Origin of the sequence: Pseudomonas sp. P7758 (assembly GCF_013386485.1) — a bacterium.
In the GTDB taxonomy this organism is placed as follows: domain Bacteria; phylum Pseudomonadota; class Gammaproteobacteria; order Pseudomonadales; family Pseudomonadaceae; genus Aquipseudomonas.
The window spans coordinates 1-47,185 of the sequence record NZ_JACARS010000074.1 but is presented as its reverse complement, the minus strand read 5'-3'; the positions used below and the strand labels follow the sequence as shown (position 1 = coordinate 47,185).

Below are 47,185 nucleotides of genomic sequence, written 5' to 3'. Positions count from 1 at the left end.
TCCTTCCCCACAGCAAGCCCCTCCCCCCAACAAACTCGCTCCTACATGTTTCTGGCGCCATTTCTTGGTCGCCTCTAATCGGCGCTGATAACGGAACTTCGCAGCAAATTCCCCCTCTCAATCAACACTTCGCCATCCCGGCGGCCCTTGTTGTGACCGCTGCCCAACCCCGCGGCCTGCCCAGAGAGAGTTGTGCCGATGGTCCACGAAAAGACCTTCACCGACACCCCCGTCCTCGAACACCCACGACCGGCAGCCGCCGCTACGTTGCTGGCCCTGATGCATGCCCAGGGCGAAGTGGAACGGCTGAGTGAACGCGAGCAACTGCTGAGTTCGCTGTTGGTCAGTGTGAATGCCGTGCTCTGGGCAATCGAGTGGGACACTCGCCGCGTGCTGTACGTCAGCCCGGCCTATGAGCGGGTTTTCGGACGTACGGCGGGCATGTTGCTGACCGACTATCGGGAATGGCGCAACAGCATCCACCCCGAAGACCTCGACTACGCCGAGCACAGCCTGGCCCAGGTGCTGCACAGCGGCGCCGTGGAAGACCGCGAGTACCGCATCATCACCGCCGACGGGCAGATCCGCTGGCTCAGCGACAAGTGTTACATCAACCAGCAGGCCGAGCCCGGCCAGCCGGTGATCGTGGTAGGCATAGCCGAAGACATCACCGAAAAGAAGCAGCTGGAGCTCGAGCTGCACCGTCTGGCCACCACCGATGTGCTGACCCGCAGCAGCAACCGCCGGCATTTCTTCGAGTGCGCCCACCACGAGTTTGAACGCGCCTGCCTGCAAGGCACGCCCCTGGCGTTCCTGTTGCTGGACATCGATGACTTCAAGGTGGTGAACGACACCTACGGCCACCTGGAAGGCGATCAGGTGTTGCAGCGTATCGCCGAGAGCGGTCGGGGAGTTCTGCGCCGTGGCGACCTGTTCGGGCGCATTGGCGGCGAAGAGTTCGCCGCCATACTGCCCGGTTGTGCCCCGGAGATGGCAATGCAGGTGGCCGAACGCCTGGGGCACGAGATTGCGCAGCTGAGTTTCAGCCACGACGGTGAGAGCTTCGCGATCACCGTCAGCCAGGGCCTGGCCAGCCTGACCGCCGAGGACGCCAATGTGGACAGCCTGTTTGCCCGCGCTGACGCGGCCATGTACGAGGCCAAGCGCCAGGGCAAAAACCGCGTGCTCCCCGGCTGACGCCACACGATGACCTGTGGGAGCCGGGCTTGCCCGCGATGCAGGCACCTCGGCGTGTTGGTTGTACCGGGATGATGCTATCGCAGGCAAGCCAGCTCCCACACTGGCACGCATCGCCTGCTAGGTTTTGCGCATACGCGTCAATTCCGGCAAACCCACCTTGAGCAAGCGTGCCGTCTTGCCTTTCGCCAATGCCTCGACGCCTTCATGCTCGGTCAGCCGCGCCAGTTGCGCCGCCAGGTTCATCACCAGCGCTTCGCGGGAATACACCCCGCCCTCCAGCGAATAAATCGCCGCGATCAACTGGCGCAACTCCAGCGGCAGGCGCCAGCGTGTGCGCAGTGCCGAACCATAGGCCGCGCCGAAGGTGTAGAGGGACTCGCCAATCGCTTCATCATCCAGTTCGCCACCGCCCAGCAGCCAGTCTTGCAGGCACCGCAGCAAGGCCAGGTCGCCAAGGCGATGGAGGATCCCGGCGCTGTAGCAGCGCTCGTGATCCAGGTCGAGCATGCGCGCCAGGCTGCGGGCGTAGTCGGCGGTACGCTGGGACAGCTGCCAATGACGCTCGGCGTAATCCACAAGGCTCGGGTCGCTCAGTACCACGTTGTGCTTGAGGGCGAGCCCCAGGATCAGGTTCATGCTCTGCCCCGCCGCCAGCTTGTGCAGGGCCATGCCCAGGGTCTGTACCGGCGAACCGTGATGGCCGGCGCTGTTGGCGGCGGCGATCAACACGGCAGTAATCTGAGGGTCCATGCGCACCTGCTCTTCCAGGCGCTTGAGGTCCAGGCCCTCCGGCTCCAGGCTATGTTGCACCGCAGCCTGCACGTCGACCCGCAGCGGCGCGCCGTCGGAGGCTTCCCGGCGGCGCTCCAGAAACACCGGCAAGGTCATGCCCGGCGCCAGGGCCGGGACTTCGCAATACACCGTCTCACCTTCGTTCAGCAGCAAGTCCTGCAGGCGCTGGGTCAGGCTTTCCATGTTCAGGGGTTTGGTCAGGTACGCGGTCGGTGCCAGCGGCAAGGCTTCGCGCACACTGGCGCTGTCGTTGCGGGTACTCAGCAGGATAAACGGCAACAGCGGCGTACGCCGTTGCAGGCGCACGCTGCGCAGCAGGCTCAGGCCATCGACGCCGGGCAGCTCCCAATCGGCAATGATCAGGTCATAGGGTTTGTCACGCAGCAACTCGGTGGCCCGCTGGCCATCGGCACACACATCCAGCCGTGCGTCACAGCGCACATTCAGCAACACCTGCTTGAGCAGATCTCGGGACCAAGGGTCGGCCTCGGCAATCAACACACGGGGTACAGCCGGTAAATCAACAGCAGTCATCCAGCACGCTCCATCGGCAATACCAGCACCTTAGACAAAGGAGCCGCCTGCGTACAATGAACAACGGCTGAATACCGTTCATCGGGCACAAAAAAACCCGCCTAAGCGGGTTTTTTGTCGATCAGGTCAACTTTTGATCACAACTCGGAGAAGCACTCTTCGATGATCGCCAGGCCTTTGTCCAACTGCTCGTCCGGCGAAGTCAGCGGAACCAGCACGCGCAACACGTTGCCGTAGGTGCCGCAGGACAGCAGGATCAAGCCCTTGTCACGCGCCTTGGCCACCACGGAAGCGACAGCAGCGGCGTTCGGCTTGTGGCTGTCGCCATCTTCGAACAGCTCGACCGCAATCATCGCGCCCAGGGCACGCACTTCGCCGATTACCGGGTACTTGGCCTGGATAGCTTTCAGACCGGTCACCAGGCGCTCGCCCACAGCCTTGCAGCGGTCCAGCAGGTGCTCTTCTTCGAACACTTCCATCACGGCCAGGGCCGCGGCGCAAGCGATCGGGCTGCCAGCGTAAGTGCCGCCCAGGCCACCCGGAGCAATGGCGTCCATGTATTCAGCCTTGCCGCATACACCGGCCAGCGGGAAGCCGCCTGCGATGGATTTGGCGAAGGTGGTCAGGTCGGCGGCAACGCCCATCTGTTCCATGGCGAAGAAAGTACCGGTACGGCCGGCACCGGTTTGCACTTCGTCGGCGATCAGCAGGATGCCGTGCTTGTCGCACAGTTCGCGCAGGCGCTTCATGAAGGATTTAGGCGCGACGTAGAAACCGCCTTCGCCCTGCACCGGCTCGATGATGATGGCAGCGATATCACGCGGCTCGGCATCGTTCTTGAAGATGCGTTCGATGCTGGCGATGGAGTCGTCATCGCTCACACCGTGCAGTTCGTTCGGGAACAGCGCGCGGAACACGCCGCCTGGCATCAGGCCCATGCCGGCCGAGTACGGCACCACTTTGCCGGTGAGGCCCAGGGTCATCATGGTGCGACCGTGGTAGGCGCCGGTGAACGCGATCACGCCGGCACGGCCAGTGGCGGCACGGGCAATCTTCACGGCGTTTTCTACCGCTTCGGAACCGGTGGTGACCAGCAGGGTTTTCTTGGCGAAATCACCCGGCACCTTGGCGTTAACTTTTTCGCACAGCTCAACGTACGGCTCGTAGGCCAGTACCTGGAAGCAGGTGTGAGTCAGCTTGTTCAACTGTTCGGTTACGGCGGCGATGATTTTCGGGTGCACGTGGCCGGTGTTCAGCACGGCGATACCGCCGGCGAAGTCGATGAACTCGCGACCTTCAACGTCGGTCACGGTGGCGTTCTTCGCCGACTCGGCGAAGATCGGGTGAATCTGGCCAACACCGCGTGGTACAGCGGCTTCGCGGCGTTTCATCAGGGATGCGTTGGTCTTGCTCATAAAGTCCTCATTCGCCACTCATCGGGTGGCGTGGTCCAAGGAATACGTGGCGGGGAGGCAACTACGGCAGCATGCGATGATCGACTGCCACAGCTTTCCCGGCCACTACGAATAACGGGGTGAAACACGCAAAGGGACAGCGCTCTCGTGCCCTTTGCGTTTGCAACAATGCCTTGCCGGGCTTAGATGCCCAGGCAGAGGTATTTGATTTCCAGGTAATCCTCGATCCCGTACTTGGAGCCTTCACGGCCCAGGCCCGAAGCCTTGATGCCGCCGAACGGCGCCACTTCGTTGGAGATCAACCCGGTGTTGACGCCGACCATGCCGTATTCCAGGGCTTCAGCCACACGGAACACACGGCCCAGGTCGCGGGCATAGAAGTAGGAAGCCAGGCCGAACTCGGTGTCGTTGGACATCGCGATCACTTCGGCTTCGTCTTTGAAGCGGAACAGCGGCGCCAGTGGGCCGAAGGTTTCTTCCTTGGCCACGGCAGCATCTTTCGGCACGTTGACCAGGATGGTCGGCTCGAAGAAGTTGCCTTCCATCACCTTGCCGCCAGCCAACAGGGTCGCGCCTTTGCTCAGGGCGTCAGCGATGTGCTCCTGAACCTTGGCCACGGCCTTCTCGTCGATCAGCGGGCCGGTGGTGGTGCCCTCTTCCAGACCATTGCCGATCTTCAGCTTGGCCACTGCCACTTTCAGTTTCTCGGCGAACGCGTCGTACACCGAATCCTGGATGTACAGGCGGTTGGCGCAGACGCAGGTCTGGCCGTTGTTGCGGTACTTGGAAATGATCGCGCCTTCGACGGCCTTATCCAGGTCTGCGTCGTCGAACACGATGAACGGCGCGTTGCCGCCCAGTTCCAGGGAAACCTTCTTGATGTCCTTGGCGCATTCGGCCATCAGCTGGCGACCGATTTCGGTGGAGCCGGTGAAGGACAACTTACGCACGATCGGGTTGCTGGTCAGCTCGCTGCCGATATCGCCGGCGCTGCCGGAGACCACGCTGAACACGCCTTTCGGAATCCCGGCACGCTGGGCCAGTTCAGCCAGGGCGAAAGCGGAGAACGGGGTTTGCGACGCAGGCTTGAGCACCATGGTGCAACCGGCAGCCAGGGCCGGGCCGGCTTTACGGGTGATCATCGCGGCCGGGAAGTTCCACGGCGTGATGGCAGCGGTAACGCCGATTGGTTGCTTGATCACGATCAGGCGCTTGTCCGGCTGGTGGCCGGGAATCACATCACCGTAGACGCGCTTGGCTTCTTCGGCGAACCACTCGATGAACGAGGCGGCGTAGACGATTTCGCCCTTGGCTTCGGCCAGCGGCTTGCCTTGCTCCAGGGTCATCAGGCGAGCCAGGTCATCCTGGTTCTCGATGATCAGCTCGAACCAGCGGCGCAGCTTGTTGGCGCGGTCCTTGGCGGTAAGTGCACGCCAGGCCGGCAGGGCCTTGTCAGCTGCTTCAATGGCGCGACGGGTTTCGGCGGCGCCCATTTTTGGCACGGTACCGAGGATTTCGCCGGTAGCGGGGTTGTTGACCTTGATCGTTTGACCGTTGTCCGCATCGACCCAAGCGCCATCAATGAAGGCTTGCTGGCGGAACAACTGGGTGTCTTTGAGCTGCATGTCGGCTTTCCTTAACAGCACCGCGCACGCGCGGAGCGAATTAGAGTTGTTGAAAGGCGCCTTGAGGGCTGCCGTCAGGGAAATCATTCACTGGGCGCAAGCACGTAAATAGCGCACGAAAGGACAAATGTGCGGTTCAGCACCCAGGCAGGAGCGTTTGAAATCTCAAACGAATCCTAGGATCAATGGGGGTGCAGGGCAATAGTCTGTTCGAAAAAAAGAACGAAAACGGCACATTTGCTCGATTTTTCTGATCAGCGTGTTTCGGGCGAGTTCCGCCCTATTGCGCCGAGACGCCCGGCACAGGGCGTCAGCGGCGCGTATTCCTACGGGCGGCCGGGCGAAAAGCGGCATGGACGCCCAAGGTCGACATGGGTATGATGTCGCCCGCACAAGCATCCGTAGCTCAGCTGGATAGAGTACTGCCCTCCGAAGGCAGGGGTCGTGGGTTCGAATCCCGCCGGGTGCACCATATAGCAGTCTCGGGCTGTCTCAGACAGTCTACGAAACACCCCAAGAAGCCCGCCCTGCGCGGGCTTTCTTGTTTCTGACTATCCGTCCCTGTCTACCCCTGCAACTTCCTGCCGTGTATGCCCAAGTGTATGCGCCGTGTATTCGCCTCTCGAAATCATCGCCCGCACCCGCGACGACAAGGGCCATAACTAGGGTTTGTTGGTCGAATTCGACGACCCGGACGGCGCCAAAAAACGCTGGAACATTCCGGCCCGAACGATGACTGGTGACTTCGGCAAGGACGTAATTGGGCCACTGATCGACATGGGCTTACGCCTTGCCGGAAGTCGATCGGGGCGCAATGCCCGCAACGACCTGCAGAGTTATCTCGGCGGCTTCGACAGCGCCCAGCGCGCACGTTTGGTAACGCGCCTGGGCTGGCATGACAACGCCTTCCTTCTGCCCGAACAACAGATTGGCTCGCACGCCGAACACCTGCATTTTTATGAGGCCGGTGCGCAGTTGCCACCGATCAGCGAGGCGGGCTCTCTGGAGCAATGGCAGCAGCAAATCGGCGCACTGTGCGTTGGCAACCACCGCTTGGCATTTGTCGTCTCTGTGGCGTTTGCAGGACCTCTACTGAACCTACTCGGACATGAGTCAGGCGGCTTCCATCTCTACGGTGACAGCTCCGGGGGCAAGACTACCCACTTACAGGTCGCTGCCTCGGTTTATGGGGGGCCGCGTCTGGTGCGTTCGTGGCGCTCAACAGATAACGCCTTGGAGTCCATCGCCGCTGCACACTCAGACGGCCTCCTGGTGCTGGATGAAATCGGCATGTGCGACCCGCGCATTATTGGCGAGACGGTTTACATGCTCGGTAACGGCACCGGCAAGGCCCGGGCGAATGATCGAGGACAAGCGGGCCGACAGGTGCAAGAGTGGCGCTTACTGTTTCTCTCGACCGGCGAGAAGACATTGGCGCAGCACATGGCGGATGCAAACAAGGAGCTGAAAGCGGGCATGGAGGTGCGCATGCTTGCGGTGCCAGCGGATGCCAGCAAGGGCCTCGGCATGTTCGATGTGCTGAACGGTTTCGAAGACGCAGCCGCCCTCTCCGATGCGCTCAAGGCCCGCGTAGCCAAATACTACGGAACGCCCCTCACCGCCTTCCTACACGCACTGTGCGCGCCAGGAGAAATGTTCAGATGGACGGTGATCATTCGCCGCACGGTGGAGCAGTTCATCACCCAAAACCTACCTGCATCGGCCAGTGGGCAAGCCCAACGTGCAGCCCTTCGCTTTGGCCTCGCAGCAGCGGCGGGAGAGTTGGCCACCGCTTTCGGCGTCACCGGCTGGCCCGATGGCACGGCTACGACCGCCGCACGGGTGTGTCTGCATGCGTGGCTAGCCGAGCGTGGCGGCGCCGGTAACTTCGAGGGCGATGCGATTTTAGCGCGACTGAGACAAGTCATCGAACGCTTTGGAGAAAGCCGCTTTACCCGCTGGGAGTCTGCCGCCGCCAAGATCGATGAACACGGCCCACGCACGATTGATCGACTGGGCTTTCGCAAGACGATGGAACACGGCATGGGCGATGCCCTGCACACCACCAACACCTACTACGTATTGCCGGAAGCCTGGAGGGCCGAAATCTTCAAGGGCATGAATATCAGTGCGGTGAACAAGGAGCTGCTGCAACGGGGCGTGCTCGAGCCGGGAACCGACGGAAAGGCGTACAGCTTGATTCGCCTGCCTGGTTTAGGCCCTCAACGCTGCTACGTGGTGAAGACCGTTCCAGGAACGGATGAAGGCGAGGCCAAGGCCGCCTAACAGCATGCCTGCTGATCGAGGTAGCACCGGCTCATTTTCGGCCTCGCCAGCCGTTCGACAACCATCCCTATCAACCGCAGTATCCAGAGACCATACAGATGAACACTATCCAAGAACTGAAAGACCGCCGCGAGACACTGACCCTCGAAATGGAGAGCATTCAGCGCGACATGGTGCCCTTCGAAGAAGCGCTAGAAAACCCGGAGGTTATCCAGCAAGGCCGTCAATGGGCAGTGCAAGATGAAATCAACGATCACAAAAGACGCATCGACTCACGAGATCATGAGATCTATCGCCTGAATCAAAAAATCGATCGCCTCGAGGCTCTGGCGAACCGTGAGAGCTTGGCTGCGGGTTACCTCAGCGGCATTGCGAACTGGAAAGCCGACGAGATGGAGCTTAACGAAAAGCGCAGCAGCATCGAGACCAGGTTGCAGCAGGTCCGCCAGAGTGATCAGGAGGATATGGCAAAGGCTCGACAAGCTGAAACGGACGCAGCCACCGCCTACGCGCAGGCGGTAGCCTGGGGCGATTTGGAGGGCGAGAAAGCCGCTAACGCGGAAGCTCAAAAGGCAGCAAAAAACCTCACGGCTGCGGCTGAGCATCACCGTCGCCAACAACTAAACATCACCGCGCTGGAGCAAGAGCTGGTGACGATTGACCTGCACATCACTGAGGCACAAAAAGAACGCGCCAAGATCGAGAACAAAGCGGCTCACCTGGCGAACACTGTGCTGGAAGAACAGTGGAACGAGGCTGCGAAAGCACTGCTGGAGACCGGCGGCAAGCTGTGGGCTGCGCGAAGACTGATTAGTCAAGATCCGGTTGCGCTGCTGAAGCTGGAAATCCCTGAGCAAGGTGAAAACTTCGGAAGCTGGACCTTCCGAGAACTTGCCGAACGATCACATCAACACAGCCTGCTTGACCTGTTGGCGGCCTAACCTCAACCCTGCCCGAAGCAGCCTGCGAAACGAGGCTGCTTCATATTCACCCCATTTAACTACTGCCATATGGACCTGCATAGTCCTCATATCGTGATTTCACGATGTGATTTACACCCATGCCTAGAGGCGGCTCTCTGTTCTGAAAATTGGCTCACACCGATACCGCTAATCTGAAAAATTGGCCATACCGTAAAAAAAGCTATGTGCCTAACCACGAAATGACCAAGCAGCTTGAAGGAAAGCCCTGCTGTACGCATTGATCCACGTGCTCTGCGTAAAAAACAACCCGTCATTTGCCAAGGCGAACGGGGTTTGCAGTCAATTACACATCATTGATATTTAATTGATCAACCCCATTTTTCTGCCTATAGTCGCTGCATATAGGAGAACCATTGAAAATGTCCACAGCCGATTTTCTGCAAAACCTTGTCCTCCAAGGTCTCAACCCTGAGGACCTCAAGCCCGAGCACATGGCAGTGATCGCAGGCCACCTTGAGGTCGCTGTGTCTAGCCACTCGCTTCAAGAGCTTCAGGTGCTGACCGATGCTTTGGCCAAACTTTTCAACCAAGCATTGCGGAAAGCACCTGCCGACTCCATTACGGCTGTCAGAAATAGTCCTACGGCAGATTTAGCTCACCGTTCGTCGTACATGTTGGGTCAGATAAGTTTTGCTCAACTATTGGCATCTAAAGTACTCATAAGTCGCCCAAGCGACGAGTTTGATACTGTCTTATATGATGCTGCTTATGTCGGCTATATATACAAATTGAGTGAGGCATCTCGGACCAATACTGCGCTTTCTGAGATGCTGGGGGAGCGAGTTGAAACAGTAAGTCGAAAAATAAAAAAGCTCCGCGAGCTGGGAATCACGGATTTCAGAAAAGATGGGGTTCACGTAATAAATTTTCTTACGCCCGCCGCAAAATATTCGTTCGACTTAGTCCGGGCGAAATCTGTAATTGAAACAATTACAGCCCCTTCCAAGTCTTTTTCATTGGATCGTGCAAACGGTAAACTCCCGCCCTACATGAAACAAGTTCAAACATTCTCTGTACAGCTCAATGTGGCGTGATCATGTCTACTAAGAAACCTGGAAAAATAATTACGTTTTACTCCTATAAAGGTGGGGTAGGACGTACGATGGCGCTAGCAAACGTAGCGTTTTTAGCGGCTATGAATGGCAAGCGCGTCCTCGTAATGGATTGGGACTTAGAGGCTCCAGGACTAGTTTATTATTTTAGAGGATTAATAGAAGCCGCTGACGCAAAGCTGTTTAAGGATGATCCAGGCATATTGGATATTCTTTGGGAATGGAGTTCCCAGCTAAGCTCGATAACCACCCAACAAGAACTCGATTCAATTATTGAAAACTTAGATACTGACTGTCGCTTTGAACATGTAGTTAGATCTTTATTCTCTTCAGAACAGTTCAATACTGAAGGATCTCTTGACTATATCGGTGCAGGCAGTAGAAACATATCGACGCCTAAGACATTGCCTTACGAGGAAGCACTGGCTGCATTTTCATGGACAAAATTCTATGATGAGCATGGTGGAGGATTACTCCTCGAATCTTTTAAAAATTGGGCAAAAGAAAATTATGATTTAGTTCTGATTGACAGTCGGACTGGTCTCGCCGATGTCGCAGGCATCTGCACCATACAGTTACCCGACATTGTTGCACTTTGCTTTGTGTTAAACAGACAAAACATAGATGGCGCCTCAAGGGTTGCTGCAGCTATTCGCGTAAAAAGAAACAATGAAGTAGCTGTTCGCGCAGTACCGATGCGCGTTTCTCGAAGAGATACATCTGAAGAAAGTGACGCAAAAGCCCGTGCCATTTCGGAGTTAACACGTATTGGTGGATTCTCTGTAGGTTCAGTACTGCAAGATATAGAGCTTCTCTCTATTGCTGCCGATGACAACGTACCGTTCTATGAAACATTATCGCCGTTCATCGCTGCGGACCCTACTCTTGACCCACTAACACTTAACTACATGAGGCTTGCCACAAACTTAACGAATTTTGAATTAGAAGTACCAGAAATAAACCGAGAACTAATTGATATTGTTAGAAGGCGTTTGCTGCCTAAAAAAGCGACTGCTGAGTACATGTCCAAACTTAGTACAATGGAGCCCGAGAGAGCTGTTGCCGAACTTCAGCACCTCTTAGAGAGCGCATTAGAAGCCGAACTCGAAGGTGAAGAGCAAGATATAGATTATATATCAGCCCTTATAAATACCACCGAGACAATCGACGGTATCACTGACGACCCATTTCAAGCGGTGGCCTTGAGATCTAAAAGCCTAGACCTGCTGAGAATGGTAAGCTTAAACAAACCAGACATTTGGAAAAACTTGCTATTAGTTAAGCTAGAGACCTTTCTCGCTACTTATGGCTTTATGTTTGAGCGTGAAGACGAACTTTCACTCCTTGAGGAAATAGACTCTTTATATTCAGAAATGAATACCATCACCTCAAAACTTAGACGAGTAATGTATAGAAGAAAAGCCGCCCGCTTGTATGTTTTGTCACTTGAGTTGGACGCTGCGATGCAGACTGTAGGAGAAATCCGATCAGTGCTGCACGATATAGCAGGCATAGCAAATATCCCTGAAGATCAGCAAACCGAACTATTAGCCTCGCAAATTGATGTAATTCTTTTAGAAGGCGATGTAAACATTGCGAAACTAGAGTTCCCGCACGCCTACGGTCTCTTTCAGCTTGGCCTTGAACTTTTAAGTAGCGAAATGGCAAGCACAAAAAGTGATGAATTAAACCGGCTTGCATTTGAGCTACACTCGCGAATGTCAGAAGGACCTATTCCTATTGTCTCGAATGCTGATGCAGCTAATCACGCTTTGAAGGCCACATTTAAGTCGGGTTCTTCAAACTTACTTATGCTTAGATTTCAAAACCTAGCACGCGCAGTTATGCGCGACCCTGAAAATCTTGACATTGCACTATCTTTCAGTAGTAACGTATTTGGTACTGCTGACGTTAGACTGAGAACTAACATGGCGAATTATTACGGTCGCTCACCAGCCATGGCTGTCGGCTTTTTAAAGGTACTCACCGATTTGGTCGTATTTATTACTCCTTCCGGGCGTTTTGAATTATTAAACGAAATCGGGAAAAAGGCGGCGGAATGCGCCAGCCAGATAGTGAGAAACCTTGAACGCCGGAGAAAAACATTTGGCGACAAACAGCGTTTAAGTATTAGCGAGCAATTGAATGCACTTAACGTAGCACTAGCTAACGTAGGGGTTTACTTAGACTTATATGCCAGCACAAACGACATCCGCACCCCAGTGATTGGTAGTCGGGGATATATTGGCAGAAACGGTCCGGATACTTCGTCCTGATAGAGGCCAATATGAATCCTGCAGATTTGTTCTTGGAATACTGGTACAAGGTTAGAATTCTTTCGTCTAGTACATTAACGAGAGTTATGCTTCCGGACGAAAAATTTTGCCTCGCAGTTGAGCTTTCCCTAAGTATTGATGAGGGAGACCAAGCGTGCACTAAGATTATTGACCTCATCAGCCAGCAAAGTGTTCCGCTTAGAAAGGGCGCAATGTTGGAAGTAATGAGAATAATAGACGAATTTTTTTATAGAGTGCACCCTCGATCTATATTGATTAACGGACAATCGGGCCAGAGACCACCTATTCCAAAATGGCTTCAAGATGCCAGGGATGCACGCATGTTTTCAGGTGCATACGGCACCTTAAATGAGCATAATTTAGTTCCACGGGGCCCGTTGACTCGATTGCCGAGGGATGAATTTGCCTCAAGCGGGGAATGCTTATCTGATCGGTTTGCGGCACTTTCTGTAGTTGAGAGCAAATTAAAAATAGATGAGCGGCCCATAGCTGTTCGACTTATAGTTAGAGCATCCTCAGCTTCGGAAGGAGTAATGCCAGGTGCAGTCGCCGGCGCAGAAACAGTTACATTTGTTCCGGTCGCCCAAAAAGAATGCCACCTGAAAGTTACGGAGAGAAGCGAAGAGGGACGACTTTTTTTCAATTTCTTAGTAGCTGAAGATCGTGATGTTAAGACGTGCATTACCAATGCGTTAGTCGCTGCTGCCAAAACTGATATCGCTTTTGCGCCTGAGCTTATGGTGACTTGTACAACCGCTGACGAATTGGCTAACGAGCTTTTTACTTCTCCCGCAGAGTTCAGAATTTGTATTCTAGGCTCTGGGGCAACTGTCGAAAGAGAAGAAAGTGAGGGCGGCGACGAGGGCCAAGCCTGGAATGAAAGCAGTGTAGTGAATGGGAACGGTACAGTTTTGTGGCGCCAGAGAAAATTATGGCAAGCGGGACTTGACGCCAAGCGAGCAAGTCTTTACGGGCTGAGTGACCCAGGTGAAAAACTTCTAATGGAGGATAACTGCTCTGGTGAGGAAATAGTCGTAGCCGACATTGACGGATTTGGCAGATGCGTAATTTTAATTTGCCAAGACGTAGAAGCTCGCCCGCTTGCAGATGATTTAATTAGAACATATCAGCCAGACTGGGTATTTATTCCAATCTTGGATTCTGGAATAGATATAGGAAGATGGGCCCACCAGAGAACCTTTGGTTTAAGCAGTTTATCGCCCGCTAGATTTTTGATCGTTTCGAGTACGGCTTTGGCTGATAAATGTGGGTTGCGCGACGCTCCTTGCGGAATGGCAGTTGGGCCAAAAGAAAGAACTGATCAGGACCAGGGAAGGGTTGTATCTCTTGCGACCGTTTCGGCAGATGTCGAGCATGGGTTCGCGAACTTAACATGGCGGGAGGATTGGGGTAAAACGTCTCTTGTTGAAGCTTGAAGATACTCCATCTAGCGGACAGATCTAAAAGATCTGACCAGCTATGAAGCGGTGCAGTCAAGGTCCGTTGACGGCAATGGGCGCTATCGGTTCGCCTGGGCGGACCGAGATAGCGCATATGCGCTCCGGGCATGAGTGTTGCAAGTTTGGCGACCGTAGGCCAGTTTACCGAAATTACGTGGTTCTATGAATTCAGAGTGGAGCACTGACCGACAGACGCTCTAAGGCCAACAGCAGCATTAACACTCCTATTCGCACATTCTCACTATGAATCTCACACAGCGCAACTAATCCTGTCCCCGTTGATGCACATATCGCTTCGGTTCCTAAGTTATTCGCATCGATCTAGGGTAGCTCTATTCCGGACGATAGTGTGCCAGCGCACTAAAGAGCATCAGCAAACGTCGGAATGTAACACCGATTGAACGTGTAACAAGCTTGCGCAACACAAGAACTCGAATGTGTAACAGTTAAAAACCCATTAAAATCAACTGGTTATTACGTTGCGTAACGAGCGTAACGTTAGTAACACGAGTTTATGAAGGTATCCCCCCCACCCCATTCGCAACGGCTCCGCCAGCGAGGATGGATAGGTCCTGCCCTTACCTTCGGTAAATTAACGGCCCCCTGAGCATGTCATTTTGGCACGGGATGGGAGACCCGCAGGATCGTGTTAGCGGAAAGTAACCCAGCTAAGTTACGAGGTGAACCTGGCAAACTCCAGTTCCCCTGTGAATTTTCCCTACCGTTTTAGCCATCTGAGAGCACCGTTACCAAAACGGTAACGATGCCTTCTTTTTCTCAAAATCCTTTCAATTTCAACGATTGAAATTTCAGTAACTTCCATCGCCTTCCACTAACTCGATCCCACGGGTTTCATGCCCCGTACCTAGCAAAACTCTCCAGGGGCCCCGGCAAATTTTTTGCTGCCTGCTAGGTACATCACTCGCTCTGAGCAACCGGGAAACCACATCGGACAGCTAGCGCGAATGAAAGCTTACAGCGCTCGTCACTTTTCCAGAGCTTCGACTGAGCTTCTATACTCGCCACTCGCCCCCCCCCTAATTGAGGCTTCAAAATGAGCGATCCAGACTCTTTGCTTGACCCTGATTTTTTCATACGACCGTCTGCGTTCCCGTCCTCAGAAGACGGACTGTTTAAGTCACAGGAGGACTGGTGGAACAACGCGTGTGTAAATTGGGGAGGGGGGTATCGTTGGACGCTTTATGCGTCAGGGTACAAGGACGCTGCCGATATTCTGGTTCAGCGCATTGAGGAGCGCAGCTCAGGTCAAGACACTCAGGTCTATCCTATTTTATTTCTATACCGACAGTATCTGGAACTACAGCTCAAAGAGCTCATTCAGATGGGTAGGTTAGTCATCGGTAAGGAGAAAGGCTTTCCGAAAGATCACCATATCGGAAAACTGTGGGCGATCTGTTATCCCCTCCTAGCTGAAATAGCACCAGGTGATTCAGTTGAGAAGCTAAAAGAAGCTGGCCGCCTCATCGACGAATTTGCATCGATAGACCCTACGTCTCAGGCATTTCGCTATCCAGAGGACAGAGATGGGAAGCCGTCGCTGCCTGGCCTCGCGACCATTAACCTTCGGAACGTGCGTGAGGTAATTGAGAAAATCGCAACGATGCTTTCAGGGGCTGGCTGCGTAGTTGACGAACAACTCCAATTTAAACACGAGATGGAAAGGGAATATCGCGGCGAATATTGAGTAAGTATTTGCATTGGTGAACCGGTTGCCGCGACACGGCAAACAGCTGCATTCCAAGATGAATATGTACTCCAGCAATTTAGCTGGTGTATGCCCACGTGTATGCCTAGCCGACGCGCCACCAAAGAAACCCAATAAATGCGGGCGTCTTACCGCCCAGTTCAAACGACGCCGGGGCACCAGATACAGATGAAAAAGCCCCAGGTCGAAAGGCCTGGGGCTTTTTTGTGGGCGCAAGATAAGGAGGAAGATGCAAATAAAGTAGCAGTTTTCTGGCTGACCATAAGTTCCTCGAACAGCAAAGTGAAAGCCCGAGTGACGCCACACATAGAAGGGCGGGCGCTTGCATCGATTTCAAGCTGGAGGAACTCGCACATGCCTAAAGTGATGCACCAATGATCCAGGGTTAACCTAAGCCTTGGCAGAGCTACCAGGACCAACTTGAGATATTGATAGCCCGCGGAATGATCGCTACAGAGCGATCTAAAGCCTCACTCACCAATTGATGAATATCATCAATCCGTCATCAAGCTGGGGACGACGGCTGAAAGCACTATTGGAGAATGACTTTCCAGACTTGTCCCACCTTGATCTGAATTTGGAGGGCATGGGAGTGGATCACCACTGGCAGGAGCGCGATTGGTAATCGAAAAAATCAAGGCAATAAAAAACCCCTGAGCAATTGCTGCACCGAAGCGCATCAACCGACAGGGGCCGTGTTGCGAATGATTATAAAGGCCGGAAGTCTCTCGTCAACCACCGGCTGGCGACCTCCACCTCAAGGATTTTTCAACGCCTCCAACCGCGCCGGCAGATCCTCCTTGGGAAAGCGCTTATGCAACTCCAGCAGCTTCTCATCCGCCGCCTTCGCCTCTCCCGCCTGCCGCAACCGCAGGATCTCCTGCAGCCCTTGCTCCAATGGCGGCAGCACAACAGCCGAGCGCTTGCTCATCTTCGCCACCGGCTCATCCGCCAGCGAACCCGCGACTTCTGCCTGCACCTGCGGCGCACTGTCAGCCTGCGGAGCCACGGAGAATCGAGCCATCGGCGCGGCAGCCGGGGCCGGGCGGGCCAGTTCCTGCGGGGCGGCCGCGTAAGTGCCTGTGGATAACTCCGGCTGCGGCACCGGCGAGCGCGTTACCAAACCAATCATCAGGGCCACACCCGCGACGGTGGCAAACGCCATCTGCCAGCGCGGCCGTTGGCAGGCCTGTAACCAACGCTGCCACAGGCCGGGTTGCCGCACCGGTGCTTCACGGTGGGCGGTGGCCAGGATGAAGGCGTCCAGGGAAGCCGGCGGCTCGCCGCTGGTGTGTTGACGGAAATGCTCGATCAGCAGCTCGTCGTTCGAGTCCTGGGTATGTCGGGGGTCAGTCATGCGGGTACCTCCTCGGCCAGCAGTCGGCGCAGTTTCTGCTGGGCGTAACGCAAGCGGCTTTTTACCGTTTCCAGTGGGGCGCCGGTGAGCGCGGCGATTTGTGGCACTTCCAGCTCGCCATGCAGGCGCAGCAGGAACACTTCGCGCTGGTCTTCGGGCAAGTCTTGCAGTGCGCTGTCCAGGCGCGCCTGATCACGGCTCAGGCTCAGCAGTTGCTCAGGCCCGGCGCTGTCGTCGGGCTGGCCGTGAAGCTGCTCATCGTAGCTGTCGTGCAGCGGGTTGTGGATGCCGTGCTTGCGCCAGTGGTCGATCAGGCGGTTGCGGGCAATCTGGAACAGCCAGGTGCGAAAACTCGCCCGCCCCTGTGGCTCGCTGGTGCTGCGGATCAGGCTGAGCCAGGTGTCCTGGAACACTTCCTCGGCCAGTTCGGCCTTGTTGCTCAAGGACACCAGAAAACGGTACAGGCCCTGTCGATGCCGCGCATACAGGGCCTCGAACGCTGCACCGTCGCCGCTGCGGTAGCGGGACAGCAGGGCTTCGTCGCTGGGTGAATCCATCAGGTGGCGCACTCCTTTGAGGTGGATCAGTGTCTGGCCGGGGCCTGAAGGCTCTGGGCCAATTCGACCAGTTGCACAAATTCGCCGCGCAAACCAAAAGGGTCGTCGCCCCGAGCGGAGCGGGCCAATGCGGCCGTGTCCTTGAAACTCATGCTGCCAGTGTAGCGGCCATCACCCTTGAGTTGCTGGGCGAAGGCGGCCACGGCAGCAGAGAAACGCAGGTCGTCGCTGGTTTTGCCACTGTGCTGGTTGCTGATCGGGTGTTCGATCAGTCGGCTATCGCCGCCTTCCGCTGGTTTGTAGCGTACCCGCAACATCGCCAACTCATCAGTTTTACCGTCAGCCTTGGCCGCCGATGCGTAGCGCAGTGGCTCCAGCCAACCCTGTTCACCCTTCGGGACAATTTCATACAACGCGGTCACTGTATGCCCTGCACCGATTTCGCCGGCGTCGACCTTGTCGTTGTTGAAATCCTCACGCTTCAGGGCGCGGTTTTCATAACCCAGCAATCGGTATTCACTGACCTGCGCCGGATTGAATTCCACTTGCAGTTTCACATCCCGGGCCACCACGGCGAGGGTTGAGCTGAGCTGGTCCACCAGCACTTTGCGGGCTTCGCGCAGGTTGTCGATATAGGCGTAGTTGCCATCACCGGCATCGGCCAGTTGTTCCATCAGGTGTTCGTTGTAGTTATCCACACCGAAGCCGAGGGTGGTCAGGGACACGCCGCTTTTGCGCTGGTCGACCGCCATTTGCTTGAGGCTGTCGAAGTCACTGACGCCCACGTTGAAGTCGCCATCGGTGGCCAGCAGGATGCGGTTGATGCCTTTGTCGATAAACCCTTCGCGGGCCATTTGGTAGGCCATTTCGATCCCCGACGCGCCTGCGGTGGAGCCGCCGGCGGTGAGTTGGTCGATGGCGTTGCGGATTTTGGTTTTGTCCCGGCCCGAGGTGGGCTTGAGCACCACTCGCGATTCGCCGGCGTAGACCACCAGCGAGACGCGGTCCCGGTCGCGCAATTGATCCACCAACAGTTTCAGGGTGCTCTTGACCAGCGGCAGGCCTTCGCGGCGATTCATCGAGCCGGATACGTCCACCAGAAACACCAGGTTGGCCGGTGCCAGGTCTGCCACCGCGCGGTCCGAGGCCTTGATGCCGATGCGCAACAGTCGGGTGTGGGGGTTCCAGGGTGACGGTGCTACTTCAGTGGTCACGCCAAAGGGCGAGCCGTCGGTGGGCAAGGCGTAGTCATAAGGGAAGTAATTGACCATCTCCTCAAGTCGCACAGCACCTTCGGGCGGCAGGCTGCCTTGATTAAGGAAACGTCGTACGTTGGCATAGCTGCCGGTGTCGACATCGACGCTGAAGGTGGAGACCGGTGTTTCGGCAACGCTGCGAATCGGGTTGTCCGGGAGGTTCTGATAGTGCTCCCGAGGCTCGGTCTGGTATTGCATGGCGATCGAGTCGTTCATGACCAATCGCGACGCCATCGGTGCAGGCGCAACCATCCGCTTGACCATGGCCCCCTGGACGCTGGCGGGCTCACTTTGCACCTCCACGACAGGCGCCGACTCAGCGGGCTTGGCCACGTCACGGGATGAAGAGAGCCCACACCCGGCAAGCGCCACCAGCAGGGTCACGGTGAAGCCTTGGGCGGCAGGACGCAACAGCAGAAGAGGACGGGACATGGGCTGAACCTCGTGAATGAATGATCCGTTCACAAGGTCAGACGCAAGGGGCTGGCGATTCGGGTTAAAGCAACTTAGAGCGACGGAATATTTCCTGTCGCCGCCACAGTCGCCACCGGGACACGCTCATTAGGCGCAGTTACGTCATACACATGCTGCTCACAGCCCTTCCCGATAATCACGAATTCCACCAGGTAAACCTTTTGCTTCTCAGGCTTGAAGGTCGAACTCATGGGGCCGCACTCATACACATAGGTTTTGACGAGGCCGACATAGTTGGCGTTGTAGACCCGTGACTCGCCGATCACTTCAAAGGGCTGCCCCGGGTCAGCCTGCACTTCCAACTGCGGGAAGCGTTTGGCGACGGCGCTGTTGCCCACTTCGTTCATCTTGGCGATCCAGCCGAATACCTTGCCACGGCCGGAATCCACCACCGTCCCGAGGATTTCCGGTCGCTGGTCTGCATCGGAACTACGGCGTACGGAGAACTGCACCGGATAGGTAAAACCGGTTGCCTTCATGATGACCTTGGCGTGTTCGGCGTCCACCTCGACCTTTTTCTGCTGCAACTGGACGCCGTCCGTCAGCAGGCTTGGCGAGGAGTTCCTGGCAGTGGAGTGGCAGCCGGCCAAGACCAGGGCGAGGATTAAGAGTGAGGTCTTTTTCATGGGTTACTTCCTTGAGCACATTTAAAAGTCTGGCTCGGGCTACGTGGGAGAACCGCAGCCCGATGCCGTTTTCTATCGGCCGTAATACTTAAAACGCGTACCGCGCCTTGAGCATGACCCCATCGGCATCAAAACCACTGCGGGCCTGGCGGGTGTAGCTGGCACCCACGGTAAAGTCCGACACCTGGTAGTTCACGCCGACACTGGCTTCATAGCTGTCACGCGCCACCGAAGCGCCGGTGACGGTGAACGCAGAACCGCCGAGCACATAGCTGGAGGTTTGTGCGACGCGATCACCCATCAGGTCGTGATACGCCATCAAGGTTGCTTCCGGCTGCAAGCTACCGGCCCCCATGGGCAAGTTGCCCGCCAAGCGCACACCAGCGCCCAGCTCGCCCACTTCATAGCGTTGCGACTGGGTGCTCAGCGCGGCCGAGGAGCCCTTCTCGTTGAAACCGTCCATGCGCACGTTGGCGTAACGCGCTGCCACGCGCGGCTCGATCACCACGGCCTGCGACGGCTTGAAGCTGTAGCCGCCGATCACACTGGCAGACAGCACATTGCTGTCGTAACTGCCCTTGGCTGTGGTGCCGGCGATATGGCGTTTGCTGTCGTTGTCGTTATGGCCATAGCTGAGGCTGCCGTCGACAAACCAGTTTTGCAGCGACCAGTTGCCGTACAGCGACAGCGCATGGCCCTCCACATCGGTCTTGTTGCCGAGGTCGGAATGGATGTTGGAGTTAAGGTAGCTGTACGCCACGCCCAACGTGGTGGTGTCGTTCAAGCGCCCGTCCACACCCACGGCCATGCCGCTGCTGTTGGCCGAGTAGCCGTTGTTGCCGCCACGCCCGTCCTGGTCCATGTTGCTGCTCAGGCCCTGCACCCACACGCCGCCGGTTTGATGGCTTTCGCGCTGGTCGGTGAGGCGGTTGAAGATCGCGCCGTTGACCACGGTCTGGCCCGACAACGCCACGTCCAGGGCGCCGCGATTGACGTCCGGCTTGAGTTGTTCGCTGACCTGAGCAAGCTGCTGTGCTGTGCCGGCGTCAGCCAGGGTTTGGAACACTGGGTCGTTCTGATTGAGTCCGCTCAGTACGTCGTTTTTAAAGGTGTTCACCGCCGTCGCTGACGCAGCGCCGGCGCCCACCGCGGCGAGCTCCTGCTGCACTTGCTGGTTGTCTTTAACCGCCACTACGGCCTTGACCGTTTGCGCGTCGGCCGAGTAGCTCAGCACGTTCAGCAGAGAGGACGAGCTGGCCACAGACAGGCCATTGTCTTGCACGCTGGTGGCTTGCAACAGGGTGTACTGAGTGCCGTTGTTGGTGCTGGCGAAGTCGCCCGGCTTGGCGCTCACGGTCAGCTTCGAAGCCTGGGCGAAATTCGCTGCACCGTTGACAGTCAGGTACGGCGTGGTCGGCACTACGCTGTCGGCCAGGTGCATATCAATACCTGCGCCGCTAGCAACGTTGAGGTTGCCAGTGATCGCAGTACCGGGCGCCGACAGGTTCAGCGAGCCCGAGTTGACCGATACCGGCGCGATGATGCGGCTGCCGGTGAAATCGGCCTGGCCGGCGATATTCACGGCGTTGACGTTGAGCACGTCGCCGATGATCTTGCCGCCCGTCCAGTTCAAGGTGGCCAGGTTTGCCGCGTCGATGGCGATGCCGGCGTTACTGCGGATTTCGCCGGCTTGCTGGTTGATCTCGAACGCCGAGGTCTGGTCCGTGGCATCTACATGAATGGCTGTACCATCGGCGCTGATCGTGCCGCGGTTAACGATGCCGCGCGCGCCGGTCGCGCTGTTCTGGGCAAAGGTTGCCCCGGCAAACTCGAAGGCATTGGCGTTGGTGCCCGTGGCCTCGACGGTGCCGGTGTTGAGGATGTAGTCGACCGTACCGTTTAGAAACATCACCGTCTTGGCGTCATTGCCGTTGGCAGAAAGCAGGCCGCTGTTTTCGATGCGCAGAGGGTTGGTGTCGGTTTCCACCTCGATGCCCCAGGCGCCCTCGCCCGTCGCCTTGAGCGTGCCGGCGTTGAGGATTTTGCCGCCGACGGTGGTACCCAGATTGTTCTGGCGGTCGAGGATCAGGCCGATGGCGTAATCACCTTTCATGTCGATCACACCGGTGTTCGAGACGTCGCCGGCGATGGTGGTGCCATGCAGGTAAATGCCTTCGCCGCCATCCACGTAGGAAGGTGAAGCCGGCGGCGTCAGGGGCAGCGTGGAACGGATGGTGCCAGAGTTGATGACACTTCCACCGATGGTCGTCGCGCCGATCTCAAGGCCCTCGTAACCCCCATTTTTCATAAGAATGTTGCCCGCCTGGACCACGTCCCCGGTGACAGTTCCCGGGCTCAGGTTCTGCGGGCCCGACCAGAACAGCGGATCCAGGGCAATCGCACGGATGGCGGCGCCCTGGGAATCCAGAGTGATGTCGGCACGGTTGATCAACGAACCCTGGATAGTGGTGTTGGCCACACCCAGTCCGGCAGGGTTGGTGGTGGTCGGCACCACTACTTCGGAGAACGTCCCGTTGATAATCAATGACTCATTAAAGGTCTCGCCGACCCAAATGTTCTTGCCCTGCCCCAAGTCGAATTCCACCGCCAGCGCTTGCGTACTGATTGCGCCGACCATGAGTGCCAACAGGCTTTTCTGGAACTGCTTACGCTTCATTTCAAACTCCATGAACTACATTAAAAGCCGCCAATAGGCCCGGCGGCAGTAGGTGTGCTAAGCGAGGGATCAATTGATCCGAATGCATTCCCCCAGGGTGCCTTCCTGAAACGCAGGCGCGCGCCTGTGCACCACAGCGGGCGGTGACAGAAAAGAGGCTTGGGGGGCGAGGTTCACATTAATCCTTAATGTCATTTGAAAACGCTGCAGTCCATGCAGCCCGACCGGTTGCGGGTGGGCGGGGTAAAGACAATGGGATATACAAAATGTTCAAGGTGCTCGGCGGGTTCTATCAAACTGCTCGCGTCAGGATCAGCCACCGCAAGCCACGCGGCGACCTCTCGCTGGTCTACTTGAGCTCCTTCACCAAATAACTCCCGGAGATCTGCGTGATACCCGTCAACGCGCGGCGCAACGCCTCAGGATCAGTGCGATATGTGAGCGGCGTGTAGCCGTAGACATTCTGGCCATTGAACGGCGTGATCGACTCCACCGTGCGCCAGAGCATCTCGTCGCCACGGTCCATGCGCGCCACCACGGTGAGCGTCGGGTAGACCACGCTGCTGAAACCCTGGGTCAGGCGAAAGCCCCACTCGCCTACCGTCAGTTGAATCTGCGCATCGGCCGGCTCGTCGTCACCCACCACTTTGAGCGATGACGTCTTACCCAAGGCATCAATGAAGGCCTGCTTGAGCAACACACCCAAGTCGATATTTTCGGCGTCCATCACCGTGAGGATCGCCGCCGGCGTCGACATCTCGGCCAGTTGCCCCGCCTTCATGCCGGCGGCAAACCCCGCGCCGCTCAAGGCCGCCGTGCCCAACTTGGACGCGCCGCTGGCCATGCCGACGCCCGCGCCAAGCCCGGCGCCCAGGGCCGCACCCCAGGCTTGTTCACGGCCCATGTAGACCATGTTCTTTTCCCACTTTACGGGCAGCACTTTGACCGTCTTGACCTGCGCACGATGCTCGGGCGTGAGGGGCTGGCTGACGCAGCCGCCGAGGATGAGGGTGGAGAGGAGAATCAGGAGAAGGTTTTTCACATCAGTCCTTTAATGTTGGTGGTGGGTGGATGCGTTTAATCATCGCCAGGGTGTCGGCAATGGGGGTGAAGACATGAGGCATTGGGAGTGGGCCAGTACTTTGCTGCCTTGCGTGGGTTTGGGTGCGGGCTTATAGTCCGGGCCGTCGCCCACATGGCGATTCAGGTTTGGCGACCTGACAACAGAGCGCAAAAGCATCCCGCTTCTATGCAGGTGTTTTTGCACCCGCAAAGCTGTGCATGATATGGCGGCTGTGCGCGGGAGACCTTCGGGTCTGCCGGTTTTCTCTGTTGCCGGTTCGCCAACCTGCGTACGGCCGCCACCCATTCGTTTGGCGACGAATGAGTGGTGGCTTAATCCACCAACAGAGTACTGACAATGAATCGATACATGCCCCTCACGGGCCACGACTGCACCGTCCCCGCCCTGCTTATCGACACCCATGCGCCCCTCGATGTCCTCCACGACGCCGCCGTGTACCGGATTCGCGCCGTCACCCAACTGCTGGAAAACCTGGCCTTCCGCGACCAACTCAGCAGCGATGCTGTGGTGCTTCAAGACTTCGCCCAATTGCTGGCGATTCCGCTGCGCGATGGGTGTGATTTGCTGGATGTCATCAGTCGCAGACTCAATACCGATCCATCCTGAGTAAAAGCCGGGCGGCCTGGGTGCCGCCCCTTTAACTCGGTTAAACAACCTCACTTACCATGAAGCAAAACTTTTAAAGCATCTTTAGAAACGCACACTATGCGTGCCCACTCTTCTTTTTCCAAATACTCTTTATCAGAAAGATCAGGACCATACTTATCAAAAAGCGCGTCAATAGCTTGAACCACGTCCTCGATGGCTCTAGCTTCCTGATCATTTTTCAAAACTAGCCCTATCCAAGTGTATGCATTTTCAGCGAGCCCTGCATCGTCATATAAAAAATGTATTGTGTAATCAAGTTCATCATAAGCTAAATTCGGCGATGAACGTTCTACCCAGGCACGGAACTGGTAATCTGAGTCCGACAAACCTGCCAGATAGGAAACCAGCTCCTCTCTCATACTCGGAAATTTTAACTCGGAGAGTTCCAAGTTTTCCATTTTTTATACTCACTCTGGGCAAAGGGGACGGATTTATTTAATTGACCTAGCTGGAGTTTTTAAATCTAATATTTAAACAAATCCGTCACTTTTACGTCCTAAATAAATCCTTGCCCTTTACGTTAAAGAGCAACTCTGCCAGCATTAAAACGTGGATTGCCCCCTATTTTCCAAAACGTGTGCAGATAGATAAACACTCAACTTATCAGACAAGCCTATCCGTTCAATATAAGCAACAATATATACAGCAGAGCTCTCGTCCGCCTCACATACCGGCTCAGACATTTGCTCTTGTAGCCCTACAATCTTATAGGCCTTATTGGCAAAAAAACCGATCACCAACAATATTAAAATTAAACTATTTTGTTCTACGCTTTCAGATGCAAAATTTCCTTCTGCCAGCGGTCCGCTCTGCATATCATCGGAGTCTAGATAATATGCTAATTCATCAGCACTGAGCCCTCGATCAGACAACCATCGCCAACACTTATCAACTGCCTCCTGACATTTTTTTTGCGTATCACTCGCCGAGTCAAGGTTACGTAGAGCATAATCAAGCAACAGAAGGAAAATTGAGGCTTTCTTTACCCACATCATACTGTCAATGACTTTAAGCGCTTCTTCATTGTCCATTAACTATTCTCCCATCTTTAACTAGGACTGTTAGACGATTTGGCATTGCTGCCCCTCCCTCAGCGGTAACTCTTAGCAGAAGAGTAGGATAGCGCTGACTGAATTGTTTAACCACCCCATTCAGGTCACTATTACCCGTCAAACCTGCACTACACTTATTACAGATACCACTTGCATTTGGTTAAAGGGGACGGATTTATTTAATTAACTCATAAGAAATTTTTAATATTTAAATAAATCCGCCCCCTTTACGCTGTTATATCATCGACCGAGAAATAGGGGGTCAGACCACTATTAATACTTTAATTAGAAAACCGTGGCCTGAACCCTATTTCCCGCGCCCGATTCTCGCTCTAATTCACGCGTTAAACAAAACTTCTCTCAGCAAGTCCTGCCTCTCTGCCTGAGCCCCTACGGCTGCAGTGAAGCACTGATTATAGGCAGCAATCTTCAAAACGCCGCCCAAATCTTCTACTGCAAAGCAGTCGATATCCATTAACTTCTTTTCGTCGACACCCACTAACTGAAGCAAGGATTTGCTTACCCACATGAAAGCGCCAACCGCCTCAATGTAGCCGTTTCTTAAAACCCAACGCCCAGGATTTTTTGATATATCTACGACCTCTTGGGTCAGCGGAAAAGGCAGCCCATTACTTTTCTTGGGCAGATGAGCGTGTTCGACGCGCTCAACTTCAAAGAGCGTAAGACTCTCGGCATTTTGCCATCGATCATACTCGGCGTCGTAAATTCGAGCCTGAACAAAGCCGGGCTCATCGATTAAAGCTTCAATCAAGGTCTGTGCAACTTCAATCGAATTCGCCAGGTGTTTCATATCAAGCCGATAAAACGCTTTATCTGCCACATACGAAAACTCGACAGAACCGTTTGCCAGCTCAATAAAAAAACTCTGACACTTGTTTTTCTCCAAGTAATTCGAAACGTCCGCCAACCCTATTTTCTTGCCGGTAAAGCCATCAATGACGGTATCCTCATTAAAGTTTTTGAGCTGTTGTATTAGCCGCCCCCATACAACTGAAGCGCCATCATGTAGCCTCTCGCTAAAGACAATTTCAATTTCAGCCATATGATTAGCCACCGAACTCTTTAATAATCACAGTAATATTACGTTGCTTTCCATACTCTATAAGCTTGCTCGCGTCAGCCATTCCGCCCGGTTGAACTCGGATGTCCAAAATTTTCGTTGCCGGTACGCCATCCACGGTAATTTTTGAACTTTGCAAGGTGTCCATATGGGTTCTCATGTCATAAGACCACCCTTTACCTCGGGTATCAATCGTTTTCAAACTCACCACATTGGGTCAAAGGGGACGGATTTATTTAATCAACTCATCTGGATTTTTAAATATTTAAATAAATCCGTCCCCTTTACGCACTTGGTATTTTTCCGTAAGGGTTCGCAGCATTTGCGTTGACAAATATCTTTCCACCAGGCTCAACCACGCGAGTAGCTTCCGGAAGAAAATCCATCATTGAGTTAGTACCACCTGCACTCTTGGGAATGAATGGGTTACTAGCAACAATCTCTCCCACCGAACTATCCTTGAAAGGAAGTTTCGTTGCGTCCGCTCGAATACCAGACTGAATATCTGCTCGGACATCCACGTTTATAGCACCAGGAGTTTGAGCATTCTTCCCACCAAATAACTCAACAGTGGGTTTCCCACCAGAACTAGCTAATTCTCCTGTCGCTTTTGCACCGAGCCTTTCTCAACCATTTTTTAAACGCAGAATCGTTATTCAACTGAAAGACATTATTCTTTTTTCTAAGAAATCTATAAAGTTTTTCGCATACAAACTAGAAGTTTGATCAGAAAGTTCAAGCCTATAAACAGGATACTCTCCATCATTAAGACCATCGTCCGTGGCAAAATAAAATGATTCCCCTGCACCCGGCGGTTCGCAGATAAATAGCCTCTCCTTCCCACACAACCCATTTCGACCGTTAACGATTGACATATAAACGATATCCCCCCCCCTTACACTATCAAAATCCATTTCGTAGATACTATAAATCTCCTCCCCAGATATTTCCCCGCCAGAATAACACTTCAGCCACCATTTATAGCTATCAGGCAACTTCAACCCAAGACGAGCTTCAGCTTTATAAATCCACTCATCAGCAATCCCGTCACCATAATCAGCAAACTCAACGTAATCCGACTCTTTAATAAGATTAATTATTCTCGAATAATCCACGCCTAATTACTCCCCGCTCCGAGCCCGCAACTTCCAATAATCCGACTGATAAGAGTTAAACTCTTTAGCCTGCTTTGTCAATGTTTTTGCATTCAAATCCGTAGGAACTGAAACATAGTCAGTCGTAGGGTTTCTGTATTCTGCAGAGTCTTTGTAACGAGTATACCTAAAGCTTTGAGCGGCATTGGATGGGACATGAAGAACACTGCTATTCTGGCTATGGAAAACAGAACCAACTTCTGCAAGTGAACCACGAGTACCAGCGAATCCATTAACTTCAGTTTGCGAGAGATGATGTAACTCAACTGATTTCCCATCATACCCAATTGGTGCTCGACCCGAGGCCATCCTCTCAAGGTTTGAGCCTTCAACAGTTTTACCTCGTACTCTCCAGGTCGATAGGGCCTCTGGGTCAAAGAGGTCGTTACGTTGATAAACAGTCCTATCTAGAACTGTTGTTTTATTCCAAAAAACATCAACTTTAGGCGTCGTACTTGCAACATTACTACCCGCCGTCGTGCCCGTACCAGCAGAACCTAGCCCTTTTGCACCACTGGCAAGCTCTCCAGCTAACTTACCATTAAAGTATTTACTCGCGCCGCCAAACAGAGCCGCCTGAGCTGCGGATTTCGCCGTGCTCCATGCCAGGTCAGACGTTACGCTCGACTCTCCTGGAAAGGTTTCCGGAAAGAAAGAAGCTAGCACTCGGTCGGGCTCATTGGATTTAAAATCCGCCGTAATCCGGCTAGCAGAATCCCATGCCCCCACCATCGAGGTGGTGCCAAGCGCTCCTAAGCCGATGGGTAAGGCACAGGTAACAACGCCAACACATGCGGGTGACGACATCACCATCCCGGTATATGCAGTAGCCCCTCCGACTAGGCCAAGGGCAGTGTCTTTGCTTGCTCCAACGACCTGCACCGCCTTGCCGTGAGCATTGAGCGTATCGTCGCTCCAATCCTGCCAACTACGGCCACCAAACTGGCCGGTCGCCTCAAGTAACGCGATCTCCTCACTAAAAGTGGCGCCGCGATCCTGAAGTGCCTTGAAGTCCTTATAGGTTTCATCGTTGGTCGGGATCGACTCTGCGCAACTAACCAAAGCGCAGGCCGCCGCATTCAAACGATCAGCCTTTTCCGGATGGAACCGTCGCTGTTCATCCAACGCATCGGCTTGAGACTTGTGAAGCTGGTGGTTGTACTGCGTGGCATTTTTCGCCACCCAGCCACCCTTCTCCAATTTGCTAGCATCTGCATCTTTTTGTGTGGCCGCAGCTAAAACACCGACCAGTTGAGAACTCATGGACAACAATGTCTTGTCGCCCTTCACGATGTCGTTAAGCTGTACGACCAGTGCCTCATTGGCGCCGGCTGCCAATGCGCCTGTACGGAAATCTCCACCCGTTGCTTCGGCCAAGAGGCCACCGACCATCGCATGAATCGCGATCTTGGGAATTGAACCGTTTTCGATGTTCCACTTTTTCGTGTAGTCGCCGACGGCATTGAAGCTGGCCGCTGCCAGGGTATTGAATAGCGCAGTTTTCAGCGCCTCACTCCCACTGCCGCCCTGCCCCAATGCTTTACTCAACAGCGTTGAAGTACCGCCTTGCAATGTCTGGTTCGCGGCAAACTGCCCTACACCAGTCCATGTGTTGAGCTGTGGCCCCGTTATTTGCTTAGTCGCCTGATCAGTATGAGTTCCGGTCCAGCCATCAAAATAAGCTGCGGTCAATCCAGCGGTCACACCGGAAATCGTATACCCCTTCAAAGCATCCGAAGAGGTGACATCCTTGAACACCGCCCCTAAGTTGCCACGATTATTAACGACACTAACCGTCGCATTGGTCGCAGCGCCTGCCGCTACGGCTCCCGCACCTGCCGCGACAGCGACGCCTGCTCCAGCACCTGCAGCCGCAGTCATTGCCAACGGCCCGACAAATGCGGCCATCAGAATTGCTATTACAATCTGCGAGCCCGCACCTAAACCGGAGTTACTGTATTTGAAGCTATCGTGGATCTCTTTGACTTGGCGCCAGTCCACGTCACCGCGCTTTTCAGCATCCTTGAGCCAAGCCAGATTCGGATCGGCTTTGACCATGGTATCGATGGTCTGACTAACGGTTTGCTGATCGATCTGCCTGACATCAATCTTCAATCCGTCGACAGCTTTGATAACGACCTGCCCTTGAGCGATCATTTCACTCTGGCGCAGCGTTTCGTCAGTGTTGCCTTTACCTTTGGCGCTGAACCAAGCGAGGTCACCCTTGCTCTTGGTATGGCTCTCGTCATGAAGGTCTTTGACGCCTTCAAAGACGATGGCCCCGCCACTGTTAAGAATGATGTCATTACCACTATCAAGCTTCGCGACCTGGTAACGCTGGTCACCTTCGCTGATCAACGTGAGGTTGCCGCCAGTCTTGATCTCGGTCCCAACGTTCGTGGTGCGGGTTACTTCGTCTCGCTGCTCTTTCTTCGCGCCCCAGCCACCGTTCTCCTTCATGTCATACAACGTATGAGTACTGTTCTGCGCCGCCAGCAAATTCAACTTATCCCCGCTATACAGATAAGCCTCATTCCCCGCACTGATCTTGCTCGCCACCAGCGTGGTGTCGCGCCCGGCCTGGCTCGTAAAGTCCCTGCCCGCCGTCAGCACACTGGCTAACTGCGTGGTCTGCTCATCCGCGGTCTTAATGCGTTTCTTGCCGTCTTTTTCCTTGCCTTCGACGTTGTGCACATCGCTGACAGACGCCACGTTGAAATCGCGCCCGGCCTGAATGTTCAGGTCCTTACCCGCGGTGGCGTTGCTGCCGATGATGTTGACGTCTTGCCCCGCCACCATGCTCAGGTTGCCACCGGCCGTGACCGTGGCCGCTTGGTTTTTCACGTCGGTGGTGATGCTGGATTTGTGCCCGCCGTCGCTGAAGGCGTGGATCTCGCTGGTGTCGCTGACGGCGATCAGGTTGAGGTCGCGCCCGGCTTTCAGGTCGGCATCGCCGCCGGCGGTGAGTGCACCGTGGTTGGTGAGGTCGCGGCCAGCGTCGATGGCCAGGTTTTCGCGGGCGGTGATGGTGCCGGCGCTGCTGTCGGTGAGGGTGCGCATGCCGGCACCCTGGCGCACCTGGATGGCGGTGTTGTCGTTGGTGATGTCGCCCTTCAGGGTGGTGAGGCTGACCTGGGTGCCGCGTATCTCGCCAGCCATGGAATTGCGGATGCTGTCCTGGGCCAGCAGGCTGAGGTTGTTGCCGGCCTCGATCAGGCCGCCGGTGTAGAGGCTGCCGCTGCTGGCCACTGAGAGGTTGTTGCTGGCGCGCAGGGTGCCGACGTTGATCAGGTCGCCGCCGGTCATCAGGTTGAGGTCGCGGCCCTGGATCAGGCTGTTGCCGCGCACGTTGCGGGAGTCGGCCTGGGCCAGGTAGAGCACCGGCACGAGCACGGTCTGGCCGTCGACCACGCGGTTTTCCATCCACACGATGTCGTGGGTCAGGGCGCCGACTTGCTGGTCAGTGAGGGATACGCCGACGCTCAGGCGCAAGGCGTCCTTGCTGGCCAGGGCGTTGTCCATCAGGTAGCGGAACTGGTCGTAGTCGCTGGTCAGGCCACCGGCGAGGAAGCGTTGCCCGGTTTGCGCCAGCACCGCATCGCGGATCAGCCGTGACTCGTATTGCCCGTCACCCAGGCGACGCCAGGCGTTGTCGGGGCTGTAGCCGAGCTTGCCGAGCATGTAGTCGGAGCTGAAGAAGCCCGCCACAGTGGTGAGGTTCGGGTTGGTCTCGATCAGGTAGTGACTGGTGGGGTCGGCGTTTTTGATGAACAGGCCGTAGTCGCCCTTGGGCAACTGGAAGCCGGGCGCGGTGGTGGGGTCGACCGGGGTGAAGGACTCGCCGGTGTAGTCCACGGGTACGTAGCGGCCGTCGGGCGCGATGCTGGTCACCGGCAATACGCTGCTCGGCGCCTGGGCGGTGGCGTCGTTGACGTGCTTGCTCAGGTTGATGTTGATGCCGCCGACGGGGATGCCGGTCTGGTCGTCACCGAGGGTGCCGGTCAGTTGCTCCAGGGTGTTGGTGTGCAACGTGCCATTTTGCAGGGTGCGCGCAACGTTGAGGTTGACCGCGCCACCGGCCTGTATCGTCGCGGTGTAGCCTGGGCCGCCGTTGTCGGTCCAGGTGGTGACGTTGCTTTGCTCGGAGAAACGCCAGTCGCTCGACCGGGCCTTGAGCACCTCAAAGCGTGCTTCATCGAAATTACCCGCTGCCACTGCTGCGTTGAAGGCGGGTACGTCGATGTATTCCATCCGGTCCCACTCATCGGTGTCGATGCGCTGCGGGGTGCCGATGACGATGGTGTTCTGCCCGGTGCGAGTCGCGGCGCCCTGGTTGAGCAGGTCGTTGGCGGTGATGCTCAGGTTGCCATTCGCCGCCAGCAGGCTATAGCGGTTCTGGACGTTGTCGCCCTGGATCAGCAGGTCTTTGCCCGCCACCAGGCGCGCAGAGGCCGAGTCCTTGATCGCGGATTCAAGGTAGGTCTGGTTGATGGTGATTTGACCGCGCTTGAACGAGTCGTGCCCGCCGCAGTGCTGGCCGCACTGCCAATTGAGGCTGCCGGTGGTGATGGTCTGGCCCAACTCGAATTCAGCCTTGGCGTTTTCCACATTCCGCGCACTGATGCCGATATTGCCTTCGCTTTCAACCGTACCGGAAAGGTTGCTGAAGCCCGCCGCCATGCCGCCATCGAGCGCCGCGAAACTCAGGTTGCCCTTGCTGTAGACGTCGCCGTACAGGTTGCTGAAGCTGTTCCCGCGCAGGGTCAGATCGCCGCCGCTGAACAGCAGCGTGTCGGCGCTATTGCTGATGCCATTGCTGGCGCTGAGGTTGACGTTGCCTTGTGAACCGAGGGTGCCGCGGTTGTTGATGTGTGCGGCGGCAATGTCGAGTTGCTGGCGTGCGGTGAGGTAGCCGAGGTTATCCAGCGTACCGCCCAGGGTGATGCGGGTGGTGGTGCCGCCGGCCAAACGCCCGCCGTTCTGGCTGAGGTTGTTGGCGACCACGCTCAGTTTTTGCTGGGCCGAAAGGCGGCCACTGTTGGTCATGTCGCCGGTCAGGTTGACACTCAGGTCACCGTCGCTGAGCAACTCGCCCGCGTTATCCAGGCTGGCGATATCCAGGGTCAGACCCTTGGCGCTGGCCAGGCGGTCGCCGGCCTTGAGGCTCAGGCCCTGGGTGCTGGTGTAGTGCAAGGCTTCATTGAGTTGCACACGGCCGAGGCCATCGACCCGGCCGAACGACCAGTCGGCGGTGCCCAGGCCATTGATGCTGCCCTGGCTGCCGCTGAGGCTGCTGGTATTGAGGCTGAACACGCCGGTGCCAGCGTGCTGCAGTTGCCCGGCCTGGTTATTCAGATGCCCGGCGCTGAGGCTGAAGGCCTGGCTGCCGAATTCAAGAATGCCGTTCTGGTTATTCAGTTGGTCGGTGACCGTCAGCGTGCTGCTGGCGCCTTCCATCGCCCGCAGTTGGCCGCCCGCGCTGTTGTCGAGGTTGCCGCCATTGAAGGTCAGGCCCTGGTTGGACTCAATCAGGCCGCCTTGGTTGGTCAGTTGGGTACGCGAGGTCAGGCTGAGCTGATTGCCGCTGATCTGGCCGTTGGCGCTGTTGTCCAGAGTGGCGCCGGAGACGGTGACGTGCTCCTTGCCGAACAGTTTGCCGCCCCGGTTGGTCAAGGCCTCGACCGTCAGTTGCAGGTCGCTCTTCAAGGCGGTCAACGCGCCGGCCTTGGTACCGTCTTGGCTGTTGTCGACGCTGTCGGCTGTCACCGTCAAGCTGTCGCCTTGCACGGTGCCGCCCTGGTTGTTCAAGGTGCCCAGCGTCAGGTCGACCGCCGCACCACCGCTGAGGATCATGCCCTGGCGATTGCTCAGGTCCTGGCCGCGGTAGCTCACGCCCTGATTGCCAGCCAGGAGTTGGCCCTGGTCGTTGTCGAGGGTTTGCGCCGCGATATCCAGGCGCTTGCCCCGCAAGGTGCCGCTCTGGTTGTTGAGGGTGGTCAAGGCCTTGACCAGCACACTGCGTTCGGCGGCGTCGATCACACCGTTGGTGTTGGTCAGCAGGTTGCTGATGTTGAGGGTGATGTCGCCGTCATTGCTGACCAGCGCGCCCTTGCTGCTGTTGTCGAGGTCTTGCGCGGTGACAGTGAGGGCCTTGCCCAGCAGGATCCCGGCGCTGTTGCCCAGGCGCTTGCCGGTCAGCAGCAGGTCACCCTCACTTTGAATACGGCCCTGGGTGTTGAGCAATTGGTCGTTCAGCACCACGCTCACACCCGGCACACCACCGGCCAGCAACCCGGCACTGCGGTTGTCGAGGCTGCCGGCGCGCACGTCCAGTTGGTCACCGACGATACGCCCGGCGCGGTTGTCGATCTGCCCGCTTCGCGCATCCAGCAGCAACTGCTTGCCGATGATGGCGCCGCCCTGGTTATCCAGGCTCGCGGCGTGCAGTTCGATGTCGCCCTGGGCGGCCTGCAAGTGACCTTTGGCGTTGTTCAGCTGTTGGGCGACGGTCAAGGTCAACTTGCCGGCATCCGCGCTGAGTACACCTGCGTCGTTGTTGCTGAGGCTGCCGAGGGTAGCGGTGAGTTGCCCACCCACCAGCTTGCCGTCCTGGTTGGCGACGTCACCGGCGCGCAGGTTCAAGTCAGTGCCAGCCTGGGCATGACCCTGGCTGTTGTTGAAGGTGTTGGTGACGGTGAGGTTGAGCGCGCCTTTCTCGGCACTGATCAAGCCCTTGGCACTGTTGTCGAGGCGGGCGGCGTTGACCGTCACGGCGTCGGCAACCAGGAAACCGTTCTGGTTGTTGATTGTGTCCGCTGTTACACCGAGGTTGCCCGCGACAATCTGCCCGCCGGTGTTATTCAGCGTGCCGCTGTTGAGCGTCAAGCTGCCGCCCGCGACCTGGATATGGCCCTGGCGGTTATCCAGCGAATCGGTTTGCAGCGTTGCCGCCTGATCGGCACCGAAGCGAATCAGCCCGCCGAGGTTGACGATGGCCGGCGCGTTGATCGCCAGCGCTTGCTCGCCATACACCCGCGCGGTGGCGCCCTGGTTGGTCAGTCTGGCACTGTTCAGCGTGACGGTTTTACCCTGGATCACTGCGCCCTGGTTGTTCAGTTCCCGGGTGGCCGTGGCGCTCAGCGAGCGGCTGGCCAGGACGTTGCCGCTGGTGTTCAGGGTTTGCGTATTCACCACCACATCGCCGGTGGCATTGCGGCTGTTATCGGCCTGCACGCCTGCTTCGATGATGCCCGGGTTGGTGACGGTGGTGGCTTTGAGTTCGATGCGTTGGCCAGCGGCCAGGCTCTTTTGGTTGACCAGTTCTTCAGCACTGCTCACCTGCACATTGCCGGCGGCGTAGACCTTGTCGGTCAGGTTCACGTTCTGCGCGGTGACCTTGAGGTTACCGGTGGTCGCCGTCTGCGCCATGCTCAGGCGCCCGTTGGCATCCAGCTGGATGTCGCCGCCACTGGCGGCCAGCGTACCGTCGAGTTTCACCCCTACGCCGGCTTCGGTGCCCACCAGTTTGATCGCACCGGCGTACATGCCGCCCAATGCCGAGGAATCGATGGCCAGCTCGGGCTTTGCGCTGCCGTCATCGGCGCGCGCGGTGGCTTTCAGGCTGTTGGCATCGACGTCGTTACGCCCGGCAATGACGGTCAATTCTCGTGCATTGATCTGCGCATTGATCTTGGCCGAACGGGTGATGATCTCGAAGCGGTCGACGTTACTGGCGTTCAGGCCCTGGCCGTCGATGGTCACGGCACCGCCGTCAACCTGATAACGCTGCAACTGGCCGCTGGCGTCGAGCACCGGTTTGCCGGTGGTGAGGGTCACGTTGGGGGTGTTGATGAAGCCGCAGCCGCTGCATGTAACGCCGTACGGGTTGGCGACGATGACCTTGGCCGACTGGCCCGCCACTTCGGTGTAGCCGCGCAGTTGGCTGGGGCTGCCGCCGTTGACTTCGTTGAGGATGACGCTGGCCGCGCCGCCCTTGAGGTTGGGGTTGCCGACGATGTAGCCACCCAGCTGGGTGTTCGTCATGGGGCCGTTGGCGTTGTTGAGGATCACGCCGTTGGGGCCGACGTTGTAGTCCTTGAATTGGTTATGGGACAAGCCACTGCCATTGGGGGTGGCGATGTTTACCACCGGTACGCCATTGCCGGCCTGGCCGACGGTGGTGCCCGGCGCACTGACCACAATGCCTCCGGCCTGGGCCAGCAGCGGCTGCCAGAACAGCGCGTTGGCCAGGATCAGCACCAACCCGCGCTTGGGCAGGCCGAAGAACGAGTCTCGCGGTTTCAGCGCAGCAGAAGGTTGGCGGGCCAGGAAGGCAAAGTGGCGAACATCCATTGTCATATTCTCGATGTAACGGGGCGTTGAATTACAGGAAGAAATCCATGCGGAAGTAGATCGGCGCTTCGCGCTCGCTCATCACTGCCGGGCGTTCCAGGGAATGGGCAAAGGTCACGCTGGTGCTGACGTATTTGCCACGGGCGAACAACTCCAACGAGTTGCTCGAGACCCGGCCGTGCACGTTGTCGTTGTAGCGGCCATTGCTGATCACACCCTGGTCGTAGCCGACGCTGGCGCCGTATTCGGCAAAGGCCGGGCGCATCCAGTCCCAGGTCACCGGGCGCGCCCAGCGCACGTCGTTGCGCCAGTAGCCGCCGCTGTCGCCGGTGAGCTGCTGGTCTTTGAAACCGCGCACCGAGGCCGAGCCGCCGAGGCTCATGCGCTGGGGGCTGAACAGAATGTCTTCACTGCGTTGGCCGGTGGCCAGGCTGGAGAAACTGAACGACTCACCCCATAGCGTGAATGGCTGCAAGTAGCTGACGGTGGCGGTGTATTTGCGGTAGCGCGCGTTGGGCAGGCGATTGCCGTACTGATCGCGCTCGTTTTCAGCTTGGGCATCGAAGGCGCCGATACCGTTCTGCATGCCCAGGTCGAGGTTGACGAAGGCATTGCCGATGCGGCGACCGTGGTTGATGCCCAGTTGCAGTTCACTGAGGCGGTTGCTGCTGGGCTCGGTGCGCACGTCGAGGATGTAGTTGTTGGTGCGCAGGTGCGACAGGCCGACGTTCACCGAGGTCTTGCTCACGTCGTCACGATGGATCACGCGCTCGGCGCGCAGTTGGTGGTTTTCGTTGTCGCCGTTCTGCTTGAATTTAAAGTCGTTGGTTACGCCAAAGGTGCGGTAATCACTCTCGCTGTAGGTGTAGCTGAAGTTCCACCAGCCCCACGGCACGTTGTAGTAGAGCATGGTGTTTTTCGAGGTTTTCTGGTGGTCGCTGACGGCATCGTGGCCGCCGCGCAACACAAGCTGGTCGGCCAGGCCCAGGGGGCTGTCCCACTTAAGGCCGGCGCCCCACTGTTGTTCGCCGGTGCTTTTCTGCCCGTCGTTATTGCGCGACAGGCTGGCGCGCCAGGGCTTCTGCGGGACATTCCTGACCTGCACTTCACTGCCGCCCACCTGGCTGCCGGGGGTCAGTTCCATTTGCGCCTGCTTGGACGGCAAGCGATTCAACTGGTCCACCAACTGCTCGATTTCCCGCAGGTTGAGCTGCTCGCCGACCTTGCCGGGAAAGGCCATGGCCAGCTCGCGCGGGGACAGGTTGCTGCCGTCGGCGCCCTTCAAGCCTTCGAGCTTGCCTTCCACCACCAACACCTGGAGGTGGCCGGTGGAAAGGTCCTGCTGCGGCAAGTAAGCACGGCTGGTAACCATGCCTTTGTCGATGTAGTAGTCGGTGATCGACTTGAGCACTTGGTTGAGCTGGGAGACACCCAGGCACTGGCCGATATACGGCTTGAGCAGGCGCTCGCGGTCCGGTGCAGGCAGGCTGTCGGCCCCCTTGAGTTCGATGTCTTTGATCGGGAAGCAACGGGTGTCGGCCGGGGTGGCAGGCGCTTGGGGCTTGGCTTCTTTGCCGGGCAGTTCCTTGAGGTCTTCAAGGCGCCGGCGCTGTTCTTCCAGCAGACGGTTTTGCCGGTCGCGGATCAGGTCCTGGTCGCCAGGCGTAGGCGCCGCCACCGCACTATTGAGTGCGAAGCAAGTCAGCAGGCAAACGCCCAGCAGCAGCCGAGTCCGTGGCAATAATAAAGACATGTTCGATCCGTCGAAAAAGCGGGGGCCGGCAAACTAACATCGAACTTCCGGTGGGCCAAGATTCTGGCTTAGTGGGAAGTTATGTTTAACAGGCATATAAGTTGCTGATTATTAACAACAAATAAATCATGCAACGTTTAATTGCTTGCAATTGGAATTTTTATTCCGACAAGCGGTAACAGTTTTGATACACCTCCAATGGTGGCGCTTACAATTGCCATTACTTGGCCATCAATGCGGTATCAAGACTGGTTAGTAGCCAAAAGATGAGAAAAGTTCGCGGTTATTTTGTGAATTGGATCCCATTTTTCGATATCCCGGTTAACCAACCTCCTTGGTCCGCTCCTGCCCCGCTACCAACTTCAGCCCTGGCCGCTCCACATGCCGGGACACATGGGCTGTCACTTCCTGCACGCCCCCTTCGTGGTCGTTATGAATCACCAGCACACCCGGGCGGCGCAGTTGCTCCAGGTCACCTTCCCCCAGGCTGAAGCTGTCGCTCAAACGCTGGTCACTCAAGGCCTTGGCCGCCGAGCGCCGCTGGGCAAAGTGCTTGCCACGTCGCTGCTGGTAGCGTGCCCAACTGATCAGCACGACTGCGTTGAACACGGCAATCCACAGGTAGATCTGCAAGGTATCCAGCGCCGCGAAAATCGGCGCATCGATCCGCGGGCCGCCGTGGCTGTCGAGCATCGGCACCAGCCCGCGCACCAGCAGGATGATCAGCCCGGCCCAGGCCAGCAGGGTCAGGAATACGTCGATGGCCCACATCACCGGGCGCTGTTGGGTTCGGATCAGGTTCATGGCTGCACATCCGTAGTGGGGGCTTTGATTCCGCGATCCGGGCTGACCCAGCGCGCGCGTTTCTGGTGTTGGCGGAACAGCACTTTGGGGAAGCTGACCAGGGTGGTGAACAGGCTCACCAGCCAGAACACCAGCGGGTACCAGACGGTCCAGAACAGGGTTTTCCACAGGCCCTTTTCATAGCGCCGGTCGATCATGATGCTCACCGCGAACTGCACCAGGCACACCACCGCCAGCAGCAGGCCGGTGAAGGCCGGCGGCATCAGCGAGTCGACGGCGATGGCGGCGGGCAGCGTCACCACTTTGCCCACGGCCCAGAAAATCACCGAGAGCAAAAAGGTGAAGGCCCAACCGGTGGACAGGCAGTATTCGAACAGCAGCGGCCACAGGTAGCGATGGCGCCATTGCCAGATGCCACGAATATTTTTGAACAGCACTTCAGCGCCGCCCTGGGCCCAGCGCAGGCGTTGCTTCCACAGGCCGCCGAGGGTTTCCGGCATCAGGATCCAGCACAGCGCGCGGGGCTCGTAGAAGATGCTCCAGTGGTCCAGTTGCAGCTTCCAGCTCACGTCGATGTCTTCGGTGATCATGTCGGTGCTCCAGTAGTCGACCCGGTCCAGGGCCGCCCGCCGAAACGCCACCACCACGCCGGAGACGGTGAAGATCCGCCCGAAGACCCGCTGGGTGCGCTTGATCAAGCCGATGATCGAAGAGAACTCGCCCACCTGCACCCGGCCGATCAAGGTGGAGCGCGTGCGAATCCGCGGGTTGCCGGTGACGGCCCCCAGGCGCGGGTTGTCGAGCATCGGCGCCACCAGGTACGCCGCGGTGTTCGGCGAGAGCAACGCATCGCCGTCGATGCACACCAGGTATTCGCTGCGCGCTGCTACCGCGCCCATGCGCAAGGCCACAGCCTTGCCCTGGTTTTGCGCCAGGTGCAGCACCCGCAGGCGCGGCTCTTTCAGCGCCAGCGCATCGAGCACGGCGGCGGTGTTGTCGCTGGAGCCGTCGTTGATCGCGATCACTTCGATGTTACGGTATTGCTGGGCCAACGCGGCACCGATGGTCTCGGCGGCGTTGTCGCCTTCGTTGTAGCAAGGGATCAGGATCGAGATCAGCGGCTCACCGGCCAGCACCGGCGCCGGCGTGTCATCCGCCCACGGCCAATGGCGCTCCCAGTGCAGCCAGAAGTACAGGCCGCCAGCGATCCACAAGCCGGACATGAACAGCGGATAGAAGAAGACGAAGTCCATCAGGAACTGCCCGGTGACCAAAAAGATCAGCCCAAGGGGCACACCCAATACCAATGACAAGACGATAAGCGCGAGGATTCTGTCGAACATGAGTCAAGGATTCCACTGGTTGGAAAGGGCCGGACGCACGGTTTTCAGATCCGGCGAATTCTCCAGGAAGTTGTCGGGGTAGTAGCCAAAACTGGTCACGCCCTGACGCTTGAGCACGCCCATCCACTCGGCCATTTGTGCACCGTCCAGATCGGGGGCGGCCGAGGTGCGCCAGTCCTTGGCTTGCAACTCGAAGACTGTGCGTTGCAGCGCGCCGGGGCGGGCCTTGACGATGGCCACGAGCTTTTCCAGCCAGGCGTTGGAGCCCTTGAGGTCCTGGCCTTCCATCAGCGGCATGGCCATCGGCGCAGTCCAGTCGTAGCTGGTGAGGAAGTCGTCGAGGTTCTGCGCGAACCAGGCTTCGCTGCCCGGGTTGAGCATCGGTTCGGCGAAGATATTGCGTGCGGTCTGCACCTGCGGGCCGCGCAGCGTGCGGACCTTGGCGGTCAGCTCATGGGTGAAGTCGATCAGGTAGCGGCTCTTGAAACGCGTCCAGCGCTGCATCACCGCAGGGTCGGCGCGCAGGGCTTCGATGGTGTCCGGCAGGCCATTGGCGGCGTAGGCCTTGAGCGCCAGCGGGCTGGCGTCTTCGAAGTCCGACAGCACCGCGTCGTCGTGGAACAGCACGCCGTCGATGGCACTGGTGCGCGCCAGGTCTTCGTAGATCTCACCGATGACCTGCCGCACTTTCGGATCGAACGGCGACAGGCGCTGGTACTGGTCCGGGTCGATGGCGACCTTGCCGGTTTGCGGGTCCCAACGGGTGACGCGGGGCAGCTTCGAATCGAGGGCGAAACTGAGCACCGGCATCCAGGCAAATACGCTCACGTGGGCCCGGGTGCGCAGTTGCCAGGTGACGCGGTTGAACAGGTCGGCGCGCACCGGCAAATGGCGGTTGGGGAAGTACAGCGAACGCACCAGGCCATCGCCCTTGGGGTCGGCGAAAGCCTGCAGGAACACGGTGCTGGCACCCATGTCGACCACGCGCTGGATCAGTTTGTCGAGGTTGCGCACCTGCTGTTCCGGGTCCGGGTCGTAGACGTTGTCCAGGTCCACATGCAGCACCCGCAGCGGGGCTTCAGTCTGGGTCGCGACGATGGCGTTGGCGTAGTGTTCGCCGTCCGGGTCGGAGGCCACCAGGAAGCGCGGGCTGCTCATCAGGTTGCCGAGGCTGTCGAGACCGTCTTCCAGGGTCAGGGCCATCTGGTAACCCTGCTCGCCCACCACCGCCAGCGAGGTGCCATCGGCAGCGCCGTAAGGCCACACCCACACGCGCGGCGCCTTGCCGGTGACGGCGCGGATCTTGTTGGAGATCGCCGTCACGTCGGTGCGCATCCGCGCCTGGAACTGGGCTTCGGTTTCGTAGCGATGGGTCGCCGGGTCAAAGCGTCGGGTGGTGGCGGCCGGTTGCAGGTTGCCCTGTGGGTTGGCCAGCACGCCCTTGTGATTGGCGTCGGTGTGCGCGGCGATTTCCACCAGGCCGGACTGGGCGATTTCGCGCACCTGCTGCCAGGTCAGGAAGTCCGAACGCGGCCGAGGTGTACCGGCGAAGTCCACCGGCTGGTTCAGCGGCGTATCCACCCACGAACCCACCGGCGCCAGCAGCGCGTGCCAGTTGTAGCTGCGCAGGATCGGCATCACACGGGTGTAGAAGCTCGCGTAGCCGTCATCGAAGCTGAGCATGATCGCCTTCGCCGGCAACTCCGGGCCGCCGTTGCGGGCCGCCAAAATCTGGTCGACGGTGACGGGCTGGTAGCCGTTTTCCCGCAGCCACGCCAACTGCTCGATCAAACGTTCGGTGCGCACGGCCACGACAGCCTGATCGGGGTCGCGGTCCTCGATGTCGTGGTAGGCGATACCGAGGAAATGGTTCTTCGGCCACGCCGCTTCGCTGGCAGGCTTGAGCCGCTCGGCGGGTGGGGTGAAAGGTGCGGGTTGCTGGGCGCAAGCGCTGCTCAGCATTAACCCCAGGGCCAACAGGCAACGGGACAAGACGGGCATGATCGGACTCTTCTAGAAGCGGTAGGTGAGGTCGACGATCAGGCGTAGGTCGCTTTCGCGCTCACCGTCATAAGGTCGGCTGATCCAGCTGAGGTTGGCGCCGGTTTCGAGCACGTCGTTCCAGCGAAACCGCTGGCCGTAGCCCACCAGTGCAACGCCGCCGGTACCGTAGTCGCGCTGGCTGTAGGTGCCCGCCCCCACCTGGAACTGCTGGCTCCACTGGGTTTCGTAGCGGTGGTAGAGCACGTGGTTGACGGTGGCCGTGGGCAGCACGCTGAAGTCCGAGCGCGGGTTGAAGTACGGCGTGTCTTCCTTGGTGTTGCGGCTGGTGCCGACTTCCAGGCCCAGGTCGACTTGCACCCCCGGCGAGCTGTACACGCCCTGGCGACCGGTGAGCAGCGCTTCAAGGCGGTTGTTGCCGTCGCTGAAGTGGGACGGGCTCAGGGCCAGTTTCCATTCGCGGCTTTCGTTGGCGCGCCAGCGGATAAACCCGCTGCCGCCGTTGGCAGTAATGTCGGCATTCAGTGCCCGCAGCGGGGTGCTCGCGGAGAGGTAATCGAGACTGCCGCCGTACTGCCATTGGTCATTGATGTCGCGGGCAATCGCGATGCGTGCGCCCTGCTTGTCGCCAAAGCCGTAGGAGTGGTTGGAGACCTCGGCTTCGAGGGTCATGTCGCGGGTGCGCCGCTCTACACCGAGGCGCTGCCAACGGTGTTGGCCGGTGCCCTCTTCGAAATCGGCGGTGGCGTAGCCGGCCCCGCCAAACACGCGCCAGTCTTCATCGATGGGCGGGCTGTAGAGCAAGGTTTCGATGCCGAAATCGCGGCTGCCGGACACCGCGCCCGCGCCGTTATCGCCGCCGCCGTTGCTTTTGCCGGTGTAGGCCTCGACGCGCAATTCGGCCATGTCGTGCACATCCCGCAGGCGGCTGAGGCGCTGTACCTGGCGGTTGTCCGGGGCGCGGTCGACCACGTCATCGGTGAGTGCATCGAGCTGACGCCATTCCTGCAGATCGAGGGCAGTGTGGCCTTGGGAAACCTCCAGGCCGATGTCGCGCGGGGCCTGGGCTTCGGTTTCCTTGAGGGTGTTTTCGGCGCGCCGTGGCCAGTCGCGGGCACGGTACATATCGGCCTGGGCCAGGCGCAGGCCGATATTGCCCGGGGCCTGTTGCACCAGGGCTTCCAGGCCTTTTTCGCTGGCGGGCAGGTCGGCGCCATAGGTGCCGGCCTGGGCGGCCAATTGTTGGGCGTCCATCCAGGCGTCGTTGGGGTTGCCGATGGGCAAGCCCTTGAGCTCGACCCGGGGTTTCTGGGTGCTCGCCAGGTTGTCGGCGACTTCGCGAGCTTCCACCACTTGATCGTTTTCGAGCAGGGCGTAGAACAGCGCGGTGCTGTCTTCGACGTGATCGCCGGCGTCCGCATCGCTTGCCGCCAGGGCCTGGCGATACAGCGGCGCGGCCTTTTCCGGCTGGCGCTGGTCGAGGTAGGCGGCAGCGACCCAGCGCAGGGCGTAGGTCGGCAGTTGCACGCCTTCGCCCTTCAGCACTTCGTAGTCGCGGATCACCTCGGCGGTGCGCGCCCGGGCTTTCAGCGCGCCCAGACGGTCGATGCGCCAGCGCACCACGTCGTCATGGGCGTTGGCATCCGGTGTCCAGGTGGTGAGCAGTTGGTCGTAATCCTTGAGGGCACGGTCGGCGATGACGTAGCGCTCTTTTTCACTGCGGGTCGCGAACTCGGCCATGCGCACGCGCTCGGCGGCCAGGTCGCCTTCGAGGCGGCGTTGGGTGACCGGGTCCAACAGGCCAGGGCGCCGGGCAGCGAGGCGCAGGGCCGGTTCCGGCAGGCGCGCACGTTGCAGGGCGACGATGTATTCGCGGGCGACTTCAGGTTTGTTGCCGGCACGCATGAACGCCTGGTCGAATTCGAACAGCGCGTCATAGGTAGAACCGGCACGGGTCAGTGCGTAACCCAGGGCCATGCGGCGGTCGGCGTCGTCGGGCTTGGCGGCCACCAGGGCGCGGGTGCGCTGCACCGCTTCAGCGGTCTGGCCGGCGTCCGCCTGGGTCAGGGCCAGGCCGAGTTGCAGGTCCGGGTTATTCGGCTCGCGCAGCAACGCCTGGCGATACACGGCAATCGCCGGTTCCCAACGCTGCTGGTTGCGATAGGTGCGGGCGACGGTGGCCAGCGCCTGGGTGGTGAGGGTGCGTGAGCGGCCCTGGGCCTCGTAGACCGTCAGCACCTCGGCGTCCTGGCGCGCCCAGCTGGCAATCAACAGGTGATCGCTGACCTGCCCCGGCGTCTGGCGCTCGGCGGGCATTTGGCGCAACAGGTTGAGGGCCGGACCATAGTTGCCACTGCGGGCCTGGTTGATCAGCGAATCATAGGCCGCATCGGCCGATGCCACGACGGGCCAGAGCAGTTGGCTGCACAGGGCCAGGCGGATAAACGGATGAATATTACGCGACATGTCGTCAGCTTCCTCACCAGGGAAAGCTGTAGCGATAAGTTCACCTGCACGACACTCCAGGCGGCCGGCATCTGATGACGCGGCCAAGCTTTCCCGGGGCGCAATATCCTTGAGGGGGGTACAAAAAAGGCCAATTCAGAACAATTGTTCAGAATTGGCCTACATCATTTTGAGCCGAGTCTTATTGAGCGCCGCTGACCGCGCCGAACTTGCCCAGCACAAAACCAATGAATTGCTCGACGGTCATTTTCTGGCCGTTGAAGGTCACTTCATTGTTGGCGTAGTGCAGCTTGGACACGATATCGGTACCCACCAGGGTCGCCAGTTGAGTACCCACGGCCATGCCGCTGATCATCTCGCTGGCCATCTGGGATTGCTGCTCGATGGCTTTCGGGTCGGTCACACCACCGATCTGCGCCTGCAGGCCGGCAACGTCCTGGATCATCGGCTTGGACAGGGTCAGGTTGGCGTCCAGCAGCGCAACGATTTGCTTGCCCAGTTCAACCGGCGGCAGGTCCATGCTCGACGGCTTGGCGAAGTCCGCCACCAGGTTGAAGCGGCTCTCGCCATTGGTGGTTTTCAGCGACAGGTTTTCTACCGCCACTTGCGGCTTGGCAGCCAGCAGTTGGTCGACGTTGGCCTGGGCCAGGGTCTGCTCGGCTTCGGTCAGTTGCAACTCAGGCACGGGCTGGCCAGCAGCGGCAGCGGCCTGGGCCGGCTGTACTTTCTCCTGGTAGAGCTTGGTCAGTACCAGCATCGACGGGATGTCGACGTTCTTCATGCTGACGGCCATGGCCGCCGAACCCACTGGCTTGCCCTGGTAACCGATCTCGTCGATCTTGTAGTCGACGCGGCCGGCCAGGTTGTTGTCCTTGGTTTCGCTGCTGTCTTTCTGCTCAAAGTTCTTGAGAGTCAGCACTGCTTGCTGCGGGCCGAAGGTGACCTTGGTGTTGGTCAGCTCGACGGTGTTTTGCCCGGTGTAGAAACCGAAGGTGGTTTTTTCCAGGTTGCTGGCGATGGTCAGGCCGCTCAGCTCCGCATCCAGCTTGGCGTTGTTGGCATCGACAACCGAGACCTTGAGGCTGTCCATGTAGCCGCTGGCCTTGACCTTCTTGCCTTCGGCGGTGGAGTCGAAGTCGAGGTTGGCGCCGGAGAAGCTCACGGCCGACTTGTCGTCCTTGAGTTCCAGGGGCAGCAGTTCAACGTTGCCGGTCACCGAGCGGTCATAGCCGATGTTGGCCACGCCTTTGAGGGGCGACACGTCCTTGCTGGCAGCGAACCATTTTTCGGTGGTGGGGTTTTTCTCGAGTTCGTAGTGACTGGTGGCCATGACCGGCAGCCACTTCAGCGACACCAGGCGCGAGAACGGCAGCGGGCCGTGTTCGATATGGTCGACGAACAGCAGTTCGGTGTCCTGATGATTTTCGCCGAACACCGCGCCCTGGGCCTTGAGGCGATAGTGGGCGGTGCTGCTGAACAGCTGACGGTCGAGGGAGACCAGTTCGAGGGTCACAGTGCCGTCGACACCGGCCATGGAGGTCTGCAGTTCCTTGTTGGCGTCCTGGATGGCGGTTTGCAGCACCGGCTCCAGTTGCTTGCCGGTGTACCAGGCACCGCCTGCGCTGATTGCACCAATGGCGACGACGATACCCAAGAGAACGACTGCTGGCTTATTCATGTAGTGACCTGATCAAATCCTGTGAAGTGGGCTGTCTTCCCTGAACCCCGAAGGGTGTCGGCTCAAGCCCGCCGAAATCCGGGGAAGATTAGCATTGGCTGGCGTATGCAGCCCAATTTTTCAATAGGCGCAGACTTCAGCGCTGAACGGTAAAGTGCCTTCGCGAGCAAGCCCGCTCCCACATTCGAGTGAGTTCCATCTTTGGAATGCAGTCGAGTGTGGGAGCGGGCTTGCTCGCGAAGGCGTCAGTACAGACACCACAGATTTCAGGAATACTCGGTTTCGATCTCATCGAGTTGATGGTCAAAGCTCTTCAGCCGTGCCGTCCACGTATACACCAGCACCTCAAACTCACGGTGAATCACCGCATTGCCCGGCGTATCCGACTTGGGATCATAAAAATCCAGCTGGTAACGCTCCCGCGCCATCGCAGTGGCCACATCGGATAATTCCCGGGCGTTATTCAGCCAATGCCGTCCGTCGGCGACTTGCCGATCAAGCATCACGCATTGTTTTTTCAGGGCTTCGAGGCTTTTTTCCAGCGGTGTGCCGGTCAGTTCGCCCATGACTTCCTGGAAGGTGCGCCCCGGCTGCCAGTAGCTGCCCCAGAAGTAGCGGTCGAACACCGTCTCGACCCGGCGCAGGGCAACCTTGGTATCCCAGATCGCCACGCGGGTCTTGCCTTGTTCGAGCAGTCTTCGCTTGATTCGCTGGCCCTGGTAGGAGGCCCAGGCCACCACGCCGATGGACAGCACCGCGATCAGCGCGCTGGCGCTGTCGAGGAACACCATGGCCTTGTCGATTTGATGGGCCAGCATGATGCCGTAGAAGTAAGTCGCCGATAGCAACACCAGTGCGAAGAACACGCACCAGAAAGCGGGAGCATAAGGGTTTTTCATTATTGGAATCCCCATGAGCAAACGCGAGCAGTGACCAGCGGACCATCACGTAAGTCCGCCTGTCAAAGCATAGCAATCAGCTCAGGGTTTGCTGGCTTGTGTGGCTTGCGTTCGTCCACTTTCCCAGCCGCCGCCCAGGGCCAGGAACAAATCGATCTGGCTCATGGCAACCTGGGTGTTCGCCGCGGCCAGTTGCGCCCGCACGTCGGTGTAGGTGCGGGTGGCTTGCAGGTCGGCCAGGAACGACGCGCGGCCGGCCTGGAAGAACCGGTGCGTCTGCTCCGCCGCCTCTTTGGCCGACGCGCCGGCATCCGCCAGGGCATCGCGGCGTTGCAGTTGCGCGGTGTATTGCGCCAGGCCCGTCTGGGTTTCACGGATAGCGTTGAGCACCACCCCGTCGAAGTGCGCCAGGGCGCCCTGGGTCGCGGCTTCGGCTTCGTGGATGCGGGCGCGGGCGCCGTTGGTCGGCAGCGTCCAGCTGATCAGCGGGCCAAAGCCCCAACGGTTGGTGGCCGGGGTGCCGAGGTCATCCAGGATGCCGACGGTACCCACG

At 58.0% G+C, this 47,185-nt stretch carries 31 protein-coding genes, 1 tRNA gene and 1 pseudogene; 9 read left to right on the top strand and 24 right to left on the bottom strand.

Annotated elements, in window-relative coordinates:
* The first annotated feature begins 198 nt into the window (after positions 1 to 198).
* Positions 199 to 1,197: a sensor domain-containing diguanylate cyclase gene (locus HX873_RS16895; RefSeq protein ID WP_177122939.1), complete on the top strand. Its 999-nt coding sequence runs from the start codon at positions 199 to 201 to the stop codon at positions 1,195 to 1,197.
* 120 nt (positions 1,198 to 1,317) lie between these two features.
* Here HX873_RS16895 and HX873_RS16890 read toward each other — a convergent pair whose 3' ends face one another.
* From HX873_RS16890 to gabD, 3 genes are all read right to left on the bottom strand, one after another.
* On the bottom strand, positions 1,318 to 2,526 hold the full coding sequence (locus HX873_RS16890; RefSeq protein ID WP_003218151.1) for an HDOD domain-containing protein: 1,209 nt from the start codon (positions 2,524 to 2,526) through the stop codon (positions 1,318 to 1,320).
* A 137-nt stretch (positions 2,527 to 2,663) separates the two neighbouring features.
* Complete coding sequence (gabT, locus tag HX873_RS16885; RefSeq protein WP_003218153.1) at positions 2,664 to 3,941, bottom strand: 4-aminobutyrate--2-oxoglutarate transaminase; 1,278 nt, start codon at positions 3,939 to 3,941, stop codon at positions 2,664 to 2,666.
* A 182-nt stretch (positions 3,942 to 4,123) separates the two neighbouring features.
* Positions 4,124 to 5,566 (bottom strand): NADP-dependent succinate-semialdehyde dehydrogenase, encoded by a 1,443-nt coding sequence (gabD, locus tag HX873_RS16880; RefSeq protein WP_003218155.1) that lies wholly within the window; start codon positions 5,564 to 5,566, stop codon positions 4,124 to 4,126.
* Positions 5,567 to 5,961: 395 nt separating this feature from the next.
* Between gabD and HX873_RS16875 the strand changes: the two genes are divergently transcribed.
* The 7 genes and pseudogenes from HX873_RS16875 (at position 5,962) to HX873_RS16845 (ending at position 15,349) form a co-directional block, all read left to right on the top strand.
* Positions 5,962 to 6,038: transfer RNA gene (locus HX873_RS16875), tRNA-Arg, on the top strand.
* A 137-nt stretch (positions 6,039 to 6,175) separates the two neighbouring features.
* Positions 6,176 to 7,852, top strand: a pseudogene (locus HX873_RS16870) (DUF927 domain-containing protein); the annotation flags it as partial.
* Between the two features lie 98 nt (positions 7,853 to 7,950).
* Positions 7,951 to 8,793 carry a chromosome segregation protein SMC gene (locus tag HX873_RS16865; protein WP_177122938.1) on the top strand — a complete coding sequence of 281 codons (843 nt, stop codon included), beginning with the start codon at positions 7,951 to 7,953 and terminating at the stop codon, positions 8,791 to 8,793.
* Between the two features lie 401 nt (positions 8,794 to 9,194).
* Entirely contained in the window at positions 9,195 to 9,869 is a 675-nt protein-coding gene (locus HX873_RS16860) for a helix-turn-helix domain-containing protein (RefSeq protein ID WP_177122937.1), read from the top strand.
* A 2-nt stretch (positions 9,870 to 9,871) separates the two neighbouring features.
* Positions 9,872 to 12,163 (top strand): KGGVGR-motif variant AAA ATPase, encoded by a 2,292-nt coding sequence (locus tag HX873_RS16855; RefSeq protein ID WP_177122936.1) that lies wholly within the window; start codon positions 9,872 to 9,874, stop codon positions 12,161 to 12,163.
* An 11-nt stretch (positions 12,164 to 12,174) separates the two neighbouring features.
* A complete protein-coding gene (locus tag HX873_RS16850; protein WP_177122935.1) occupies positions 12,175 to 13,620 on the top strand; it encodes a hypothetical protein in 1,446 nt (481 codons plus the stop codon).
* Positions 13,621 to 14,698: 1,078 nt separating this feature from the next.
* Positions 14,699 to 15,349 (top strand): hypothetical protein, encoded by a 651-nt coding sequence (locus tag HX873_RS16845; RefSeq protein ID WP_058410234.1) that lies wholly within the window; start codon positions 14,699 to 14,701, stop codon positions 15,347 to 15,349.
* Positions 15,350 to 16,127: 778 nt separating this feature from the next.
* On the opposite strand, the gene HX873_RS16840 is transcribed toward HX873_RS16845, so the two are convergent.
* The 6 genes from HX873_RS16840 to HX873_RS16815 all read right to left on the bottom strand — a co-directional run bounded on the left by HX873_RS16840 (position 16,128) and on the right by HX873_RS16815 (position 23,359).
* Positions 16,128 to 16,727, bottom strand: a complete 600-nt coding sequence (locus HX873_RS16840; RefSeq protein ID WP_177040708.1) for a hypothetical protein — start codon at positions 16,725 to 16,727, stop codon at positions 16,128 to 16,130.
* The gene (locus HX873_RS16835) at positions 16,724 to 17,284 is read right to left on the bottom strand and encodes an RNA polymerase sigma factor (RefSeq protein WP_003218160.1); all 561 of its coding nucleotides are present in this window, start codon (positions 17,282 to 17,284) and stop codon (positions 16,724 to 16,726) included. Before HX873_RS16835 ends, HX873_RS16840 begins: the two co-directional genes overlap by 4 nt.
* A 26-nt stretch (positions 17,285 to 17,310) precedes the next feature.
* A complete protein-coding gene (locus HX873_RS16830; RefSeq protein WP_177122934.1) occupies positions 17,311 to 18,972 on the bottom strand; it encodes a VWA domain-containing protein in 1,662 nt (553 codons plus the stop codon).
* A 74-nt stretch (positions 18,973 to 19,046) separates the two neighbouring features.
* The gene (locus HX873_RS16825; RefSeq protein ID WP_008433680.1) at positions 19,047 to 19,640 is read right to left on the bottom strand and encodes a hypothetical protein; all 594 of its coding nucleotides are present in this window, start codon (positions 19,638 to 19,640) and stop codon (positions 19,047 to 19,049) included.
* An 88-nt stretch (positions 19,641 to 19,728) separates the two neighbouring features.
* On the bottom strand, positions 19,729 to 22,317 hold the full coding sequence (locus HX873_RS16820; RefSeq protein ID WP_177037335.1) for an autotransporter outer membrane beta-barrel domain-containing protein: 2,589 nt from the start codon (positions 22,315 to 22,317) through the stop codon (positions 19,729 to 19,731).
* A gap of 349 nt (positions 22,318 to 22,666) precedes the next feature.
* Positions 22,667 to 23,359 carry a hypothetical protein gene (locus tag HX873_RS16815; protein WP_102367864.1) on the bottom strand — a complete coding sequence of 231 codons (693 nt, stop codon included), beginning with the start codon at positions 23,357 to 23,359 and terminating at the stop codon, positions 22,667 to 22,669.
* 390 nt (positions 23,360 to 23,749) lie between these two features.
* On the opposite strand from HX873_RS16815, the gene HX873_RS16810 reads away from it, so the two are divergent.
* The gene (locus HX873_RS16810; RefSeq protein WP_008433674.1) at positions 23,750 to 24,007 is read left to right on the top strand and encodes a hypothetical protein; all 258 of its coding nucleotides are present in this window, start codon (positions 23,750 to 23,752) and stop codon (positions 24,005 to 24,007) included.
* Between the two features lie 50 nt (positions 24,008 to 24,057).
* On the opposite strand, the gene HX873_RS16805 is transcribed toward HX873_RS16810, so the two are convergent.
* The 15 genes from HX873_RS16805 to HX873_RS16735 all read right to left on the bottom strand — a co-directional run.
* Entirely contained in the window at positions 24,058 to 24,447 is a 390-nt protein-coding gene (locus tag HX873_RS16805; protein WP_177122933.1) for a hypothetical protein, read from the bottom strand.
* A gap of 144 nt (positions 24,448 to 24,591) precedes the next feature.
* On the bottom strand, positions 24,592 to 25,080 hold the full coding sequence (locus HX873_RS16800; RefSeq protein ID WP_008433671.1) for an Imm6 family immunity protein: 489 nt from the start codon (positions 25,078 to 25,080) through the stop codon (positions 24,592 to 24,594).
* Between the two features lie 358 nt (positions 25,081 to 25,438).
* Positions 25,439 to 26,164, bottom strand: a complete 726-nt coding sequence (locus tag HX873_RS16795) for a hypothetical protein (protein ID WP_008433670.1) — start codon at positions 26,162 to 26,164, stop codon at positions 25,439 to 25,441.
* Between the two features lie 4 nt (positions 26,165 to 26,168).
* The gene (locus tag HX873_RS16790) at positions 26,169 to 26,330 is read right to left on the bottom strand and encodes a hypothetical protein (protein WP_008433669.1); all 162 of its coding nucleotides are present in this window, start codon (positions 26,328 to 26,330) and stop codon (positions 26,169 to 26,171) included.
* 136 nt (positions 26,331 to 26,466) lie between these two features.
* Positions 26,467 to 26,703 carry a methyltransferase domain-containing protein gene (locus HX873_RS16785; protein ID WP_256579544.1) on the bottom strand — a complete coding sequence of 79 codons (237 nt, stop codon included), beginning with the start codon at positions 26,701 to 26,703 and terminating at the stop codon, positions 26,467 to 26,469.
* Positions 26,704 to 26,838: 135 nt separating this feature from the next.
* Positions 26,839 to 27,297 carry an SMI1/KNR4 family protein gene (locus HX873_RS16780; RefSeq protein WP_008433668.1) on the bottom strand — a complete coding sequence of 153 codons (459 nt, stop codon included), beginning with the start codon at positions 27,295 to 27,297 and terminating at the stop codon, positions 26,839 to 26,841.
* A 6-nt stretch (positions 27,298 to 27,303) separates the two neighbouring features.
* Complete coding sequence (locus HX873_RS16775) at positions 27,304 to 35,688, bottom strand: DUF637 domain-containing protein (RefSeq protein ID WP_177122932.1); 8,385 nt, start codon at positions 35,686 to 35,688, stop codon at positions 27,304 to 27,306.
* A 31-nt stretch (positions 35,689 to 35,719) separates the two neighbouring features.
* On the bottom strand, positions 35,720 to 37,441 hold the full coding sequence (locus tag HX873_RS16770; RefSeq protein ID WP_177122931.1) for a ShlB/FhaC/HecB family hemolysin secretion/activation protein: 1,722 nt from the start codon (positions 37,439 to 37,441) through the stop codon (positions 35,720 to 35,722).
* Positions 37,442 to 37,762: 321 nt separating this feature from the next.
* Entirely contained in the window at positions 37,763 to 38,245 is a 483-nt protein-coding gene (gene pgaD, locus HX873_RS16765) for a poly-beta-1,6-N-acetyl-D-glucosamine biosynthesis protein PgaD (protein ID WP_177081701.1), read from the bottom strand.
* The gene (gene pgaC, locus HX873_RS16760; protein ID WP_003218180.1) at positions 38,242 to 39,588 is read right to left on the bottom strand and encodes a poly-beta-1,6-N-acetyl-D-glucosamine synthase; all 1,347 of its coding nucleotides are present in this window, start codon (positions 39,586 to 39,588) and stop codon (positions 38,242 to 38,244) included. Before pgaC ends, pgaD begins: the two co-directional genes overlap by 4 nt.
* Positions 39,589 to 39,591: 3 nt before the next feature.
* Positions 39,592 to 41,589, bottom strand: coding sequence for a poly-beta-1,6-N-acetyl-D-glucosamine N-deacetylase PgaB (gene pgaB / locus HX873_RS16755; RefSeq protein WP_177081702.1), 1,998 nt, complete (start codon positions 41,587 to 41,589; stop codon positions 39,592 to 39,594).
* Between the two features lie 12 nt (positions 41,590 to 41,601).
* Positions 41,602 to 44,055: a poly-beta-1,6 N-acetyl-D-glucosamine export porin PgaA gene (pgaA, locus tag HX873_RS16750; protein ID WP_177022636.1), complete on the bottom strand. Its 2,454-nt coding sequence runs from the start codon at positions 44,053 to 44,055 to the stop codon at positions 41,602 to 41,604.
* Positions 44,056 to 44,236: 181 nt separating this feature from the next.
* The gene (locus tag HX873_RS16745) at positions 44,237 to 45,733 is read right to left on the bottom strand and encodes a YdgA family protein (RefSeq protein WP_087693604.1); all 1,497 of its coding nucleotides are present in this window, start codon (positions 45,731 to 45,733) and stop codon (positions 44,237 to 44,239) included.
* A 266-nt stretch (positions 45,734 to 45,999) separates the two neighbouring features.
* Positions 46,000 to 46,632, bottom strand: coding sequence for a hypothetical protein (locus HX873_RS16740; RefSeq protein ID WP_003218188.1), 633 nt, complete (start codon positions 46,630 to 46,632; stop codon positions 46,000 to 46,002).
* Between the two features lie 81 nt (positions 46,633 to 46,713).
* Positions 46,714 to 47,185, bottom strand: a 472-nt coding sequence (locus tag HX873_RS16735; RefSeq protein ID WP_177122930.1) for a TolC family protein, incomplete at its 5' end; no start/stop codon positions are given.

Bases quoted from the DNA above. Each gene is read 5' to 3' on its own strand.
- HX873_RS16835 (WP_003218160.1), bottom strand. From the start codon at position 17,284: ATGGATTCACCCAGCGACGAAGCCCTGCTGTCCCGCTACCGCAGCGGC.
- HX873_RS16860 (WP_177122937.1), top strand. From the start codon at position 9,195: ATGTCCACAGCCGATTTTCTGCAAAACCTTGTCCTCCAAGGTCTCAAC.
- HX873_RS16790 (WP_008433669.1), bottom strand. From the start codon at position 26,330: ATGGACACCTTGCAAAGTTCAAAAATTACCGTGGATGGCGTACCGGCA.
- gabD (WP_003218155.1), bottom strand. From the start codon at position 5,566: ATGCAGCTCAAAGACACCCAGTTGTTCCGCCAGCAAGCCTTCATTGAT.
- pgaC (WP_003218180.1), bottom strand. From the start codon at position 39,588: ATGTTCGACAGAATCCTCGCGCTTATCGTCTTGTCATTGGTATTGGGT.
- HX873_RS16805 (WP_177122933.1), bottom strand. From the start codon at position 24,447: ATGGAAAACTTGGAACTCTCCGAGTTAAAATTTCCGAGTATGAGAGAG.
- HX873_RS16740 (WP_003218188.1), bottom strand. From the start codon at position 46,632: ATGAAAAACCCTTATGCTCCCGCTTTCTGGTGCGTGTTCTTCGCACTG.
- HX873_RS16895 (WP_177122939.1), top strand. From the start codon at position 199: ATGGTCCACGAAAAGACCTTCACCGACACCCCCGTCCTCGAACACCCA.
- HX873_RS16890 (WP_003218151.1), bottom strand. From the start codon at position 2,526: ATGACTGCTGTTGATTTACCGGCTGTACCCCGTGTGTTGATTGCCGAG.
- HX873_RS16810 (WP_008433674.1), top strand. From the start codon at position 23,750: ATGCCCCTCACGGGCCACGACTGCACCGTCCCCGCCCTGCTTATCGAC.
- HX873_RS16865 (WP_177122938.1), top strand. From the start codon at position 7,951: ATGAACACTATCCAAGAACTGAAAGACCGCCGCGAGACACTGACCCTC.
- pgaA (WP_177022636.1), bottom strand. From the start codon at position 44,055: ATGTCGCGTAATATTCATCCGTTTATCCGCCTGGCCCTGTGCAGCCAA.
- gabT (WP_003218153.1), bottom strand. From the start codon at position 3,941: ATGAGCAAGACCAACGCATCCCTGATGAAACGCCGCGAAGCCGCTGTA.
- HX873_RS16825 (WP_008433680.1), bottom strand. From the start codon at position 19,640: ATGAAAAAGACCTCACTCTTAATCCTCGCCCTGGTCTTGGCCGGCTGC.
- HX873_RS16840 (WP_177040708.1), bottom strand. From the start codon at position 16,727: ATGACTGACCCCCGACATACCCAGGACTCGAACGACGAGCTGCTGATC.
- HX873_RS16830 (WP_177122934.1), bottom strand. From the start codon at position 18,972: ATGTCCCGTCCTCTTCTGCTGTTGCGTCCTGCCGCCCAAGGCTTCACC.
- HX873_RS16775 (WP_177122932.1), bottom strand. From the start codon at position 35,688: ATGGATGTTCGCCACTTTGCCTTCCTGGCCCGCCAACCTTCTGCTGCG.
- HX873_RS16820 (WP_177037335.1), bottom strand. From the start codon at position 22,317: ATGAAGCGTAAGCAGTTCCAGAAAAGCCTGTTGGCACTCATGGTCGGC.
- HX873_RS16745 (WP_087693604.1), bottom strand. From the start codon at position 45,733: ATGAATAAGCCAGCAGTCGTTCTCTTGGGTATCGTCGTCGCCATTGGT.
- HX873_RS16800 (WP_008433671.1), bottom strand. From the start codon at position 25,080: ATGGACAATGAAGAAGCGCTTAAAGTCATTGACAGTATGATGTGGGTA.
- pgaD (WP_177081701.1), bottom strand. From the start codon at position 38,245: ATGAACCTGATCCGAACCCAACAGCGCCCGGTGATGTGGGCCATCGAC.
- HX873_RS16850 (WP_177122935.1), top strand. From the start codon at position 12,175: ATGAATCCTGCAGATTTGTTCTTGGAATACTGGTACAAGGTTAGAATT.
- HX873_RS16795 (WP_008433670.1), bottom strand. From the start codon at position 26,164: ATGGCTGAAATTGAAATTGTCTTTAGCGAGAGGCTACATGATGGCGCT.
- HX873_RS16770 (WP_177122931.1), bottom strand. From the start codon at position 37,441: ATGTCTTTATTATTGCCACGGACTCGGCTGCTGCTGGGCGTTTGCCTG.
- HX873_RS16855 (WP_177122936.1), top strand. From the start codon at position 9,872: ATGTCTACTAAGAAACCTGGAAAAATAATTACGTTTTACTCCTATAAA.
- HX873_RS16845 (WP_058410234.1), top strand. From the start codon at position 14,699: ATGAGCGATCCAGACTCTTTGCTTGACCCTGATTTTTTCATACGACCG.
- pgaB (WP_177081702.1), bottom strand. From the start codon at position 41,589: ATGCCCGTCTTGTCCCGTTGCCTGTTGGCCCTGGGGTTAATGCTGAGC.